General features: G+C 64.5%; 51 protein-coding genes and 3 pseudogenes (2 of these 54 running past the window's edge). 34 read left to right on the forward strand and 20 right to left on the reverse strand.

Annotation, left to right across the window (positions count from 1 at the left end; translation table 11 throughout):
• Positions 1-1,137: the 3' end of an adenylate/guanylate cyclase domain-containing protein gene (locus HAP40_RS04535; protein ID WP_166818911.1), read on the forward strand. 2,229 nt of this gene lie to the left of the window's left edge; only the last 1,137 of its 3,366 coding nucleotides appear in the window; the start codon falls outside the window, past its left edge; its stop codon occupies positions 1,135-1,137.
• 182 nt (positions 1,138-1,319) lie between these two features.
• Here the strand turns inward: HAP40_RS04535 and HAP40_RS04540 are convergent, their stop codons facing one another.
• Together HAP40_RS04540 and HAP40_RS04545 are read right to left on the reverse strand one after the other, a co-directional pair.
• Entirely contained in the window at positions 1,320-1,640 is a 321-nt protein-coding gene (locus tag HAP40_RS04540; protein ID WP_166818910.1) for a hypothetical protein, read from the reverse strand.
• A gap of 57 nt (positions 1,641-1,697) precedes the next feature.
• Positions 1,698-6,524, reverse strand: a complete 4,827-nt coding sequence (locus HAP40_RS04545) for an NAD-glutamate dehydrogenase (RefSeq protein WP_166819624.1) — start codon at positions 6,522-6,524, stop codon at positions 1,698-1,700.
• Between the two features lie 303 nt (positions 6,525-6,827).
• Here HAP40_RS04545 and HAP40_RS04550 point away from each other — a divergent pair, with 303 nt between their 5' ends.
• Positions 6,828-7,730, forward strand: coding sequence for a hypothetical protein (locus HAP40_RS04550; RefSeq protein WP_166818909.1), 903 nt, complete (start codon positions 6,828-6,830; stop codon positions 7,728-7,730).
• Positions 7,731-7,803: 73 nt separating this feature from the next.
• On the opposite strand, the gene HAP40_RS04555 is transcribed toward HAP40_RS04550, so the two are convergent.
• From HAP40_RS04555 to HAP40_RS04570, 4 genes are all read right to left on the reverse strand, one after another.
• Positions 7,804-8,595, reverse strand: coding sequence for a phytanoyl-CoA dioxygenase family protein (locus HAP40_RS04555; RefSeq protein ID WP_166818908.1), 792 nt, complete (start codon positions 8,593-8,595; stop codon positions 7,804-7,806).
• An 83-nt stretch (positions 8,596-8,678) separates the two neighbouring features.
• Positions 8,679-8,918, reverse strand: a complete 240-nt coding sequence (locus tag HAP40_RS04560) for a hypothetical protein (RefSeq protein WP_166818907.1) — start codon at positions 8,916-8,918, stop codon at positions 8,679-8,681.
• A complete protein-coding gene (locus HAP40_RS04565) occupies positions 8,890-9,912 on the reverse strand; it encodes an LLM class flavin-dependent oxidoreductase (protein WP_166818906.1) in 1,023 nt (340 codons plus the stop codon). Before HAP40_RS04565 ends, HAP40_RS04560 begins: the two co-directional genes overlap by 29 nt.
• A 190-nt stretch (positions 9,913-10,102) precedes the next feature.
• Complete coding sequence (locus tag HAP40_RS04570) at positions 10,103-10,567, reverse strand: hypothetical protein (protein WP_246741378.1); 465 nt, start codon at positions 10,565-10,567, stop codon at positions 10,103-10,105.
• 336 nt (positions 10,568-10,903) lie between these two features.
• Here HAP40_RS04570 and HAP40_RS04575 point away from each other — a divergent pair.
• The 6 genes and pseudogenes from HAP40_RS04575 (at position 10,904) to HAP40_RS04600 (ending at position 17,757) form a co-directional block, all read left to right on the forward strand.
• Positions 10,904-11,724: pseudogene (locus HAP40_RS04575) on the forward strand (transposase).
• Positions 11,725-12,761: 1,037 nt separating this feature from the next.
• Positions 12,762-12,983, forward strand: coding sequence for a hypothetical protein (locus HAP40_RS04580; RefSeq protein ID WP_246741173.1), 222 nt, complete (start codon positions 12,762-12,764; stop codon positions 12,981-12,983).
• 376 nt (positions 12,984-13,359) lie between these two features.
• Complete coding sequence (locus HAP40_RS04585) at positions 13,360-15,048, forward strand: arylsulfatase (protein WP_414645390.1); 1,689 nt, start codon at positions 13,360-13,362, stop codon at positions 15,046-15,048.
• A 269-nt stretch (positions 15,049-15,317) separates the two neighbouring features.
• Positions 15,318-16,744: pseudogene (locus HAP40_RS04590) on the forward strand (DUF1254 domain-containing protein).
• A gap of 193 nt (positions 16,745-16,937) precedes the next feature.
• Positions 16,938-17,342, forward strand: a pseudogene (locus HAP40_RS04595) (transposase); the annotation flags it as partial.
• Positions 17,343-17,448: 106 nt separating this feature from the next.
• On the forward strand, positions 17,449-17,757 hold the full coding sequence (locus HAP40_RS04600; protein ID WP_166818904.1) for a hypothetical protein: 309 nt from the start codon (positions 17,449-17,451) through the stop codon (positions 17,755-17,757).
• A 71-nt stretch (positions 17,758-17,828) separates the two neighbouring features.
• Here HAP40_RS04600 and HAP40_RS04605 read toward each other — a convergent pair whose 3' ends face one another.
• The 4 genes from HAP40_RS04605 to HAP40_RS04620 form a co-directional block, all read right to left on the reverse strand.
• Positions 17,829-18,587, reverse strand: a complete 759-nt coding sequence (locus tag HAP40_RS04605) for an outer membrane protein (RefSeq protein WP_166819622.1) — start codon at positions 18,585-18,587, stop codon at positions 17,829-17,831.
• Between the two features lie 158 nt (positions 18,588-18,745).
• Entirely contained in the window at positions 18,746-19,012 is a 267-nt protein-coding gene (locus HAP40_RS04610) for a hypothetical protein (RefSeq protein ID WP_166818903.1), read from the reverse strand.
• Between the two features lie 171 nt (positions 19,013-19,183).
• On the reverse strand, positions 19,184-19,867 hold the full coding sequence (locus HAP40_RS04615) for a class I SAM-dependent methyltransferase (protein ID WP_166818902.1): 684 nt from the start codon (positions 19,865-19,867) through the stop codon (positions 19,184-19,186).
• Between the two features lie 26 nt (positions 19,868-19,893).
• Positions 19,894-20,352 (reverse strand): Rrf2 family transcriptional regulator, encoded by a 459-nt coding sequence (locus tag HAP40_RS04620; RefSeq protein ID WP_166818901.1) that lies wholly within the window; start codon positions 20,350-20,352, stop codon positions 19,894-19,896.
• Between the two features lie 461 nt (positions 20,353-20,813).
• Between HAP40_RS04620 and HAP40_RS04625 the strand changes: the two genes are divergently transcribed.
• Positions 20,814-21,107, forward strand: a complete 294-nt coding sequence (locus HAP40_RS04625) for a DUF718 domain-containing protein (protein WP_166818900.1) — start codon at positions 20,814-20,816, stop codon at positions 21,105-21,107.
• A gap of 17 nt (positions 21,108-21,124) precedes the next feature.
• On the opposite strand, the gene HAP40_RS04630 is transcribed toward HAP40_RS04625, so the two are convergent.
• Positions 21,125-23,146, reverse strand: coding sequence for a YgiQ family radical SAM protein (locus tag HAP40_RS04630; protein WP_166818899.1), 2,022 nt, complete (start codon positions 23,144-23,146; stop codon positions 21,125-21,127).
• A gap of 95 nt (positions 23,147-23,241) precedes the next feature.
• Positions 23,242-24,108, reverse strand: coding sequence for a 3-keto-5-aminohexanoate cleavage protein (locus HAP40_RS04635; protein WP_166818898.1), 867 nt, complete (start codon positions 24,106-24,108; stop codon positions 23,242-23,244).
• Positions 24,109-24,261: 153 nt separating this feature from the next.
• Between HAP40_RS04635 and HAP40_RS04640 the strand changes: the two genes are divergently transcribed.
• The 3 genes from HAP40_RS04640 to HAP40_RS04650 all read left to right on the forward strand — a co-directional run bounded on the left by HAP40_RS04640 (position 24,262) and on the right by HAP40_RS04650 (position 25,763).
• Entirely contained in the window at positions 24,262-24,447 is a 186-nt protein-coding gene (locus tag HAP40_RS04640; RefSeq protein WP_166818897.1) for a hypothetical protein, read from the forward strand.
• 68 nt (positions 24,448-24,515) lie between these two features.
• Complete coding sequence (locus HAP40_RS04645; RefSeq protein ID WP_166818896.1) at positions 24,516-25,460, forward strand: DMT family transporter; 945 nt, start codon at positions 24,516-24,518, stop codon at positions 25,458-25,460.
• A 168-nt stretch (positions 25,461-25,628) separates the two neighbouring features.
• Entirely contained in the window at positions 25,629-25,763 is a 135-nt protein-coding gene (locus HAP40_RS04650; protein WP_256380447.1) for a hypothetical protein, read from the forward strand.
• 9 nt (positions 25,764-25,772) lie between these two features.
• Here the strand turns inward: HAP40_RS04650 and HAP40_RS04655 are convergent, their stop codons facing one another.
• Both HAP40_RS04655 and HAP40_RS04660 read right to left on the reverse strand, forming a co-directional pair.
• Positions 25,773-26,453 (reverse strand): GntR family transcriptional regulator, encoded by a 681-nt coding sequence (locus HAP40_RS04655; protein ID WP_166818895.1) that lies wholly within the window; start codon positions 26,451-26,453, stop codon positions 25,773-25,775.
• An 11-nt stretch (positions 26,454-26,464) separates the two neighbouring features.
• Positions 26,465-27,877, reverse strand: a complete 1,413-nt coding sequence (locus HAP40_RS04660) for an FAD-binding oxidoreductase (protein ID WP_166818894.1) — start codon at positions 27,875-27,877, stop codon at positions 26,465-26,467.
• A 167-nt stretch (positions 27,878-28,044) separates the two neighbouring features.
• Here HAP40_RS04660 and HAP40_RS04665 point away from each other — a divergent pair, with 167 nt between their 5' ends.
• The 8 genes from HAP40_RS04665 to HAP40_RS04700 all read left to right on the forward strand — a co-directional run bounded on the left by HAP40_RS04665 (position 28,045) and on the right by HAP40_RS04700 (position 37,780).
• Entirely contained in the window at positions 28,045-28,929 is an 885-nt protein-coding gene (locus HAP40_RS04665; protein ID WP_166818893.1) for a dihydrodipicolinate synthase family protein, read from the forward strand.
• Positions 28,930-29,156: 227 nt separating this feature from the next.
• Entirely contained in the window at positions 29,157-29,330 is a 174-nt protein-coding gene (locus HAP40_RS04670; protein WP_166810905.1) for a hypothetical protein, read from the forward strand.
• A 63-nt stretch (positions 29,331-29,393) separates the two neighbouring features.
• Complete coding sequence (locus tag HAP40_RS04675; protein WP_166818892.1) at positions 29,394-30,587, forward strand: PepSY-associated TM helix domain-containing protein; 1,194 nt, start codon at positions 29,394-29,396, stop codon at positions 30,585-30,587.
• Positions 30,588-30,660: 73 nt separating this feature from the next.
• Entirely contained in the window at positions 30,661-31,893 is a 1,233-nt protein-coding gene (locus tag HAP40_RS04680) for a rhodanese-like domain-containing protein (protein ID WP_166818891.1), read from the forward strand.
• A gap of 291 nt (positions 31,894-32,184) precedes the next feature.
• Positions 32,185-33,429, forward strand: coding sequence for a phosphoglycerate dehydrogenase (gene serA / locus HAP40_RS04685; protein WP_166818890.1), 1,245 nt, complete (start codon positions 32,185-32,187; stop codon positions 33,427-33,429).
• Between the two features lie 112 nt (positions 33,430-33,541).
• Complete coding sequence (locus HAP40_RS04690; RefSeq protein ID WP_166818889.1) at positions 33,542-34,561, forward strand: patatin-like phospholipase family protein; 1,020 nt, start codon at positions 33,542-33,544, stop codon at positions 34,559-34,561.
• Positions 34,562-34,564: 3 nt separating this feature from the next.
• On the forward strand, positions 34,565-36,019 hold the full coding sequence (locus HAP40_RS04695) for a GntP family permease (protein ID WP_166818888.1): 1,455 nt from the start codon (positions 34,565-34,567) through the stop codon (positions 36,017-36,019).
• 99 nt (positions 36,020-36,118) lie between these two features.
• Positions 36,119-37,780 carry a tannase/feruloyl esterase family alpha/beta hydrolase gene (locus HAP40_RS04700; protein ID WP_166818887.1) on the forward strand — a complete coding sequence of 554 codons (1,662 nt, stop codon included), beginning with the start codon at positions 36,119-36,121 and terminating at the stop codon, positions 37,778-37,780.
• Between the two features lie 59 nt (positions 37,781-37,839).
• Here HAP40_RS04700 and HAP40_RS04705 read toward each other — a convergent pair whose 3' ends face one another.
• Together HAP40_RS04705 and HAP40_RS04710 are read right to left on the reverse strand one after the other, a co-directional pair.
• A complete protein-coding gene (locus HAP40_RS04705; RefSeq protein ID WP_208024817.1) occupies positions 37,840-39,444 on the reverse strand; it encodes a DHA2 family efflux MFS transporter permease subunit in 1,605 nt (534 codons plus the stop codon).
• Positions 39,404-40,648, reverse strand: coding sequence for an HlyD family secretion protein (locus HAP40_RS04710; RefSeq protein ID WP_166818886.1), 1,245 nt, complete (start codon positions 40,646-40,648; stop codon positions 39,404-39,406). Before HAP40_RS04710 ends, HAP40_RS04705 begins: the two co-directional genes overlap by 41 nt.
• 141 nt (positions 40,649-40,789) lie before the next feature.
• On the opposite strand from HAP40_RS04710, the gene HAP40_RS04715 reads away from it, so the two are divergent.
• The 7 genes from HAP40_RS04715 to HAP40_RS04745 all read left to right on the forward strand — a co-directional run bounded on the left by HAP40_RS04715 (position 40,790) and on the right by HAP40_RS04745 (position 48,384).
• Positions 40,790-41,398: a TetR/AcrR family transcriptional regulator gene (locus tag HAP40_RS04715; protein WP_334270922.1), complete on the forward strand. Its 609-nt coding sequence runs from the start codon at positions 40,790-40,792 to the stop codon at positions 41,396-41,398.
• Between the two features lie 43 nt (positions 41,399-41,441).
• Positions 41,442-41,891: a MarR family winged helix-turn-helix transcriptional regulator gene (locus tag HAP40_RS04720; protein ID WP_166818884.1), complete on the forward strand. Its 450-nt coding sequence runs from the start codon at positions 41,442-41,444 to the stop codon at positions 41,889-41,891.
• Positions 41,888-42,658: an enoyl-CoA hydratase gene (locus HAP40_RS04725; RefSeq protein WP_166818883.1), complete on the forward strand. Its 771-nt coding sequence runs from the start codon at positions 41,888-41,890 to the stop codon at positions 42,656-42,658. Before HAP40_RS04720 ends, HAP40_RS04725 begins: the two co-directional genes overlap by 4 nt.
• 119 nt (positions 42,659-42,777) lie before the next feature.
• Positions 42,778-44,859, forward strand: coding sequence for a methyl-accepting chemotaxis protein (locus tag HAP40_RS04730; protein WP_166818882.1), 2,082 nt, complete (start codon positions 42,778-42,780; stop codon positions 44,857-44,859).
• Positions 44,860-44,983: 124 nt separating this feature from the next.
• Positions 44,984-45,925 (forward strand): dihydrodipicolinate synthase family protein, encoded by a 942-nt coding sequence (locus HAP40_RS04735; RefSeq protein WP_166818881.1) that lies wholly within the window; start codon positions 44,984-44,986, stop codon positions 45,923-45,925.
• 387 nt (positions 45,926-46,312) lie between these two features.
• Positions 46,313-47,713: a selenium-binding protein SBP56-related protein gene (locus HAP40_RS04740; RefSeq protein WP_166818880.1), complete on the forward strand. Its 1,401-nt coding sequence runs from the start codon at positions 46,313-46,315 to the stop codon at positions 47,711-47,713.
• An 83-nt stretch (positions 47,714-47,796) separates the two neighbouring features.
• Positions 47,797-48,384 carry a hypothetical protein gene (locus HAP40_RS04745; protein WP_208024816.1) on the forward strand — a complete coding sequence of 196 codons (588 nt, stop codon included), beginning with the start codon at positions 47,797-47,799 and terminating at the stop codon, positions 48,382-48,384.
• Positions 48,385-48,393: 9 nt separating this feature from the next.
• On the opposite strand, the gene HAP40_RS04750 is transcribed toward HAP40_RS04745, so the two are convergent.
• From HAP40_RS04750 to HAP40_RS04760, 3 genes are read right to left on the reverse strand one after another with little or no spacing between them, the layout of a single operon-like run.
• Positions 48,394-49,086 (reverse strand): DUF1045 domain-containing protein, encoded by a 693-nt coding sequence (locus HAP40_RS04750; RefSeq protein WP_166818879.1) that lies wholly within the window; start codon positions 49,084-49,086, stop codon positions 48,394-48,396.
• Positions 49,087-49,104: 18 nt separating this feature from the next.
• Positions 49,105-50,298, reverse strand: a complete 1,194-nt coding sequence (locus HAP40_RS04755) for an alpha-D-ribose 1-methylphosphonate 5-triphosphate diphosphatase (protein ID WP_166818878.1) — start codon at positions 50,296-50,298, stop codon at positions 49,105-49,107.
• Entirely contained in the window at positions 50,295-50,954 is a 660-nt protein-coding gene (locus HAP40_RS04760; protein ID WP_166818877.1) for a chloramphenicol acetyltransferase, read from the reverse strand. Before HAP40_RS04760 ends, HAP40_RS04755 begins: the two co-directional genes overlap by 4 nt.
• A 172-nt stretch (positions 50,955-51,126) precedes the next feature.
• Here HAP40_RS04760 and phnC point away from each other — a divergent pair, with 172 nt between their 5' ends.
• From phnC to phnE (HAP40_RS04780), 4 genes are all read left to right on the forward strand, one after another.
• Complete coding sequence (gene phnC / locus HAP40_RS04765; RefSeq protein WP_166818876.1) at positions 51,127-51,936, forward strand: phosphonate ABC transporter ATP-binding protein; 810 nt, start codon at positions 51,127-51,129, stop codon at positions 51,934-51,936.
• A gap of 63 nt (positions 51,937-51,999) precedes the next feature.
• Positions 52,000-52,935 (forward strand): phosphonate ABC transporter substrate-binding protein, encoded by a 936-nt coding sequence (gene phnD, locus HAP40_RS04770; protein ID WP_166818875.1) that lies wholly within the window; start codon positions 52,000-52,002, stop codon positions 52,933-52,935.
• 75 nt (positions 52,936-53,010) lie between these two features.
• A complete protein-coding gene (gene phnE, locus HAP40_RS04775) occupies positions 53,011-53,895 on the forward strand; it encodes a phosphonate ABC transporter, permease protein PhnE (protein WP_166818874.1) in 885 nt (294 codons plus the stop codon).
• A complete protein-coding gene (gene phnE, locus HAP40_RS04780; RefSeq protein WP_166818873.1) occupies positions 53,892-54,737 on the forward strand; it encodes a phosphonate ABC transporter, permease protein PhnE in 846 nt (281 codons plus the stop codon). The genes phnE (HAP40_RS04775) and phnE (HAP40_RS04780) overlap by 4 nt, the downstream gene beginning before the upstream one ends.
• A gap of 125 nt (positions 54,738-54,862) precedes the next feature.
• On the opposite strand, the gene phnF is transcribed toward phnE (HAP40_RS04780), so the two are convergent.
• Positions 54,863-55,594 carry a phosphonate metabolism transcriptional regulator PhnF gene (phnF, locus tag HAP40_RS04785; RefSeq protein ID WP_166818872.1) on the reverse strand — a complete coding sequence of 244 codons (732 nt, stop codon included), beginning with the start codon at positions 55,592-55,594 and terminating at the stop codon, positions 54,863-54,865.
• Positions 55,595-55,712: 118 nt separating this feature from the next.
• Between phnF and phnG the strand changes: the two genes are divergently transcribed.
• The 3 genes in view from phnG to HAP40_RS04800 are tightly spaced (at most 4 nt apart) and all read left to right on the forward strand, a layout consistent with a single transcriptional unit that may run on beyond the window.
• A complete protein-coding gene (gene phnG, locus HAP40_RS04790; protein WP_166818871.1) occupies positions 55,713-56,177 on the forward strand; it encodes a phosphonate C-P lyase system protein PhnG in 465 nt (154 codons plus the stop codon).
• 4 nt (positions 56,178-56,181) lie between these two features.
• Positions 56,182-56,790: a phosphonate C-P lyase system protein PhnH gene (gene phnH, locus HAP40_RS04795; RefSeq protein ID WP_166818870.1), complete on the forward strand. Its 609-nt coding sequence runs from the start codon at positions 56,182-56,184 to the stop codon at positions 56,788-56,790.
• Positions 56,791-56,793: 3 nt separating this feature from the next.
• Positions 56,794-57,010 carry the beginning of a carbon-phosphorus lyase complex subunit PhnI gene (locus HAP40_RS04800; RefSeq protein WP_166818869.1) on the forward strand. 887 nt of this gene lie beyond the right edge of the window, so 217 of the gene's 1,104 nt are visible here — the first part of the coding sequence; the start codon lies at positions 56,794-56,796; its stop codon lies off the right edge, out of view.

A 57,010-nucleotide genomic window follows, 5' to 3' on the forward strand; every position in this document is an offset into this window, starting at 1 on the left:
CTCCGGGCGATTAACGGCTGGAGCATCGACAGTGTGAAGCATGCGTACACGCGAGCATTTCACTTGTGCAAAGAAAGCGGGCTTGACGAACATGTCTTTTCTGCCGTCTTTGGTCTGTGGACCTGGAATTTCGTTCGTGCGTCGCTGGGCGAAGCTCAAGCCCTTGCCGAACATCTGCTGAACTACGCCGAGAACGTAGTCGACCCGGTTTACGATGTTCTTGCCCACCAGGCTTTCGGTTTTACCTTGTTTGCGCAAGGGAAGTTCACCGCTGCCCACGCGGAGCTGGAACGCTGCATGAGCAGCTGCGAGGACTGCAGGGTCGCTGCATATCTTGAACTCTCCGGACAAGATCCTCGAGTTCATGTGAGGTCATACGACGGCATGGCACTTTGGGCCCTTGGTTATCCAGATCAAGCGTTGCGACGTTGTGCTGAGGCTCGCCGATACGCCGATGCGTCTCAACATCCGTTCAGCGAGGCAATTGCACGAACGATAGGTCTTCGCGTTCATCAGCTTCGCGGCGATTCTGCCGTTGTTGCGAGTGAGGCTGATGCTGCGATCGCATTCTGTGAGCAGCATGAATTTGCGCACTACCTGGCCATGGCTTTGATCTTGCGCGGGTGGGCAAGTGCCGATCAAGGCGAGTTTGAGAAAGGTATCGCCGAGATTCAAGAAGGCCTGGAAAAGAAGCGGCATACCGGGGCCATGTTATTGGAGTCGTATTCTCTGGGTTTAATGGCGGATTCATGCATCAAGAACAAACGTTACGGGCAAGCGTTCGACGCTTTGAGACAGGTGCAATCGAGGCTCGATGAAGAGAACTGCGAGCAGTTCTATGCAGCGGAAATATATCGTCTGCTTGGCGAAACGTATCTTCGATCGGGCCAGGACCTGAATCAGTCGGAGCATTATCTTTGCAAAAGTCTTGGAATCGCGCGCGCTCAGAAGGCCAAATCCTTTGAACTCAGGACTTGTCTGAGCTTGTGTGACTTGTACGAGTTGAGATCGGAGGCCGACAAGTGTTGCTCACGGCTCAACGAGATCTATCGTTCTTTTGGCGAAGGCTTTGGCACGCCCGATCTAGCGAGGGCCAAAGCAAGATTGGACGGTGGCGCACTTCACGCAAAGGGGTAGGAAAAGCGAGCTGCGCATGATTAAGCGCGGCCGTTTCGACCAAACTGATCCGTGAAAAGCTCGACTTGCCAACTTTCCGCCCATCGGTCCCGTAGCGGACGACGCCCGCTGAAGGCCGTCAGTGCCGCAGTTGCCATGTCCGCTTTGCGATCGATTGTGGTCTTTGCTGCGCGTCCCGCGTCCTAAGAGATTCTTGCCACAACGTTGGGTCGGTTTTTCTCGAGCCAGGCGACGGCCTCAGGTCCATCGACGACGCACTCGAAGGTTTCCCAGGTCGGGTCCTCCAGGGATTCCGATTGCAGTCGCTTCGCCGCATACTCGACGAGGTCGTGCAAGCCTTCGTATCCTCGTCGGCGCTCGAGGGACTCTGCAATTGCCGTGCTGGTCCATCCTCGTTGGGCCAAATCGATGATGCTCGAAGCATCAGCCTCGCTGAACCACGGCGTGGCATCGAACTCGATGCAGCGGACATTGTCGGCGGTATGGCAAGTGGCGTGGATCATTGGATTCCTCCGTCCTGCGCTGGCATGGCACGTCTCGCATCGCTGCCTCGCACGCCCTCAGGCTTTGACCAGGTCCCCCAGCAGGTTCGCCGCCACCATCAGCTTGGCGAGCGTCAGGCCGCCGGCGGCAATCTCCTCGACCGCACGACGGATGCGCGCCGCCTCGGGATGAGCTGCAAGCCAGGTCTCCGCAGCTTGCTGACCGGATTGGCCGATCGTCAGCATATCTGCGGCCAGGCGTCTTTCGGCAGCCGCGATCAGGTCGATGGCGCGGTCGATGGCGAGGCGCTCGAAATGATCGCTGGCCGGCACGCTGCGTGCGGCGGCGGTGATGCGGTCGAGACGGAAATTGGCCTCGGCGGCAAAGAACGTCGCGGCGGCATCACCGATGCTGCGGCTGGTGCGCTCGGCGACCGTCACGATATCAGGCGCCGAGACCAGGGCGTCGAGATCGGCCAGTTCGCCGGCGAGGCCGGACGGGACGCCGGCATCGGTCAGGTCCCGCCGGCGCTTGGTGCGCGCAGCCTGCAAGTCCGCTGGCAGGGCGTTGTCGAGAGAAGCCCTGATCTCGCGGATACCCGGGCCGAAACGTGCGATCACCGCCTCGAGGCCGTCCTTGAAATCAATATTGCGCACGTACCAGACCATGCGGGACAGGAGAAGGTCCTGGACCGCCGCGTAGAGCGACAACTGCAGCTGTCCGTCGATGCAGGCGTCGAGTGCATCGATCGCGTCATTGAGCAACTTCAGTCCATAGCACTCATCGACCGCCACATAGGCCATGACGATGGTCGGGATATCGGCGTCGGTCTCGTCGATCAAACGCACGACACAGGCCGGACCGCCGCGGTTGATCACCGCATTGGCGAGACTGGTCGCGATGATCTCCCGCCGCAGGCGATGCAATTCGGCCGCGGTCGGGAATTTGTCCTGAACCTCGCGCGGGAAATATTGAGACAGTTCGCGGGCAAGATAGGGATCGTCAGGCACGCTGGTGGCGAGCAGGTCGTCGTAGAGGGTCAGCTTGGCGTAGGCGAGCAGAACGGCAAGCTCTGGCCGCGTCAGGAACTGGCCGCGCCGTGTGCGCTCGGTGAGCGCTGCGTCGTCGGGCAGGTACTCCACTGCGCGGCTGAGCAGGTCGCGCTGTTCGAGCGACTGCATCAGGCGGGCGAGGAAACCGGTCTCGGCCACGCCCTTGCGCTCGGCCAGCGAGAGCGCCAGCGTCTGTAGATAGTTGTTGCGCAGCACCAGCGTGCCGACCTCGTCGGTCATCGCAGCGAGCAGGCTGTTGCGGTCAGTGGGATTGAGACGTCCCTCGCGCTCGGGGCGCGCCAGTGCGATCTTGATATTGACCTCGACGTCGGACGTGTTCACGCCGGCCGAATTGTCGATCGCGTCGGTATTGAGCCTGACGCCCTTCTGCGCCGCTTCGATGCGGCCGCGCTGGGTGACGCCGAGGTTGGCACCCTCGCCGATCACCCGGGCGCGTACGTCGGTCCCGGTGATGCGGATCGGATCATTGGCGCGATCGCCGGCCTGATCGTCGCTCTCCGCCGTCGCCCGGATGTAGGTGCCTATGCCGCCGAACCACAACAGGTCCGCGCGAGCCTTCAGGATCGCCGTCATCACCTCGAACGGCGTTGCCTGCGGCTTGTCGAGATCGAGCAGGGTGCGCACCTCCTGGGCGAGCGGGATCGCCTTGAGCTGGCGCGAGAACACGCCGCCGCCCTGCGAGATCAGCGATTTGTTGTAGTCCTGCCAGCTCGATCGCGGCAGATCGAACAGGCGTTTGCGCTCAGTGAAACTGATCGCCGGATCGGGCGAGGGATCGATGAAGATGTCGCGGTGATCGAAAGCCGCCACAAGTCTTGTCGCCGGCGAGAGCAGCATGCCGTTGCCGAAGACGTCGCCGGACATGTCGCCGACGCCGACCGCGGTGAACGCTGTGGTCTGAATGTCGGTGCCGAGCTCGCGGAAGTGACGCTTGACCGCCTCCCAGGCGCCGCGCGCCGTGATTCCCATCTTCTTGTGGTCGTAGCCCTGGCTGCCGCCGGAGGCGAAGGCATCGCCGAGCCAGTGGTTCTTTTCGGCCGAAATCGCGTTGGCGACGTCGGAGAAGGTGGCAGTGCCCTTGTCTGCGGCGACGACCAGATACGGATCGTCGCCATCATGCCGCACGGTCGAATCGGGCGGGACGAGGTCGTCGCCGTCGAGGTTGTCGGTGAGCTCGAGCAGCGAGCGAACGAAGATGCGATAGGCTTCGGTGCCTTCCGCGAGCCACGCGTCGCGATTGGACGGCGGTGGCAGGCGCTTCGGCACAAAGCCGCCCTTGGCGCCGACCGGCACAATCACGGCGTTCTTCACCTGCTGCGCTTTCACCAGGCCGAGGATCTCGGTGCGGAAATCCTGCGGGCGATCGGACCAGCGCAAGCCGCCGCGCGCAACCTTGCCGAAGCGCAGGTGGATGCCTTCGACGCGGGGAGAATAGACGAAAATCTCGTAGAGCGGTCGTGGCGCCGGCAGGTCCTCTATCCCGCGTGCGTCGAACTTGAAGGAAATCACCGGACGCGGATGTCCGTCCGCGCCGACCTGCCACAAATTGGTGCGGATGGTTGACTGCACCAGATTGGTGAAACGGCGCAGGATGCGGTCTTCGTCGAGCGATGCGACGGACTTGAGCTGCTCCTCGATCTCGGCAAGGAGGGTGGTCTCGCGGGCCGCACGTTCGGTCTCGGTGGCGGCGAGGCGCGGATCGAGGCGGGCCTGGAACAGCGCAACGAGGTTGGCGGTGATCGCCGCGTTCTTGCGCAGCGTCTCCCACATGTAATCCTGGCTGAACGGTGCGCGGATCTGGTGCAGATAGCGCGACAGCGCCCGGATGGTCGAGACTTCCCGCCAACCCAGAGCGGTGCGCAGGACCAGGGCATTGTATCCGTCGGATTCGGCGCGATCGCCAACCACCGCCATGATCGAGGCTTCCACGCGGTGGCTGAATTCCGGGTTGATCTCGATCGGCTGGCCGTCGCTGGTCTCGATCGTCATGTCGTGCAGCCACACCGGGGCCGGCCTGCTAGCGGGGACGATCTGATAGGTGCGTTCATTGACCACGCGCAGGCCGTGATTTTCGATCACCGGCACGCGATAGGACAGCGACAGCGGCGCGGCATCCGAGAACACCTTGAGTCCGAAATGTCTGGAATCGTCCGTGCCCTCGAGGCGGTGAACCGAAATCGTCACCGGACGGGCCGGTGTGAGCCGTTCGATGGTGGCGATATCGGCAATCGCCTGCTCCGCCGTGGACACCTCGGTGTACCCGCCGGTAAAGGCCCGGGCATAGCGATTGGCGAGCATGCGCGCACGCATGCCATCGGTCGATGCAGTCAGCGCGGCCTTCAGCTTGTCGGCCCAGGTTGCGGCAATGGCGCTGATCCTGGCTTCCAGCGTGGCGCGCTCGACGGCGGGAGTCTTACCTTCATAGCGTCCAATGATGTAGTGGACGCGCGCCAATGCGCCTTCGGGGAAGGACACGTAGGAGGCCGCCAGCGTCCCCCGATAGGCCTGCGCCAGGAAGCTTGCGACGCGCGTGCGCACATCCGTGTCGTATTTGTCGCGCGGAATGAAGGTGAGGATGGAGACGAAGCGATCGAACTTGTCGACCCGGGCCAGCGCGCGGACGCGCGGGCGCTCGTAGAGAATCAGGATCTCCATGACGAAGTTGAAGAGGGTGTCGACGTCGACCTGGAACAGTTCGTCGCGCGGATATTCCTCGAGGATATGGATCAGCGCCTTGCCCGAATGGCCGTTCGGGTCGAAGCCGGCGCGCTGCAGCACCCGTGTCACCTTGTGGCGGACATAGGGAATCTGCCGTGCCGAGCGGGTATAGGCGCCTGAGGTGAACAGGCCGACGACGCGCAATTCGCCCTCGAGCCGGCCGTCGGGCGTATAGAGCTTGATGCCGACATAATCCATCCGGATGCGGCGATGAACGCGGCTGCTCACATTGGCCTTGATGACGATCAGCAGGGTCGGCTCGCGCATGAACTCGCGAATTTCGGGCGTCATCACCACCATTTCGCTGCCGCGACGCAGGACCTTGACATCGGGGTCACTGAGGATGCCGAGGCCCTCGGCGGTCATGATGTCGTCCGAGGCATCGCTGTCGGGCGAGAAGCGATATTCGCGCACGCCGAGAAAGGTGAAATTGTCCGCGCACAGCCATTGCAGGAACTGGTTGGCCTCGGCGATCTCGTCGATCGGCAGTGGCGGCGGATTGGAAGCGAAAGTCTTGATCGCATCCTCGACCCGGTCGCGCATGGCGCGCCAGTCGGTGACGCAGGAGCGGACGTCGTTCAACGTCCTGGCGAGGCCGTCGATCAGCTTCTGGCGATCGGCATCGGCGTCCAGGCGGGTGATGTGGAGATGGATCAGGCTTTCGCGCGTGCCCTTTGCCCCCTCCGGCAGGGCTTCGCCGTAGAAGCGCAGCAGCTTGCCCTCATTGTCGCGTTCCACCGCAATGATCGGGTGAGCGACGAGGGTGACTTCGACGCCCTGCTCGGTGAGCTCCGCCATGGTGGAATCGAACAGGAAGGGCATGTTGTCGTTGAGAATTTCGAGCACGGAAATCTCGCGCCCATCCGGCATCATCGGATTGACGACGCGGATATCGGCACGACCGGCCGTGCGCCGCTGCACATGCTCCCAGGCTTGCTCCGCCAGCAGGGCAAGCGAGGCCGCATCGTAATTGGCGAGATCCTCACTATTGGTGTAGCCGAATAGAAGCTCGGCAAAGATCCGGGGCGCCTTGCCCGGCTGCATGCTTTCCGCCGTGTCGTGGATCAGAGTTGCCCGGGCCTTGTCGTCACGCAATGCCATAGCGTCCTCCATGTCCCAGCCGACGAGCCGCAATGACGGTCGGGCGTTGTTCTTGGAGTGCGCCTCTTCGAGCGCATCTTCTTGACCGCGTTTCAATCGCCTCGGCGAAATCTTCGGCTTTGCGGCTTCGACGATATTAGCATTCCGCAGCCGTCATGGCGCGCGGAGTTGTGAGGCGTGCCTTGGAGGCGGAAAATCGGTGCCGACGACCATCGCGCCGCTGGGTGCCCTGCAAAATGCCGAGGAATTTCAATCGTGTAGTAATTCGCGATTCTACTCTGAATGGCGCGCCATTTGCGGTAGTAGGTACGTCCCATGCGTACCATCGATCGTCTGCTCTCCCGCCTCGCTTTGTTCCTTGCAATCGCAGCCGTTCCGGTGCTGCCCGCGCGCGCGGCCGAAACCTGTCCGTTCATCAGTGCCAAGGAGCTCGCCGGCGCGATGCCGGCGCTCAAATGGTCACTGATCTCGAACCAGGACGGTCGCGGCTGCATCTACCAGGCCGGGCGCGGCGACACGATGATGCTGACCGTATTCCGCAATCCCGACAGAGACCGCGCCAGGGAATTGTACGCCACCTTCGTCAAGACGCTCGGTGAGCGCATGCCCCTGAACGCGGTGTCCGGGATCGGCGACGAGGGCCGGGGCGGAACAAGCGCGGCCGGCGCCGAGCGCCAGGAGGCCTCGGTCGTCGCCCTGTCCGGCGATTACATTCTGCAGATCAGCGTCTATCCGACCGGCCGGCGCGCCGACGATGCGCTGCTCGGACCGATCACCGAAGCCGCGCGCATTGCCATCGGCAACGTGAACAAGAGCAGCGAACGGTTCGGCAATTGCGAGTGGCTCACGGCGGCGGATGCCGACGGCTTTCTCGACACGAGCACACTGACGGTGCAAAGGACCGGCGCGGGCAGCTGCATGATGTTCGATCGCGAGGCCAACACCATGACCGTCGCTGTCATCGCGACCTCGCGCGACACCGCCATCGGCATGATGAAGCGCGCGGGCCCGTGCAAGCATCTGGCGATACCCGAGCTCGGCAGCGAAGCGTTCGGCGAGCATTCCTGCACCAAGGGCAACGGCAGCGCCGTCAACATCTATGTCTGGAAGAACGGCCGGCAGGCCTCGATCCTGTTCGCGCCGGTCAAGCCGCATCCGGAGTCCGGCTCGGTCGATCGCCTCAAGACGGTCGCCGGGCGGGTCTATGGAAAGCTGTGACGGGCGCGCGGGTGAACCCTTCCGCGATGCGGCCGACATCCGGGACCGCTCGGCGGTCCCGGATGTCGTCCGGCTAGACTGTCAGCCCGCAAGCTCGCCGGATTGCGATCTGAACCGGCGACGGCGGCAGCGCCGGATAGAACTCGCTTTTCGGCAGCAGCGGAGGCTGAGCCATGAAGCGCGGCTCCGTCCCTCGATGAGGTTGCGCGGCGTGAACCAGGAAGGGGTGGCACAGATAGACGGTGCCTGCCGCGCCGGTGGCCAGTTCGATCGCGCAATCCTTCGTCGACGCCCAGTCCTCGGCCGCGAGCTGCCGGAGCGTCGCGCCGGCCTCGCCATGGGGCAGCAGCTCCCGCGCGATGATGGCATGCGAGCCGCTCCGAATCCGCGTGGGCGCATCATCGTCACCGACATCCGAGAACAGGAACAGCATCAGCAGCGCACGCCCGCTGCTCTTCACATTGGCACGCCATTCCATGAAGTCGGCATTGGCGGTGCCAAAGCTCATGTCCACATGCCAGCCGTCGTCGCCAGGGGAGTCCGTTGACGGAAAGCGGATCGGAAAGGTTCCGAGGCCCATGGGCGCAAGCCAGCGCCCGTCGCCGACGAGCTGATCATAGGCCTCGCGCAGAAGCGGCGTGTTCGCGGCCTCGATGAAAGGGGGCGAAGCCTTGGACCCCACCCGGATGACGGGTCGGGTCCAACGTTCGGGTTGGTCCGGCGACAGGCCGATATCCGCCCACAGCTCGTCCCGGCATTGCTTTGCAAGGTCGGTGCTGAAGGCATTCTCGATTTTGACGAAACCGTCGTCGATGAAGGTCTGGACCTGACCAGGTGTCAGGCCAGCCCGTTTGGACTTGGGCATTGCACATTCTCCGTTCGGCCGGCGCATCGAGCGCAGCCTTTTGATCTGATGGGCGCGGTTGCGCCGGAACGACGTTTGGCCGTTCAGATCAGCGGGAAGAATGTGGACATGAACATCATGGTGGGAACGTATAGCGCGGCGGAGCGCGGAATCAAGACACGCTCGCCGCCGCGATGATCTACGGACAGGCCTTGGAAGTCGCCTTTGCTCCGAAAGCGCGCATTGCGCTTCTCCCTGCGGCGATTGTCCGGGATCCGCGCCGGGAACAGGCTCAGGCCTGCATCGCCGCGCCAATCACCGCCACCCCAGCGCCGGCGCCACATGCGTCAGGATCGCCTCGATCGCATGCGCGCAGTAATCGACGCCGAGCTGGTTCGGGATGGTCAGCAGCAGCGTATCGGCTTCCGCGATCGCCTCGTCCTGCCGCAGCTGCTCGATCAGCGCGTCCGGCTCCGCCGCATAGGAGCGGCCGAAGATCGCCCGCGTGCGCGGGTCGATGAAGCCGATCTGGTCCTCGCCTCCGCGCTCGCCGCCGAAATAAGCGCGGTCGCGATCATTCATCAGCGCAAAAATGCTGCGGCTGACGGAGACGCGCGGCTCGCGGCCGTGCCCCGCCTCTTTCCAGGCCGCGCGATAGGCGCGAATTTGCGCCGCCTGCTGCACGTGAAAAGCCTCGCCGGTCTCGTCGTTCTTCAGCGTCGAGCTCTGCAGGTTCATGCCGAGCTTCGCTGCCCACACCGCGGTGGCGTTCGAGCCGGCACCCCACCAGATCCGTTCGCGCAGGCCCTGCGCATGTGGCTCCAGCCGCAACAGCCCGGGCGGATTGGGAAACATCGGCTGCGGGTTGGGCTCGGCAAAACCTTGGCCGCGGAGCAGGTCGAGGAAGACCTCGGCGTGATGCCGGCCCATGTCGCCATCGCTCTGGCCCTCGGCCGGCCGGTAGCCGAAATAGCGCCAACCGTCGATCACCTGTTCGGGCGAGCCGCGGCTGATGCCGAGCTGCAGCCTTCCGCCAGCGATGAGGTCGGCGCTTCCTGCATCCTCCACCATGTAGAGCGGGTTCTCGTAGCGCATGTCGATCACGGCCGTGCCGATCTCGATTCGGCTGGTCTTCGCGCCGACGGCCGCGAGCAGCGGAAAGGGCGAGGCGAGCTGCCGCGCGAAATGATGCACGCGGAAATAGGCGCCGTCGGCGCCGAGCTGTTCAGCCGCAACCGCGAGCTCGATCGATTGCAGCAGGGTATCCGCCGCCGAGCGGGTCTGCGATTGCGGCGAGGGCGTCCAGTGCCCGAAGGAGAGGAATCCGATCTTTTTCATCAGGGCAACATATGGATGATCGGAAGCGTTTGCGAGACACTGGCCGGAGGAAAGATGGGCAACACGGGGCGTGCCCCATGAGGCCGCTTGGGGAATCCAGATCAGGCACGGAGCTGGACGCTGGCACTTCTGCCCTGCAGCGGACCACCAACTCGGATCGTTGTTCGATCGGTCACGCCGAGGGGCGTCCTCAGATTTCGCAATCGGTCAAATTCAATGCCTTGCGCAAGCCGCCAAACGCCTTGAGTCGGCAGGGCTCGACATTGCTTGCAGCCTTGGAGCGCTGGACCTCAGCGGTTCGCTTGACAACGCTCGGCTTCGGCTTCGGCTTGGGCTTGGGACGTGCAGCGGTCGCGATCTTTTTCGGACTGTGCCGCGGACGCACCACCGGCGCCGGCTCGGACGAGCCGATATGGGCGTCTTCTGGCGGAGCAGCGCGGTCCTCGACCGACGCAGCCTGTGTCGGCACCGCGCTGCTCACGGCGGCAACATCGAGGCGATCAGCCTTCGGCAGGGCCTCGTATGAATCAGAAGTGCCCGCGTCCTGGTCGGCAGGCGGCTGCACGGTCGCGGCCGCGCGACGCGGTGGCGCCGTCAGCTCCATCGCCGACAGCACTCCTGCACTCAACAGGATGAGGAGGCCCAACAACGCCATTCTCAGCATAATGCGCCTCTGACAGAGGTTCGTGCCGCTGAAAATTCTCCGCGCCAATGAGGCAACTTGTCGACGGCTGCGGGGCCGCGACGAATCATTTGCCGACAGGGTTAACGTCGATGATGCACCCGCACATGCCGAAGATGCCCGTTCACGGCGGTTCCGCGAGCAGACCTTGTTGGCCCGAGCCGAGCGCCACGAGAAGGATCGTCACGTTTGCTGTTTGAGGGAAGCCCGACGCCGCCTGACCGATTGGGCGACGGCCGCTTTTGACCCTGGCTGTGTGAAAACGCTGGGGTGCTGTTATGATTCTTCCGTGATTCTGTGGGGGAATCGATGAGGCGCTTCGTTGAAGAGGCGGATCGTGGGCAGCGGACGCTGTTGCCCGAATGCCTCGATGACTTCATTGACGAGAGCAATCCTGTTCGGGTGATCGACGTATTTGTCGATGCGCTCGGTTTGGCCGAGATGGGCTTTGAGGGTGTGGAGCCGGCAGCGACCGGCCGGCCGTCCATCCCTCGGTGCTCCTTAAGCTTTACATTTATGGCTATCTGAACCGGGTACAGTCGAGCCGGCGGCTGGAACGAGAGGCCGGGCGCAAGGTCGAGGCCGATCGCGGCTACTTCAACAGCCCGGAGATCCTCGCGTGCCACGAAGCAGGCATCACGGTAACTCTGCCCAAACCGCAGACGTCCGGCGCCAAGTCGGAGGGGCGCTTCGGTAAGCAGGACTTTGCCTATTTGTCGGAGGAGGACGCCTACCGCTGTCCAGCTGGGGAGCGGCTGCGATATCGCTACACAAGCGAAGAAGACGGCAAGATGCTGCGGCGCTACTGGACCACGGCCTGTCAAAATTGTTCGCTCAAATCGCAGTGCACGACGGGGCCAGAGCGGCGAATTACACGATGGGATCACGAGCATCTGCTCGAGGCTGTGCAGCAGCGGCTTGATGCAAACCCAGAAGCCATGCGCCAGCGTCGGGAGACGGTCGAACATCCGTTCGGCACGATGAAGGCCCGCATGGGGGCGACGCACTTCCTCACCAAAACGCTTCCCAAAGTAGCCGCCGAGATGGCGCTCTCGGTTCTGGCCTACAATCTGACCCGGGTCATGAACATTGTCGGCATCAAGCCACTGATCACTGCGATCGAGGCCTGAGACAGGCCCGGTTCCTAGCTCCCCGACCGACGCCCTTTGCGGCCGTTTTTACACGGCCAAGACCCAAAGCGAACTCAAGCAGAGCATTTCACTCAGAACGCGGAACTTGAGCCATTCTCGATTAGTGGGTAGCGGTCGTTCGGTACCCGCTGCTCCCATACGCTCCAAAGTCCCCAACGACCGTGCGGAGCGCGCGCCGAAAGGCTCACGGCGAAGCGCGCGGCTCGCTAGATAAACGAAAGACAGCGTGCCACGTGTCTCGACCAGATTCCCCTCACGCACGCGACCTACTCAGCGAGGCCGCGCGGGACTGTGAGGAATGATGACCTTGGCAGTACACTAGACTCAGCTACTTAGCTGTGCCCGTCGTAACTCCTGTCGCAGTCGTGTCTGCCGTCCCCGGTGTGCCTCCTCGCCGCACGTCGCGCGCGTCACGGCGACCCTCCCGGCGCACTTGGCGCGCGTCACGACGATTTTCGCGGCGCTCGTGGCGCCCCTCACGTCGATCTTGGCGCCTTTCCATGCCTGCGGTCTGAGCCTCGGCGTCGGGTGCAATCAGCATGCTCGGAAGCGCGGCTATTGTGGTCGCCATGCCCAAGGAAAAAAGAAGCTTTCGTCGAGAAATCATGACTGCCTCCTTTGCTGGACTGCCCCAAGCACAAGAGTCTACTCGCCTTTGCCGCCTTGGTCTTGATCTAAGTCATGGACAGCAGCACTCTCAGGTTGACATTGCCCGGCATGCACGCGCATAGCTACGTCTCCCGTTAGAGTGACGTGACCTTAGGAGCATCCCGGTTATCCGGCCGGCTGCGTCGCGCGGGCCGGTGTCGTGCTTAGGCCTCGGCCTGTAGCGCGCGCTGCGGTCCGTCACAATCGGTGGCAACTTAAACGGCGGTGTCAATCGAGTTGGGGTGAGGCGGTAATGCCTTGCGTCACGAGCGGAGCACTTCTCGGCACGGCAGCTTTGTGACCCGCTACATTTTGAGCAATCGATGAGGCACACCTAGTACGTAACCTTCGAGCTGCAACGCCGAGGGATGCTGCCAAAGCCAAGACATCCTCGGCTGACCAAGACATTCGAGACCGAGAAGGAAGCCAAGCTTTTTGCGAAAGAAAAACTCGATGAAGGGCTGGTCGTGACCGCCGGCACCCTCAATCCGCACACGCCGAAGCAAATTATTCCGTCGAGCGCCGTGTCGATCTGGCTTGGCAGCACGCTGGACCAAACTGCGGACCGGTCTAACAGTCGGAGCGATTGAGGAGCGGCCAATGTCGGCTAGGCCAGAAGCGGACATTTCCTGGCTAGTCGGTTGACGGCCGCTTTGACCATGAGCGGACATGCGACATCGCGAGCGCGATGGCGGCGGCCGCTTACAGAAGAACGGTAGTCAGCAGTAGAGACCGTTTCGGCCGCTTCAGAGCCGGCTGGATTTGATTGATCTAGATCAAGCGCCAAACGACTAATCGCCGTTCGATTGCGCGGTGGCGCACTGCCACCCTTTCGACCTAAGCCCCGCAAGCTCTCCTTAGCGGGGCCATGGGACGTTTTGCCGTGGCTCTCCGCGTCGATAGCCTGAAAGCCCGTTGGGTCCGCTCATTGGACAAGCAGTCCGAAAATCAATCGGAGAAAACGTCATGAGTATGCGTAACTTTTTCTGGTCAAGCGCAGTCGCACTATCCACCACTTTGGCACTCGCGAATTTTCCAGCATCAGCTCAACAACAACGACCGCCCAACATACTCGTAATCATGGGCGATGACGTCGGCTGGTTCAACATCGGCGCCTATCATCGCGGCATGATGTCGGGAAAGACGCCTAATCTCGACAAGTTGGCGTCTGAAGGCATGATGTTCACCGACTATTATGCGGAAGCGAGTTGCACGGCAGGCCGCGCCAACTTCATTACCGGTCAGCTGCCGATCCGCACCGGGTTGACGACCGTCGGCCAGGCCGGCGCTGATGTCGGCATTCCAGCCGAGGCGGTGACGCTCGCCACCGCGCTGAAAGCGCAGGGTTATGCAACCGGGCAGTTCGGCAAGAACCATCTCGGTGACCTGAACAAGTATCTCCCGACCCTGCATGGCTTCGACGAGTTCTTCGGATACCTCTACCATCTCGACGCGATGTCGGATCCCTACTGGTACTCGTTCCCGGTCAACCAGGACTACTACAACAAATTCGGCCCGCGCAGCCTGATCCACAGCTATGCGACCGACACCGACGACAAGACCGAGATGCCCCGTTGGGGCAAGGTCGGCAAGCAGAGGATTACCGATGAGGGGCCGCTGCCGCCATTCCCCGACATGTCGAACGTGGCGAACATGCACGACTTGCCGTTCTTGAAGGCAAAGTACGACATGACCACTTTTGACGAAGTGCTGGTGAAGGCGTCCGGCGATTTCATGGACAAAGCCAAGCGCGAGGGCAAGCCGTTCTTCGTCTGGCACAACACCACGCGCATGCACGTATGGACTTTCCTCTCGAAGAAATACAGCGCAATGCAGAACAGCGACACCAACTACGGTCTCGAAGAGGCCGGCATGGCGCAACTCGATGACAGCGTCGGCGCCCTGATGAAGAAGCTCGACGACATGGGCGAGGCCAACAATACCATTGTTATCTTCACCACCGACAACGGCGCCGAAGTGTTCACCTGGCCGGATGGCGGCATGACGCCGTTCAAAAACACCAAGGGTACGGTCGGCGAAGGCGGCTTCCGCGTACCGTGCATCATCCGTTGGCCCGGCGTGGTCAGGCCGGCGACCGTCCAGAACGAAATCTTCTCAGGGCTGGACTGGTTGCCAACGCTTGTGGCGGCGGCGGGCAACGTCAATATCTCCGAGCAGTTGCTGAAGGGCGTGAAGCTGGGTGAGCGCACCTACAAGAACCACCTTGACGGTTACAACCAGCTCGATCTGCTCGCCGGCAAAGGCCCATCCAGACGCCAGGAAGTATTCTACTTCGGTGGTGCCGCGCTCGGTGCCGTCCGCATCGACAACTTCAAGTTCCAATTCTATCAACAGCCATGGGGCTGGCCGGGCGAGAAGACCACCACGGATATGCCGACGATGGTCAACATTCGCCAGGATCCGTTCGAGCGTACGCCGTCCATCCGCGGCGAGTCCTCCAACGCGAGCGCGTTCGGCTATGGCAACGACTTCTTCGCCCGTGAGTTCTGGCGCTTCGTCCTGGTTCAGCAGTACGTGGGGAAGCTGGCAATGACAGCGATTGACTATCCGCCGATGCAGGATCCGGCTTCCTTCAACCTCGAATCGGTGAAGAGGAAGGTCGAGGAGATGATCAAGAATCGTCCGGGTCAGTAACAAACAACAAGGGAGCGCATGAAACGCGTGCGCTCCCCCTCCGCTTTAGCATCCCTCTTGTTTTGAAGCGGAGCGCAAAATGGCCGCTCTTGGGCCCTAAGCGGCGTTGAGGGATGTCTGCTATTCCGCCGCTGTCGGGAGACAAGCGGACATCTGGGGTCCGGGCCGAAAATGACGCGATTGACCCTCAGCGGACATCGTTTGATTTGGGTCAATGCGGCCGGCCCATAGGCTGCGCCTGTGGCGGTGCAATTGCCCGGAGTTGAGCCATGAAGCGAACTACCATTGCTTTGGCGCTTGCATTCGCTTTGCTGGGTGCATCGACCTTGCCACGAAGCGTCCAAGCCGCGGTTACTGAGGAAGAGGCACACGCAATCGCAGTTGATGCTTATCTCTATCTCTACCCACTGATCTCTATGGATGTGACCAGAAAGCAGTCCACAAACATTGAGCCGGGCAAGGAAATCGGTAAAGGCCCGATCAATATGTTCACAAACGCACCTGAATATCCTCCGGGAAATCTCAGGCTCGTGGTGCGCGTGAACTTCGACACGCTTTACTCGCTTGCGTGGCTCGACATGACCAAGGAAGCAATGGTCGTCTCTGCGCCAGATACCAATGGCCGATACTATCTTCTGCAGATGCTCGATATGTGGACAGACGTCTTGCTTCGCCGGGTTGGCGCACGACCGGCACGGAAGCAGCGAACTTCCTTGTCACGCCGCCTGACTGGAGTGGGACCGTTCCATCTGGCATGTCGCGGATCAGCGCACCGACGCCCTTCGTATGGATCATCGGCCGGACAAAGACCGACGGCCCGCCCGACTACGGGGCGGTACACAGAATACAAGCGGGCTACAAAGTCACCCCGCTCTCGCAATGGGGCAAGCCTCCGCAGCCGGTGACGGTGACGATCGACCCGAGCGTTGACATGAAAACGCCGCCGAAAATGCAAGTCGATACGATGCCAGCCGACAAGTTCTTCGCTTATGCCGCCGAGCTATTGAAGGTCAATCCGCCGCACATCACCGACGAGCCAATGATGGCGGAATTGAAGAAGGTTGGGTTCGGGCCGGGAAAGAGCTTCTCGTTGGAGCAGGCTTCTCCCGCTATTCGTAGCGCTTTCTCGAAAGCGCCTGAGGCAGCGCAGAAATTGATGGCATGGAAGGTGCCGACCATTGCCCCTGTCGTGAATGGCTGGTCCATGAACGTTGACACGATGGGAGTATATGGCAACTATTATCTGAAGCGGGCAATTGTCGCCCAATTGGGTCTGGGCTCGAACCTCCCGAAGGACGCGATATATCCGATGAATTTGGGCGACGAGAGCGGCAGACCGCTGGACGGCGCAAACAAATACACGCTGCACTTTGACAAAGACAACGCGCCTCCGGTGAATGCCTTCTGGTCGGTCACGCTCTACGACAGCGAAGGTTTCCAGGTGCCAAATTCCCTCAATCGGTTTGCTCTAAGTAGCTGGATGCCGTTGAAGCGGAATGCGGACGGATCACTCGACCTTTACTTTCAGAACGAAAGCCCCGGTGCAAACAACGAAGCCAACTGGCTTCCGGCGCCCAAAACATCATTCAACCTGCTCATGCGCATGTACGCGCCAAAGTCCGAGGCGCTCATCGGAAAGTGGAAGCCCCCGGCGGTTATTCGATCACAGTCGCTGCCCAGTTTGGTCGCACAATAGGTCATGTGCACGTTTCTAGTCACGATCCATAGCCATCCCCACGAAAATTGCAGTCTTAGGACCGCTCGTGGCCCCCTTAGCGGACAAATCGCGGCATTTGCGCCACGGCCGCTTTTGACCCTGGCTGTGTGAAAACGCCGGGGTGCTGATATGATTCTCCCGTGATTCTGTGGGGGAATCGATGAGGCGCTAGGACGCCTACCGCTGTCCAGCTGGGGAGCGGCTGCGATATCGCTACACAAGCGAAGAAGACGGCAAGATGCTGCGGCGCTACTGGACCACGGCCTGTCAAAATTGTTCGCTCAAATCGCAGTGCACGACGGGGCCAGAGCGGCGAATTACACGATGGGATCACGAGCAGCTGCTCGAGGCCGTGCAGCAGCGGCTTGATGCAAACCCAGAAGCCATGCGCCAGCGTCGGGAGACGGTCGAACATCCATTCGGCACGATGAAGGCCCGCATGGGGGCGACGCACTGCCTCACCAAAACGCTTCCCAAAGTGGCCGCCGAGATGGCGCTCTCGGTTCTGGCCTACAATCTGACCCGGGTCATGAACATTGTCGGCATCAAGCCACTGATCACTGCGATCGAGGCCTGAGACAGGCCCGGTTCCTAGCTCCCCGACCGACGCCCTTTGCGGCCGTTTTTACACGGCCAAGACCCAAAGCGGTTGTTTTGATTTAAATCAACACGAGCCGACTGGCATGTCCTTTCTTGCTTGCCTGATGAGGCAGTCAGAGCACAAGAGATTCAACCTCACGCCTGCGGTTCGTCGCGCGATGATCGCGACCAATGACCAGAAAGTGTTTCGCACTTATGGGCCGAACGGCAGCGCCTGGAAGTGCGAGCGCAATGGCGTCTCGCCGCGCATGCTCTGGAAACTGCTCGCGCACGAACTGATAGAGGACGAGCCGCAGACGGCCGTCACGACAGATACACCCGCAACCATCCGCATGCGCCTGAGTAGGGTTGGGTTGGACATGTTAAAAGCGAGCCTGGACGGGAAAGCATGAGGCGATTGCTCATGCGCGCAAAAAAAAAGCCCCGGCGAGCCGGGGCTTTGGTTTGCAAAACATGGGGGCGATCAGTACCTCGCTGCGACGGGCGCCCCGTATCCGCCGAAGCGGTAATTCAACCGAAGCGTGATCATGTCCACATCCTGGCTGACACCGCCGCCGGTGAGGGCGAATCCTCCGGGCGTGACCACGCCTGCGAACCCGAAATTGTCACGCCCCATCCAGAGATGGTCGTACTCGATACCGAACGACCAGTTGGGGGTGAAGCCGTATTCCCAGCCAACACCGAGGGCGCCGCCCCAGCGCGTGTGGCCTGCCGAGGCAAGGCCCACTCCAGTGAGGTTGTCGAATACATCGAAGCGATTGCGCGTCACGGCGGCACCGCCCTTCACGTAGAACAGGGAGGCGTTCCAGGCCCATCCGAGTTGCGCCGTGAACAGCCCGATGCCATCGATCTTGCCCGTGGTCGAGACGAACGGATCGAACAGGCTGACGCGGGTGTTCTTGATGTCGGCCCAATCCCCCTGCGCTTCCAAGCCGAGCACAAACTGATTCATTTGCCAGCGGTACCCGATCTGTCCGCCCACGAGGCCTCCGGAGCGATCGGCGCAACCAGCCGCCAACGCCCCTGCGGGCGTTACAAAATCAACGCAGCCATGGCTCTGGCCCCAGCCTCCGTTGGCACCAATGTAGAAGCCGGTCCAGTTGTAAACTGTCGCAACCGGCATCGGCGGCGGCACGGCTTTGGCGGGCATGTCGGCCGCCGAAGCCGGAGCCATCATGCTCAGCGTCGCAAAGCCGATTGCAGCAATTGAAAGCTTTCTCATCCTTGGATCCCCTCGCTTAAACATTCTTCTTAGAAGCAAGTCCTCATGCAGGCGGGTGCATAAGTGCCGCGAACATCCTGAAGGTTACGAGCAAGAGGGCCGTCGGCCCGTGCCAAAATGGCAACACTCAAAAGCCATCGCTCTGCACGGTACCGTGCTTATTCCCCGTTCGACATTCCCTGAGCCGCGGCGCCGGACGGCTCCTCGGCGAGCCAAGGCGCAATGCCGGATGCTGGAATAAGCCGCCGGGGAAGATGAGGGTTTATCGTGCCTGCGAAGACAGCGAGGCCTTCGTCCAGCTTTGCGCGAGCGAAGGTCTTGGCTTCTGCTTCCGTCGCAAAGGTCCTCGTTTCTCGAGGGCTGCGCTGCTTCGGCAGCGTACCGGATTTGCGGATCTCGAAGGTGACGTACCAAGTCGGCGTCATACAGGCACCAATCGATTGCCCCCGCTCAGTCTTCAATGTGGCACGGTGTCAGGTCGCGGTTGATCTAAATCAATATTCGCACGTGGCGGCTTCAGCCGATCGTCGCTTTGCAGACGCGAAAGGCCATCATGGAAGCGAAGACGCGGGCCGTGTTGACGACGCCGCGACGTCTCACGCGTAGGCCACCCAGCCGCGGAAGGTGAAGCCGGTGTAGAACAGGGTCGGCTCGGAGAAGCCGGCCTCGCGCAGGATCGCTTCGTCCTGCGCAGGCGTGAGGATTTCCAGATGGTTGGTGACGGCGTTGCGCGCGGCTGTCGCCTGCTCGGGCTCGACGCCGGAAGCTGTCAGGAACGCGGAATACCGCGACAGCCATAGCGGGCGTTCCTCATCGCCGTTGGGCGCGCTCAAATGGGCGGCCACGAAGGCCGCGCCCGGCTTCAGCCGGCGGCGGATTTCCGCGGCGATGCGGCGGCGCTCCGCGACATCGACGAAATGCAGGGTCAGCAGGCAGCTGGCGCCGTCGAACGGTCCGTCCGGCGTATCGTCGACGTAGCCCTGATGAAGATGCGCGCGCGGAGCGAGCGAGCCCAGGGTCTGCCTTGCGAGACCCAGCATCGCCGCGGACGGGTCCACGCCGTCGAAGCTCCAGCCGGGCTGCGCCTGCGCAAACGTCTTCAGCTCCAGGCCGCCGCCGGCGCCGAGAACGAGAATCCGTGCATCGTCACGCGCACGCTCGGCCAGCAGGATCGCCGCCATCGACAGCATGGCATTGTAGCCGGGCACGAAGCGCGGCGGCCCTTCGGTGTATCTCGCCACGGCCTGCGGATCGGAGAACATGTCTTGAATGTTGGTCATGGCGTCGTCCTTGCTGGAAATGCCGGTCACGCACCATGGGCGCGCAGGCCCTGATGCTTCCGGGACCCGAGGCGCTTGCGAAAATCCTCGCTCAGCATCGCCAGCGTCACCTTGCCGAGGCGCGACAGCAGCAGCGCCTCCGCATCATGAAAGGCCTGGTCGAGCGCGGCGTTGACGGCCTGCTCGACGAGGCAGCCGGGTGCCTCGGTCCGGTTGCCCATCGCCAGCAATGCCGGGCTGCCGAGCGCGGTGTAGACGTCGCGCAGCGTCACCTTCGAGAGGTCACACGCCAGCCGCCAGCCGCCGCCATGCCCCTTCTCGGAGCGGACATATCCGAGCTCCCGCAGGCCGGCCATGATGCGCCGGATCACCACCGGGTTGGTGTCCATCGCCTTCGCCAGGGTCTCGGACGTGAACGGGCCGGGCTGTTGCGCCATGTGCAGCAGCACGTGGAGCACGCCGGACAAACGGGAATCGCGTCTCATGTAACTTCATATGTTGCATATCTCGGCCTGAGTCAACGGCTGACCGTGCCCGCGTCAGAAAACACGGCGGGGCCTCAGCGCAGGGCGAGACGTGGTGAGATTGTCGGGATGGGCGGCGGTGCCAGAAAAGCGCCAAGTGGACGCAACGCATCTGCGCCCGATGATGCCATCATGCGCCTGTGTTGCCCGACGGTGCAACGGCTTTCTGCCCGACGGGTCAACGTCGGCGCGATCCGCCTAAGTCATTGATCCCACGAGTGCCGGCTACTGTGCATGGGGTTGTTTTCGCACTTTTTACTTAGGTTATTTAGGTCGGTCCAAAGCACCGAGCTCGCCATGCCGATTTGTCGCGGTGACGGCGCCGCACGCGAGGACAACAATCGGCCAGGCACTGCCCGACTTTTCGTCATTGGCCTCGCGCGGCGCTCGTTTTCATCCATCCATTTTATCGGAGGCGCATCATGCAGGTTTACAACGTGGTCAAGTTCAGGGTGAAGGCGGGAGAGGAAGCCGCCTTCCTCGACGCGCACCGGAACGGCAAGGCCAAATGGCCGGGGCTGGAGCACGGCGTCATCATCAGGACCGGCGAGCAGACCTTCTGCCTGATCGGCACCTGGTCCAGCCAGGATGCGCTGGTCGCGGCACGGTCGGCGATGATCAAGACTCTCGACAGTTTCAGGTCGGTGCTCGAGGATCAGGGCAACGGGCGCGGCGTGACGGATGCCGTGTCGGGGGAGGTCGTGCTCGCGCTTTAGGGAACGCCGCGGCGCGTTCACTTCATGATACGCACGCCCTTGGTCGTGAACCGCTGCGTCCTGCCGCCGGGCCGCACCGGGCGCTTTGTGCCGGCGGCCTTGCCGGTGCCGGGCGGCTGGTGTGCGGGAACGAGCTGGTGCGGCTGCGAGCCGATCAGGTCGCGGCGGCCCATCTCGATCAAGGCCTCGCGCAGCACCGGCCAATTGTCGGGGTCGTGATAGCGCAAAAACGCCTTGTGCAGGCGGCGCTGGCGCAGGCCCTTGATCGCCTCGACCTTGTCGCTGCCGCCGTGCCGTACGCCGCGCAGGGGATTGACGCCGGTATGGTACATCGCGGTCGCGGTCGCCATCGGCGAGGGCAGGAAGGTCTGCACCTGATCGGCGCGGTAACGGTTCTTCTTGAGCCAGAGCGCGAGGTTCATCATGTCCTCGTCGGTTGTGCCCGGATGCGCCGCGATGAAATAGGGGATCAGATAATATTTCTTGCCGGCCCGCTCGGCCGCTTCATCGAACATCCGCTTGAACTTGTTGTAGGCGCCGATGCCCGGCTTCATCATCTTGTCGAGGGGGCCGCGCTCGGTATGTTCGGGAGCGATCTTCAGATATCCGCCGACGTGATGGGTGACGAGCTCCTTGATGTATTCGGGGCTCTCCACCGCGAGGTCGTAGCGCACGCCGGAGGCGACCATCACCTTCTTGATGCCCTTGGTCTCGCGCACCTTGCGATAGAGCCGGATCAAATCGTCATGCGAGGTGTTGAGGTTCGGGCAGATCTCGGGGAACACGCAGGACGGCCGACGGCACGCCGCCTCGACCTTGGGATCCTTGCACGCCATCCGGTACATGTTGGCGGTGGGGCCGCCGATGTCGGAGATCACGCCGGTGAAGCCCGGCGTCTTGTCGCGGATCTTCTCGATCTCGCGCAGAATAGAACCCTCGGAGCGGTTCTGGATGATGCGGCCCTCGTGCTCGGTGATCGAGCAGAAGGTGCAGCCGCCGAAACAGCCGCGCATGATCGTCACCGAGAACTTGATCATGTCCCAGGCGGGGATTTTGGCCTCGCCATAGGACGGATGCGGCGCGCGTGCGTAGGGCAGGTCGTAGACCGCGTCCATCTCGTCGCTGGTCAGCGGGATTGGCGGCGGGTTGAGCCAGAGATCGCGATCGCCATGACGCTGCACCAGCGGCCGCGCGTTGCCGGGATTGCTCTCCCGGTGCAGCACGCGTGACGCGCGGGCATAGGCCTCGCGGTCCTGCTCGACCTGCTCCAGCGCCGGCAGGCGGATCACGGTCGCGCCTTTCTGGCGTGTGGCGCCCTCGTCGGCGGAATCGAGATCGTCGGCGTGCAGCTCGGTGTAGTCCTCAGGGACTCGGCGGAACAGCGCGACGCCCCTGATGTCGTCGAGTTCGCGCGGCGCTTCACCCGCCGCGAGCCGCTGCGCCACCTCGACGACGGCGCGCTCGGCATTGCCGTAGAGCAGCAGGTCCGCCTTGGCGTCGGCCAGCACCGAGCGGCGCACCTTGTCGGACCAGTAGTCGTAATGAGCGATCCGGCGCAGCGAGGCCTCGATGCCGCCGAGCACGATCGGCACGTCCTTGAACGCCTCGCGGCAGCGCTGGGCGTAGACGATGGTGCAGCGGTCCGGCCGCTTACCGCCTTCGCCGCCAGCCGTGTAGGCGTCGTCATGGCGCAGACGGCGGTCCGCGGTGTAGCGGTTCACCATGGAATCCATGTTGCCGCCGGTGACGCCGAAGAACACGCGCGGCTTGCCCAATGCCTTGAACGGCTCGGCCGAATGCCAGTCTGGCTGCGCGATGATGCCGACGCGAAAGCCTTGCGCCTCCAGCAGCCGGCCGATGATGGCCATGCCGAAGCTGGGATGATCGACATAGGCGTCCCCGGTCACCAGCACGATGTCGCAGGCGTCCCAGCCGAGCGCGTCCATCTCGGCGCGGCTCATGGGGAGGAACGGCGCCGGCTTGCGCGGGCGGGCCTGGGCCATCAGGGGCTTTTCGGCGGCGATGATCTGGGTGTCCATGGCGCCAAGGGATAGGACTCCGGCCGCCCGAATTCAACCGACGGACGCGTGAAAGATTGAGGTTCCGCGCGCGCGATTCCAGGCTCGCGCTTCCGTTAACCCTGCGCAAGCGCCTGCCGGACCTCGGCCGTCGTGGCCGGCTCGCCGCCATGCTCGCGCACCCTGCGCACGGCGTCCTCGACCAGCCCGAGATTGGTTGCCGTCGAGCCCAGCAGGGCATCCTCGAGCCCGACGCGGATATGTCCGCCGCGGGCGACAGCATCGGGTATCAAAGTCGTGATATCGACGCCGAGGCCGGAAACCATCCAGGGCGCGCCATGCGTTTCCTCCTCCGCCAGCGTCGCGAGCGCCGCGAGGCCATAGGGCTTTGGCGGAAAGCAGAACGCGAATTGCTGCGAGAACATGAAGCGGTAGATCGGCGTCTTCGCACCGCTCGCGCGCGCGAGCGCCGCGCCGGCGCGGATGAACCCCGGCTCGTAGATCGCGAAGGCGGGATGGATGCGGTGGCGCGCGGCGACGGCAAGCCCGTGCCGGATATGAGTCTCCGGGTTGAGATAGGTCTCGGCCGGCTTGGCCTCTGCCGTGGTGGAGGTCAGGGTGAAGTTGACGCTGCCGGGATCGACCACCGCGAATTCGAGCAGGCCGCGTTCGGCCAGCGCCTCGATATGGGCGAAGCGCGCCTTGGGGTCGGCAACATTGCCGCGTGCATCGAGGCCCGGGATCGAGGGATAAACGGGAACGTCGATCTTGGCACGAATACCTTCGATGATGCGGGCATAGACCTGCCAGTCGAAGGTCTGCGGTCCGCCGCCGTCATAGGCATGGGTGTGAACGATCGCAGCGCCGGCACGGGCGCAGGCAATTCCCTCGGCGATGATCGCGTCGACCGTGTCGGGGATGCCTGGCTGAAGTGCGCGGCTCCAGGGTCCGTTCAGTGCCGCCTCGATCCAGACCTTGTGCATGGCGCGTCTCCTCCGCTCGAACGAACCGGTGCTTGCTTTGCAGCACCGTACCACGCCAGCCGTGCGCGGTCAGCGGCGCCGGTGTGTGTGATGCCGTCCACATACCGGCGGGCTCCATCGCGTCATGCTCTCATTGTTTCGAGGGAGAGGTCGATGTTCATGGTCGACACAGTGCTGATCCTGACGATGTTGCTCTTCCTGTTCCTGCCGATCAGCGATCGCAGGACGGTGCGGATGCGGTACTGCATGCTGTGCGCGTTGCTGGCGGGATTGTCGGTCTCGGTCACCCGCGCCCATGTCGGGCCGGTGCAGGTTGCAGGTTTCGTTTCGACCCGTTGAGCGCTGCAATCGTCGCATGCGGCGATCCGGGTTCTCACCGCAGCGGCCATGGAGTATTCGGTCACTCCATGGGCAAGGGAACATCGGACAGCGGCGGCGGCGCGGTCGCGGGCACTGCACTATCCGCAGGCGCCTGGCTCGGCGCGATTGCGCTGATCGGCTTCATTCTGGTGGCGACCGCGCAGGCCTCCAATCAGATTCTCGCGCGCGGGCTTGCGGGCTCGGTCCCGTCCTTCGCGCTCGCCTTCTTCCGTTGGAGCATTGTCGCCATCGGGCTCGCGCCGATCGCGCTCAAGGAGATCCGCGAAGGCCGCGTGTCGCTCGGCAAAAGCATCTGGCCGATCCTTGCCGCCGGCTTCATGGGCATGTTTCTGTGCGGCGGTCCGGTCTATGCCGCGGGCGTGTCGACGACGGCGATCCACATCGCGCTGATCATGGCGCTCTCGCCGATCACGGTGCTGATGATCTCTGCGGCGCTCAAAATCGAGCATGTCGGCCCGCTGCAATGGTTCGGTACGGCACTCGCGCTATCGGGCGCGCTCCTTATCATTTCCGGTGGCCATCCGGCGGCGTTGTTCGACCTGGAGACGGCGTCGGGCGACGGCCTGGTCGTGATCGCGATGCTGGGCTGGTCCGGCTATACGCTGCTGCAATCGCGCGCCGCACCGAAGGCGTCGCTGCTTGCACGCATCAGCCTGTTCTCGGCCGCCGGCGCCTTGTTCTCGCTGCCGCTCGCGGCCTGGGAAATGTGGACCATGCCCGCCCAAATCTTCAGCACCAAGGCGCTATCGGCCTATGTCTTCGCCGGGATCGTTCCTGGCCTGCTTGCGTATGCCGGCTTTGCCTGGCTCGGTGCCAAGTTCGGTTCGGTGCGGACCTCGCTCGTCCTCTACCTCGGACCGGTTGCAAGCGCCCTGTTGTCTTTCGCGATCCTCGGCGAGCCGCCGAAGCCGATCCATCTCGTCGGTGGGCTGCTGATCCTCGGCGGCGTCTGGGCCAGCTTGCGCCGATAGTTCCATCTAAATGCATCGTGTTTCAGATGTAGGAACCATCCGCGGCTGCGAACATTCTGATCAAGGGCCCCGTGCGGGCCCGGTTGCGCGCGCCTCCTTCGTTTCGGCGTTCGCGACGTCGCCTCTGGCGATGGGGGACCTGTGAGTACAGTCATTGAGAACTTGCTGATGCGGAAGCAGAAGCTCGTGGAACAGCTCGAGAGGGCGCCGTCGGTCGCAGACCGCGACAAGATCGAGCACCAGCTCGAACAGATCAACACCGCGCTGGATTTCCTCGACAGGCCGGGATCGAAGGACGCGTAGCAGGCGCCTTCAATCCGCGTCCAGCGTTTCCACCTTCAAGGCCTTGGCATAGACCACGCCCGAATTGGTGATGTGCGTCGTCATCGCCGCTTCGAAGGACGCGTGCTCGCCGCGCGCGAACAGATCGAGCAGCTTGCGATGCTCGTCGAAGGACGTGCGGGTGCGCACGTCGATCGGCGAGGTCAGATTGGTGCGCAGCGCGGCGACGCGGCTCGATGCGAGCTGGTAGGATTCGGCGAGATAGCGGTTGCCGCAATGGGCGAACAGTGCCTCGTGGAAGGCGGCATCGGCGCGGCCATAGGCGATGTTGTCCTTTGCCGCGACCGCCGGCTCCATCGCCGCGATCGCCGCGCTCATCGTCGCAACGGTGCCGTCGCGATCATGGCGAAAGGCGAACTGGGCAGCCTGGGGTTCGAGCGCGATCCGGAAGGTGCAGAGCGCCGTGATGTCCTCCGCACTCGGCGTAAAGACAAAACTGCCGACCTGCGGCCGGACCACCACCAGCCCCTGTGCCTGCAACAGGCCCATCGCCTCGCGCACCGGCGTGCGGCTGACGCCGAAGGAACTGGCCACCATCTCCTCGGAGATGGCGGCGCCGAGCGCGAACTCGCCGTCGATGATGGCCTGGCGCAGCCGCTGCATCACCCGCTGCGACAGCGATTTCGGCGTATCGAGCTTCAGCGACCTCATGGACCCTCCGGTCAGATCACCTTGCCGGGATTGAGCAGATGATCGGGATCGAGGGCGGCCTTCAGCGTCCGCATCAGCGCGATCTCGGGCTCGCTGCGGGCGTGTCCCAGCCATTTCTTCTTCAGCGTGCCGATGCCGTGCTCGGCGGAGACGCTGCCGCCGAGCTCGCGCACCAGACCATAGATGATCGCGTCCATCTCCTCCTTGGGCTGCTGCTCGACGGGAAGGCCGCTGACCCAGGAGACCAGATGCAGATTGCCGTCGCCGATATGGCCGTAATAGACGCTCTCGCAGCCTTTGATGCCGTCCGCGAGCGCTGACTTGCAGCGCGTGGCGAACTCGTCCATCCGCTTGACCGCAAGGCCGATGTCGTAGGAGATGTGCGGGCCCAGCACCTGGCCGAATTCGGCGCAGATGTCGCGCACGCGCCAGAACGCCTGCGTCTGCGCCAGCGACTGCGCCACCGCGGCGTCCGCCAGCAGCCCGCGCTCCATCAGCTCTTCGAGCCAGGTCTGGAAGCGCGGTGCGTCGATGCTTTCGTCGGTGCCCTGCGCCTCGACCAGCACGTAAAGGCCGTGGCTTGCAGCGACCGGCGGCCTCACGCCGGCGCGATTCGTGATGACGTCCCAATAGTCCGGCCACATCACCTCGAACGCCGACAGCAGCGGGCCGAGGCCGCTGCGCGCGGCGCCGAGCAGCGCGATCACCGCGGCGTAATCCTTCAGCGCGCATAGCGCGGCCATGGTCGAGCGCGGTTTCGGGAACAGCCGCAGCACCACGCGGGTGATGATGCCGAGCGTGCCTTCGGAGCCGATGAAGAGATGCTTCAGGTCGTAGCCGGCATTGTTCTTCATCAGCTTGTTGAGGCTGGTGATGATGGTGCCGTCAGGCAGCACGACCTCGAGACCGAGCACCAGCTCGCGGGTCATGCCGTAGCGGATCACGCGGTTGCCGCCGGCGTTGGTCGAGAGATTGCCGCCGATCGCGCAGGAGCCGCGCGAGCCGAGATCGAGCGGGAAGAAGAAGCCGGCCTCGTCCGCGGCCTTCTGGATCGTCTCCAGCGGCGTGCCGGCCTTCACCGTCATCGTCGCCGAGGCGGGATCGATCTCCTCGATCCCGGTCATGCGCTCCAGCGAGATCGCGACCCAGCCCGCTTCGGGCGAGGCGCCGCGGCACAGCCCGGTCAAGCCGCCCTGTGGCACGTACGGCAGCCGCGCCTGCCGGCAGGCCGCGATGGCATCGGCGACGCCTTGCGCATCGAGCGGACGGATCACCGCCAGCGGCGTCTGCGGCAGGCTCGCGCTCCAGTCGTTGCAATTGCGTGCGGGCACGTCGCTGCCGGTCAGCACCGCAGCCGCGCCGAGCCTGTCGCGCAGTACGCCGAGCACTTGGTCGGCACGCCCAATGGGGGTCGCCATGTCCATGCGAGACCTCCTCTAAAATCGGCTGCGCCTCATGCGCGCCATGCGGGTGGAAAGGATTTGCATCAGTCTTGTATGTAAGGTACAACACAAAAAGTAAAGCAAAAACAAGGCTTGAAGGGTCCTTTGGGATCTGGCCAGTTCGAGGTTGCAGCAAAGGGGCGGCGGGAATGACCGAGGCAATTCGCGGGTTCTGGGTGGCATCGGCGACGCCGCTGGCAACGGACGGCAGCGTCGACGCCGCCAAGCTCGCAGCGCATGCCGGGCAACTCTTCGGCAAGGGCGTCGATGGTGTCGTGTTGTTCGGCACCACCGGCGAGGGCACCTCGTTCAATGTCGCCGAGCGCGTTGCGACCATCGAAGCCGTTCTCAAGGCCGGCGTTCCCGCAGAACGCATCGGCATCGGCGGCGGTTTCCCTGCCATCAGCGACAGCATCGCACTCTCGCGCGCCGTGCTCGGCCTCGGCCTGCGCCACGTACTGCTGCTGCCGCCCTACTTCGACCGCAGCGTCACGCTCGACGGCATCGAGGACGCCTTTGCCGCGATCATCGATGGCGTTGCCGACGACCGCCTGCGCGCCTCGCTCTATCACATCCCACAGGTCTCGGGCGTTGCGATCCCGACCAGCGTGGCCGCTAACCTGCGCAAGCGCTACGGCAAGGTCGTCGCGGGCCTCAAGGACTCCAGCGGCGACTTCAAGCAGTTTCAGGCGTTCCGCGCGGCTGCGCCTGAGCTTGCCATCACCGTGGGCAACGAGGCCGATATCGCCCGTGCGGTCGCCGCCGGCGGCGCCGGCACCATCTGCGGCATGGCCAATGTCGTGCCCGAGCTGGTCAAGGGCATGCTCGACGGCAGGGATGTCGAGGTGCGCATGCAGGCCGCGGTCGACGTCGTGCTGAAGACGCCATCGTTCCTCGCGACGCTGAAGGCGATCCTGGCGGTACAGACCGGCGATGCCGGCTGGCTGCGCGTGCGTCCGCCGCTCCGTGCGTTGTCCGACGGCGCCGCGTTCAAGCGGAAGCTCGACGAGTTGATGGCGCCCGCGATCACGTGAGGTCGCGCGCGGGTTTGCGACCTGCAGCGGCCAATTCACGTGGCGTGCGCCGTATTCGCGCCATCGCAATTGCAGATTGCGGCGCGTCCTTGTCCTTAGAATGATTCAATACTAGAGCGATTCAAGTCCGGTTACGGTTCTCTTCATCCGACGCGACTGTTAGACGCGCCGGCTTCAATGCTGCGTCTGACCTGGAAGTGAATCGTGCGTGTTCATCTGGATGGCCATTGCGTCGTTGGCCGTCGACCTACGAGACCAGGTACGAGCAATTCCCGGTGATCTATCAATTCAACGTCAAAAATCTGTTCGACAAGGTCTATTATCCTTTGGCCGTCAACAATCTGAACGTCGCCGTCGGCGATGCGCGGCGCGTGTCGCTGTCGGCAACGGTGAAGTTTTAGCGATGAGCATGGCGCGCTGAGATGCCGGTTTGATGAGACCACCGACCGGAAAGACCGGCGTCGATGCGTGAGGGCGGACGTGCGATCAAGGCTGCCCTGCTCCAGGTCCACTCCATCGCGGGCCTCGTGCTTGCGCTGCTGTTCGCCCTGATCGCGCTGACCGGCGCGATCATGAGCTTCGAGGACGAGATCTTCGACCATCTCAACGCCGGCATCATGCACGTCGCGCCGCAGGCCGCGCCGGCGCTGATGCCCGACGAGCTGGTCGCGCGGCTCAAGGCGGCGCAGGACGTCGGTAAAGTCTCCGCCGTCATGCTGTCGAGCGATCCGTCGGCGGCCGTGCGGGTCCGCTTCGGCCGCGACGAACAGGGCGCAAGGCCGACGTCGCTCTATGTCGATCCCTATGACGCGCGCGTGCTGGGCTCGCCGCGCGGCGAGGAGTTCTTCGCGACCGTGCGCAGACTGCATCGCTGGCTGCTGATCCCCGGCGACGCCAAGGGGTGGGGGCGTCAGATCACCGGCGTCGCTGCGCTCGGCCTGATCGTGATGCTGGTCTCCGGCCTCGTGCTGCGCTGGCCGCGCCGCGCCGGCAGCGTGAAGACGTGGCTGAAGCCAAATCTCTCGCTCGGCGGCCGCGCGCTGCATCGCTCGCTGCATGCCATCATCGGCACATGGGTCTTGCCGATCTATCTGGTGATGACGCTCACCGGGCTCTGGTACTCGTTCGACTGGTACAAGGATGGTGTCGTCTGGCTGCTGTCGCGGCCCGAGGTCGCGGCCACGAAGATGCAGCCCAAGATGCCAACAAAGTCGCCGCGCGCGGCCGGACGCTCCGAACCGGTTCAGCCGATCGGTTTCGACCAGGCGTGGACGACGTTCCAGCGCGAGGAGGGCGGCCACTTCGCGAAAGCCTTGCTGACGCTGCCGGCGGGTCCCGGCACGGTGATCCGGATCCGGTCGTGGGGGAAGGAGACGACGCTCGACACTACGCGCGACGAATTCCGCGTCGATGCACTCTCGGGGCAAGTGGTTTCCGCGGAGCGCTACGCCGACAAGACTCTTGGCGAGAGGATCATCGCAAATGTGCTCGACATCCACCGCGGCGCCCTCCTGGGCTGGCCCGGCAAGCTCGCCTTCATGATCGCGGCGGCCCTGATGCCGTTGTTCTCGGTCACCGGCATCCTGCTCTATCTGTCGCGCCGCAGGCTGCGGCGCCCGGCGCGGCCGCCGCTCGGGCGGCTCGTTCCGGGCGAGTGAGCGGCCGCGAGGCTAGCCAAGCGCGCGACAATCGTTCAAAAGCCCATGGCCTGCTCCTCTCAAGGTCCGCGCCATGAAGCTTTCTTCCGTCACTCCCGCCGAGATCCGCCGCGCGCTGCTGTTGCGCGAGGAGGTCGCGCTGCTCGATCTCAGATACGAGGCGGCGTTCGCGACCGGACATCCGCTGTTCGCTGCCAACCTGGCTGCCGACCGGATCGCGGCCGAAGCCGAGGTCAGGCTGCCGCGCAAGGACGTGCCGATCGTGCTCTACGATGATGGCGAAGGCCTCGTCGCGGTCGGTGCGGAGCGGCTTGCCGCGCTGGGCTACACCAATGTCCGTGCCCTTGAAGGCGGGCTGAAGGCCTGGCGCGCGGCGGGCTATCAAATGTTCGAGGACGTCAACTCCTACTCAAAGGCCTTCGGCGAACTGGTCGAGTCACGCCGGCACACGCCCTCGTTCAGTGCCGACGAAGTGGCAAAGCTGATCGCGGACAAGGCTGACATCGCCATCCTCGACGTCCGCCGGTTCGACGAATATGCGACCATGAACATTCCGGGTTCGGTCAGCGTGCCCGGTGCGGAACTGGTGCTGCGGACCGGGCAGGCTGCGCCCGATCCTGAAACCACCATCATCATCAATTGCGCCGGGCGCACGCGCTCGATCATCGGCACCCAGTCGCTGATCAATGCCGGCGTGCCGAACAAGGTGCGCGCGCTGCGCAACGGCACCATCGGCTGGACGCTGGCGCGGCACACGCTCGACCACGGCGCTGATCGGCGCGGCGCGATCGGCCCGTTCGAGGGCGGCCCGGCCAATGCCCGCGACGTCGCCTATCGCGCCGGTGTCCGTCGTATCGGCGCGAGCGAGATGACCGCGCTGCTCGCGCAGAACGATCGCACGCTCTATCGCTTCGACGTGCGTGACGCCGAAGAATATGCCGCCGGCCATCTGCCGGGCTTTCGTCATTATCCCGGCGGCCAGCTCGTCCAGGAAACCGACATGGCGGCGCCGGTGCGCGGGGCGCGGATTCTGCTGACCGACGACAAGGGCGTGCGTGCCGACATGACCGCATCATGGCTCGCCCAGATGGGCTGGGAGGTCTATGTGCTGGAAGGCGGCTATGACGGCGCGCTCGAGATCGGCCCGCCGCGCACGCTGCCCAAGCCTGACCCGGCGCACCGCTACCGCCGCCCCTATGAAGGCACCGACGTCGCCGAAGCTGCGATGCAGGCATATCTCGATTGGGAGTATGGCCTGGTGGAGCAGCTCCGGCTCGACGGCACGCACGGGTTTTATGTGATCTGAGGTCACCCCTCCCTCCGTCGTCCTGGACAAGCGAGCGGAGCCAGCGCTGATCCAGGACCCATGAACACCACTTTCCGTTGTCGAGGGAGATCGTGGCTCCAGATTCGTCCGACAGCAGGCGATGGGGGTAATGGGTCCTGGCTTTCGCCAGGACGACATCGAAGCTGGGCCAAAGACGCCGCCCCGCTTACCTAGCGCCCCGCCATCTTCTCCCCGTATCCAGGCCCTATTGTGCCGCGCACCGTCCGCGGTCTATGAGCTGCGGCAAAGTTTGCTTTTTACGGAGATATCATGCCAGCCCCAGGCCAAAGCCCCGAGCGGAATGCGAAGGCGCTGCTGCTCGAAGGCGTCAATGATAGCGCTGTCGACCTGTTCAAGAGCGCGGGCTTCACCAATCTCGAGCGGCTGACCAAGGCGCTGGACGGCGAGGATCTGCGGCGGGCGCTCAAGGGCGTGTCGCTGCTCGGCATCCGCTCGCGCACCCAGATCACCGATGATGTGCTTGCGGCGGCCGATGGGCTGCTCGCGGTTGGTTGCTTCAGCGTCGGCACCAATCAGGTCGATCTTCTGGCGGCGCGCAAGCGTGGCATCCCCGTGTTCAACGCGCCGTTCTCCAACACGCGCAGCGTTGCCGAACTCGTGATCGGCGAGATCGTGATGCTGCTGCGGCGGATCTTTCCGCGCTCGGTGTCGGCGCATGATGGCGGCTGGGACAAGTCCGCGACCGGCAGCCGCGAAGTCCGCGGTCGCACGCTCGGCATCGTCGGCTACGGCAATATCGGCTCGCAGCTTTCGACGCTCGCCGAAGCCATGGGCATGCGCGTGATCTATTTCGACCGCACCGACAAGCTTCGCCACGGCAACACCGAGCCGGTCGAGCGGCTTGAGGAGCTGCTGGCGCAGAGCGACGTCGTCAGCCTGCACGTGCCGGAGACGCTGGAAACCGCCGGCATGATCGGCGAGAAGGAGCTGAGCGCGATGAAGCCGGGCTCGTTCCTGATCAACAACAGCCGCGGCACCGTGGTCGATCTCGATGCGCTCGCGCGCGCTTTACGCGACGGCCATCTCGCCGGTGCCGCCGTCGACGTGTTTCCGGTCGAGCCGTCCTCGAATGCGGATCGCTTCAATAGCCCGGTGCAGGGCCTCGAGAACGTCATTCTCACGCCGCATATCGGCGGCTCGACCGAGGAGGCGCAGGAGCGCATCGGCGGCGAGGTGGCGCGCAAGCTGGTCGATTATTTCATCACGGGATCGACCATGGGCGCGGTGAACTTCCCGGAGGTGCAGCTGCATCTGCGTCCCTCCGGCGCGCGCTTCAGCCATGTCCATCGCAACGTGCCGGGCATGCTGCGGCGCCTGAACGAGGTCTTCCTCCAGCGCGATATCAACATCGCCGCGCAATATCTGGAGACCGCCGGCGACCTCGGTTACGTCGTGCTCGACGCCGACCTCGCGGGCCAGGACTCAGCGGCGCTGCTCGAGCAGATCCGCAGCCTCGAAGGCACCGTCGGCGCACGGCTGGTATTCGAGCATTAGACGGCGGGACGTCACGTTCCGGTTGCATTGGTCGTCCAGGGCTCTCTACACTGCTGTCATCCTCGGCGTGATATGATTACGTCGAATTTGAGCTTCAGTTGCGGGAGTGCCGATGGAACGGGACGCCGTGCTGATCGATCTCGCACTTCAGGGCGGCGGCTCGCACGGCGCCTTCAGCTGGGGCGTGATTGATCGTCTGCTCGAAGAGAAGTGGCTCACGATCGACGCGATCTCCGGAACCTCGGCCGGCGCGATGAATGCGGCCGTGCTGGCGGATGGCTGGACCGCCGGCGGCGCCGAAGGCGCGCGCGACGCGCTCGAGCAATATTGGCGCCGCGTCTCCCGGGCGGCAGCGTTCAGCCCGATGCAGCGTTCGCCCCTCGACCGGCTGATGGGGCGCTGGACGCTCGACACCTCGCCCGCCTACGTCTTCACCGACCTGATGTCGCGCCTGCTCTCGCCTTACGATCTCAACCCGACCGGCTACAACCCACTGCGCGGGGTGCTGGCGGAGAGCATCGATTTCGAGCGACTTGCGAGCTCGTCGATCAAGCTTTTCATCACCGCGACGCGGGTTCGAACCGGGCGCGGCCGCATCTTCCGCAACGCGGAGATCACGGCCGACGTCCTGCTGGCGTCGGCTTGCCTGCCGACCATGTTCCGCGCGATCGAGATCGACGGCGAGCCCTATTGGGACGGCGGCTTTGCCGGCAACCCCACCATCACGCCGCTGGTCCGCGAGAGCGACGCCTACGACACCATTCTGGTGCAGATCAACCCGACGGAGCGGCCGGAGGCGCCGCGGACGGCGGCGGAGATCCTCAACCGCCTCAACGAGATTTCCTTCAACTCACCGCTGATGAAGGAGCTGCGCATGATCGCGCTGCTGCGTCAGGCCGCCGATCCCGGCAGCGGCGAGGGCGCGCGCTGGGCGAAGATGCGGACGCACCGGATCAAGAGCGACATGCTGGCGAAGTTCGGCGCGTCCTCAAAGCTCAACGCGGAGTGGGAGTTCGTCTCGATGCTCCGCGCTGAGGGCCGGCTGGCCGCGCAGGCGTTCCTCGACGAGCACGGCGCCGATGTCGGCCGGCGCTCGACCGCGGATCTCGATGTCCTGTTGGCGGAGTGCTGAGGCATGGGGCTTCTCGGCCTTCTGGTGGGGCTCGGCCTGCTGGTGGCATTTGCCTTTCGCGGCTGGAGCGTCCTGCTGCTGGCGCCGTTCGCCGCGCTGGTCGCTGCACTGTTCGGCGGCGAGCCGCTGCTGGCCAATCTCACTCAGGTTTTCATGGTCAGCGCGGCGGGATTCCTGGCGCAGTTCTTCCTGATCTTCCTGCTCGGCGCCGTCTTCGGCAAGCTGATGGACGACAGCGGCGCCGTCACGGCCGCTGCCGCCTTCATGGCGGACCGTCTCGGCGAGCGTCGCGTGATGCTTGCGGTGGTGCTGGCCGGCGCGATGGTCACCTATGGTGGCGTCAGCCTGTTCGTCGCGTTCTTCGTGATCGTACCGATGGCCCGGTCGTTGTTTCGGGCCGCCGCGATTCCGCGCCGGTTGATCCCGGCCGCAATCGTGCTGGGCACGTCGACCTTCACCATGTCGGCCTTGCCGGGCACGCCGTCGATCCAGAATGCGATTCCGATGCCATTCTTCGGTACGACGCCGTTTGCCGCGCCGGGCCTTGGCATCGTCGCCTCGCTCGTGATGCTCGCGACCGGAATGTGGTGGCTGCGTCGCGCCGAAGCGTCCGCCCGCCGCGCCGGGGAAGGCTATGGCCAGGATACGGAGGACGCGACCGCGCGCGCTGCCGCTGACGAGTTCGTGCGGGAACGCGCGACGACGGCGCGCGAGTTCGACCCGGCAGAGCTGCAGCGCGGCCATCGCAGCAGCGCGCCATCGCCCGTCGTGAGCGCCATCGTGCCGCTGATCGTCGTCGTTGTCGTCAATCTCGCGATGTCGCTGGTGGTGCTGCCGAGGCTCGATGTCGCCTATCTCGCCGAGGCGCGCTTCGGCGGCACGTCGCTCGCCGCGGTCGCAGGCGTGTGGTCGGTTGCGGTTGCGCTGGCTGCCGCGATTGTCGCGACGATCGTGCTGAACTGGTCGCGGCTGCCGGCGCTGCGGCAGACCATGGATGCGGGCGCCAATGCATCGGTGCTGCCGGCGCTGAGCGTCGCCAGCCTGGTCGGGTTCGGCGCGGTCGTCGCCTCGCTGCCGGCCTTCACCGTGGTGCGCGATTGGGTGCTCGCGATCGAAGGCGGTCCGCTGGTCTCGCTCGCGGTCGCAACCAACATCCTGGCGGCGCTGACCGGCTCCGCCTCGGGGGGCCTGACCATCGCACTCGACGCGCTTGGCCAGACCTATGTCGATCTTGCCGGGCGAACCGGCATCGACCTCGGCTTGATGCATCGCGTGGCGGTGATTGGCTCCGGCACGCTGGATATCCTGCCGCACAACGGCGCCGTCGTCAGCCTGCTCGCGATCTGCGGCCTGACCCATCGCGACAGCTATTTCGACATCGTGATGGTGGGGATCGTGTCGTCGCTGCTGGCGCTGGTCGTGGTGATCGCGCTGGGCAGCGCGCTCGGATCGTTCTGATCGGAATGGCGGCCGGAGCAATTGACGGGAAGGCCCAGGTTGCATTGAATGCGGGACACCTGTCGGACGCAACAAGATAGAGAAAGCCGGGTGGAAACGATGACGCGAAATAGAGCGATGCTGCATGCGCTGCTCGTGGGGATGGCGGCCGTGCTGGGCGCCAATGCCGCCTATGCGGCGACGCTTGCGGCGGATGCGGACAACGTCTGCAAGGGTCTCATTGGCGGCGCTGACGCCGTGAAGATCGATTCCGCGGCATTGCAGGCGCCGTCGCAGATTGCGGTCGCCGAGCGCGGGCCGACGCCGTCAGGGCGCGTCACGCCGGCCAATCCTGCCTTCTGCAAGGTGCTCGGACACATCGAGCCCACCGATACAAAGGCGCCCCCGATCAAATTCCAGGTCAACCTTCCCGTCGAGTGGAACGGCCGCTCGCTGCAATATGGCGGCGGCGGTTTCAACGGCGTGCTGATCACCGGCCTTGCGCTGCCGCCGGCCTATCCGTTCGACAAGCCGTCGCCGCTGGCGCGCGGCTTCGTCACCTATGGCACCGATTCCGGGCACGAGACCAAGCAGGGCGAGCCGCCGCAATTGTTCGCGCTCAACGACGAGGCGTTCGAGAACTTCGCCCATCGCGCCTACAAGAAGGTGCGCGATGCCGCCGTTGCGCTGATGGAGCGCGCCTACGGCAAGAAGCCGGAAAAGATGTACTTCATGGGCTCGTCCGAGGGGGGCCGCGAGGGCCTCACCATGGCGCAGCGCTATCCAGACGATTTCGACGGCATCTTCGCCCGCGTGCCCGTGATCAACTGGGTCGGCTTGCAGCATGCCGGCACGCGCTCGGGCCTCGCGACCATGGGCGAGGGCTGGATCAATCCGGCGCAGGTCAAGCTCGTGGGCGACGCGGTGCGCGCGGCCTGCGACAAGGCCGATGGCTCCGATGACGCGCTGGTGCAGGATCCCGTTTCCTGCAAGGCCGCGTTCAAGATTGAGACGCTGCGCTGCGAGGCCGGCAAGACGGGTGACCAGTGCCTCACCGAGGCCCAGATCAAGGCCGTCAACACGCTGCACGGGACCTACAAATTCCCGTTCGCGCTCGCCAACGGCCTCGACGATTATCCGGGCTGGGGCATCTCGGGCGAGGACACGCCTTCCATCGGGCCGACCGGCGGCTGGGTTGCATGGTGGCTCGGCACCGCGCCACCCGCGCAGCCGCCTGCGCCCAACAACGGCATCGCCTGGATTTACGGCGCCGGCGGCATTCAATATGTGTTCGCGCGCGATCCCAAGCTCGATGTCACCACCTACAAGGTCGAGGAGCACAAGGCGCGGCTTCTCGAGGTCTCCAGGCTGATGGATTCGACCGATCCCGATCTCAGCCGCTTCCGCGCCCGCGGCGGCCGGCTGATCATGCTCGAGCACATGGCCGATTACGCGCAAAGCCCCTATGCCGGCATCCGCTACTTCGAGAGCGTCGAGCGCAAGCTCGGCAAGGCCGAGACCGCCGAGTTCGCGCGGCTATATACCGCGCCCGGCGTCGACCATGTCGGGTCCGGCGCGCCGGCCAATGTCGACATGCTCAGCGTGCTGGTCGATTGGGTCGAGAAGGGCAAGGCGCCCGGCGATCTCGAAGTCGCCGAGCAGAAGGTCGAGGCCCCATCCTTCGCGACGCTGCGCGCGCTGCCGCTGTGCCGCTGGCCTTCCTGGCCGCACTACAAGAGCGGTCCGGTGACGGAGGCCTCGAGCTTTACTTGCGCGCCGTAAGCCACTGATAATCCCTACAGCGTCATGGCCGGGCTCGTCCCGGGCATGACACCCTTTTTCTAATGCGCGCCACCCCCGCCCGCCGCCTTCACCCTTCGCGTCAGCAGCACCGCGATCGCGGCGAGCACCAGCACCACGCCGATCACGGCAAAGGTGTCGGAATATCCCATCACCAGCGCCTGGCGCTTGACTGTCTTGCCGAGTGCGATGATGGCCTGCTCGCGTGCGGCGTTGGGATCGGGCACGCCGTGGGCCATGAAGTAATCGGTCATCTGCGCAATGCGGGCGCGGACCTCCTCGCGGCCGAGCGTGACGGAGTGGCCGATGATGTTGGAGTGGAATTGCTCGCGCTTGGTCACGATGGTCGCGAGCACCGCAGTGCCGATGGCGCCGCCGAGATTGCGCATCATGTTGGAGATGCCGGAGGCGGCCGGCGCATCCTGCGGCGCGACGCTGCCGAGGCTGAGCGCTGACAGCGGCGCCAGCGTCAGTGCCTGGCCGACCGCGCGCACAACGTTCGGGATGAAGAACTGGTCGCCGGAATAGTCGAGCGACATCTCGACATTCATGAACGAGCTGGCGGCGAACAGCAGCAGGCCGATCGTCGCGATGTAGCGGGCATCGAACCGCTGCATCAGCTTCGGCACCAGCGGGATCAGCAGAAGCTGCGGCAGGCCGGTCCAGGCCAGCACATTGCCGATCTGCTCGGCATTGTAGCCCTGCACCTGGCCGAGATAGGCGGGCAGCAGATACACCGAGCCGAACAGTGCGAAGCCGAGGAAAACCGCAGCGATCGTGCCGATGCCGAAGTTCCACTGCGTCAGCAGTCGCAGGCGCAGCAGCGGCTTCTCGACCGTGAGCTCGATATAGATGAACAGCGACAGGCTGACCGCTGCGATGATCGCGAGCCGCACGATGAAGGGCGAGCCGAACCAGTCATCCTTGTTGCCTTCCTCGAGCACGGCCTGAAGCGAGGCGAGACCGATTGCCATGGTCGCAATGCCGAACCAGTCGCCTTCGCGCAGCAGGGCGAGATTCATCGGCTGGCGCTCCAGGGTGAAGAAGAGGATGGTCACCATCACGACGGTGGGCAGCACGTTGACATAGAAGATGGTCTGCCAGCCGTAGTTCTCGGTGAGATAGCCGCCGATGGTCGGGCCGATCGCGGGTGCGAAGGTCACGGCAAGCGAGAACATCGCAAGGCCGATCGGCTGCTGGCCCTTGGGCAGCTTGGTGAAGACCAGCGTGAAGGCCATCGGGATCAGCACGCCGCCGAAGAAGCCCTGAAAGCCGCGCATCGCGATCATCGAGGGTAGATCGTGGGTGAAGGCACAGGCGACCGAGAAGGCCGCGAACAGCGACGCGAAGCTCAGCATGATGTTGCGGAACGAGAACACCCGCGACAAATAGTCGGTCAGCGGGATCACGATGATCTCGCCGATCAGGTAGGAGGTCGAGATCCAGGATCCGTTGTCGGCGCCGGTTCCGATGCCGCCCTCGATGTTGAGCAGCGAGGCGTTGGTGATCTGGATGTTCAGGATGGCCATGAAGGCGCCGATCATCGCCGCAAACACGGCGATCCAGATCGTGGCGCTGGCGCGGACCGGATCGGCTGCGGCGCGCTCAGGCGTCGCGGCCGTCGAAAGTGAGAGGCTGTTTGACATGGCACGACCCTCCGGAAACCAGCTTTGCCTTTGACGTTGCTTGGGGCGTCGTTGCCGCATGCGCGGTCGGCGCTGAACGGGTTGCGATCGTCGGGATCACCGACATGCCGGGCCGCAGCGCGATCGCAGGCGTGGTCTCGGCGTCCAGCGCGATCTTCACGGGGATGCGCTGCACGATCTTGGTGAAATTGCCGGTGGCATTGTCCGGGGGCAGCAGCGCGAACTCCTGGCCGCTGGCCGGCGCGATGGAATCGACGTGGCCGTGCACGACCTGCCCCGGGAAGGTGTCGACCTCGAGCTCGACATTTTGTCCGGCGCGCACATGGGTGAGCTGCGTCTCCTTGAAGTTGGCGACGACATAGGCGCCATCGGTCGGCACGATCGACATCAGCTGGGTGCCCGCCTGCACGTACTGGCCGACGCGCAACGTGCGATTGCCGACCACGCCGTCGATCGGCGAGACGATCGTGGTGTAGCCGAGATTGAGCTCGGCCTGACGCTGGAGCGCGGTAGCGCGCGCGGCGGCGGCCTTGGCTTGCAATATCTCGGCCTTCAGCAGATCGACCTGCTTCAGGGCGGAGGCGAGATTGGCGGTATCGCGTTGGATCGCGGCGTCGGCGCCGGCGTCGCGCGCCTGCGCCTGCTGCGCATTCTGCACGCTGCCATAGCCGGTCGCTGCGAGATCGGTATAGCGCTTGTTCTCCTGCTTGGCGAAAGCCTTGGCGGCATTGTCGACGTCGATGGTCGCTCGCGCCGCGGCGATCACGGCTTCCTGAACCTCGAGCTGTGCTTCCTTGCTCGTCACCGTCGCGTTCGCGGCGGCGACATCAGCTCTGGTCTGGTCCAGCGCGACGCGGAAGTCGCGATCGTCGATCCTGGCGAGGATCTGACCGGCCTTCACATGCTCGTTATCGCCGATCAGGACCCGGTCGAGGTAGCCGCTGACCTTCGGCGCGATGGTGGTGTTGTCGGCCTTCACATAGGCGTCATCGGTGGAGACGAGGAAGCGGCCGACGGTCCAGTAGTCGTAGCCGTACCAGCTCGCACCGGCCAGTGCCGCGATTGCGACGCCAACCAGCAGCAGCTTGCGGAAGCTGAGCTTTTTGGCGCGGGGGAGAGACGGCGGGGCGGGCAGAAAGCCCTCCAATGCATGGGGTGGAACCGCGATGGCTTCGGTCTTGGACGGGTCGGTGTGCACGGTCATGGCCGGCTCCCTGAATTAGGAAACTTGACGATTTCCAAAATGAGATTAGCTTTGGAATTGTCAATGGAATGACAGGCATCATTTAAAGACATGGCTCAGGCAAAACCATCAGGTGAAACCCGTCCGCGCGGCCGACCGCCAGTGCGCAGCGACGAGGAGACGAAGCGGGTCGTCTTCGACGCCGCGCGCCACGCCTTCGCAGTCGAGGGCTATGCCGCGACCAGCACGGAAGCGCTGGCGCGCAGCGCCGGCATCTCGACCAAGACGCTCTATCGTCTGTTTCCCGGCAAGGCGGCGCTGTTCGAGGCCATGTGCGTCGACAGGCTCGAACGGTTGCTCTCTGCCGTCGATCTTCAGGCAAGCGGCGATGCCGACATCGAAACGGGCCTCCGTGCCGCGCTGCTCGCCTGTGCCGAGCTCGCGCTCGATCCGGAGGTCGTGGCATTGCAACGCATGGTGCTCCAGGAATCGGCCGCGTTCCCTGATCTCGCTGCAAACTTCTACAAGAACGGCATCGCGCGCACCGCCAGCACGCTCGCGCGCTGGCTCCGGGTGCAGGTGAATAAGGAACTCATCGCGGTCGAGGACGCGGACGAGGCCGCCGGCATGCTGATCGGCATGGTCGCGTCGGCACCGCAGCGGGCCGCGATCTATGGGGGAATGCCGTTGCCGTCGCGGAAGCAGATCGAGCGCCGCGTGCAGACCTGCGCGGCGCTGTTCCTCGACGGCTGCCGCACAGCACGGGAGTAATGGCCTTGTTGACAATGTTCGTCGCCTCAACTAGATGCTTCGCATGCGAAATAATGACGCTGCAGCGAGACATCATCGGCTGATCTACCTGCTGAGCGTCGCACACCGCCGCTTGCAGCGCTGGATGGCGGCGCGGCCCGAGAGCGAGGTGACGCCGGCGCAGGCCGGGCTGTTGTTCATCCTCGGCCGGCAGGACGGCGTGCTGATGGGCGAGGCGGGCGCGGCGCTCGATCTTGGCCCGGCAGGCATTTCCGGTCTCGTCGACCGCACCGCCGCCGCAAGGCTGATCGAGCGGCGGGCCGACCGCGAGGACGGGCGCGCCTGGCGGATCTGGTTGACGCCGAAGGGACGTACCGCGCTGGCGCAGGCGAAAGCAGGTGCGGCGGAAGTCAACGCGGCGCTGACGGAAGGTTTCACCAGTGCGGAGATCGACGTCGTCGCGCGCTGGCTGACGAGCATTCAGGACAAGTTTCCAAGAGGAGCAGACGAATGACCGAGCACGTCCGGATCGAAAGCAACAACGGAATTCTCACGCTGACACTGGCGCGCCCCGACAAGAAGAACGCGCTGACGGATGCGATGTACGGCAAGCTCGCCGACAGCATCGAATCCGCCGAGTTCGATCCGTCGGCCCGCGTGATCCTGATCCGCGGCGAGGGCGACATGTTCACCGCCGGCAACGACGTCGGTGAGTTCGCCGCCGTCGCCGCCGGCAAGTCGGAAGGCAGCCGCAACGTCGTGCGCTTCATCCAGTCGCTGGCGCGCTGCACCCGGCCGCTGGTTGCCGCCGTGCAGGGCCGCGCCGTCGGCGTCGGCACCACGATGCTGCTGCATTGCGATCTCGTCGTGCTCGCCGACAACGCGCAATTGTCGACGCCCTTCGTCAGCCTCGCGCTGGTGCCGGAAGCCGCCTCCAGCCTCTTGATGCCGGCGCGCATCGGTTATGCCCGCGCCTATGAGATGTTCGCGCTCGGCGAGACCGTTCCAGCCGAATCCGCACTGGAATGGGGCCTCGCCAATCGCGTGGTGCCGCTCGACAAGCTCGACGCCGAGGCGCTCGCGCTCGCCCAGCGGCTTGCCCGCCAGCCGACGGGCGCGCTCACGGCCACCAAGAAGCTGATGCGCAACGGCGAGGCGCTGGTCCAGCAGATGCAGGCCGAAGGCGAGCAATTTGCCCAGCGCCTGCGCACCGCGGAAGCGCGCGAGGCCTTCACCGCCTTCGCCGAGCGCCGGCCGCCTGATTTCACCAAGGTCGCTTGAGGACGCACGCCACCACGGCGCGGCGGCACCAACCGCGGGCATTTGATTAAAGTCTTAACCAAACATTGGCATGTCGCGATGCAAGGTGGCCTTCCTGTGACGAGTAGGCCGCCCCACCCATGTCAATTTTTAAGAAATCGGTAAGCACGCTGCTTCTGGCGTTGATGGCCCTGCTGGCGGTCGGCGCGCTGACTAGCACGGCGATCCAGATGTTCGGGGCGTTCGGCCGCTACAGCGATAGTCTGGAAACCGAGCGGCTTGCGAATGCCGACAAGGCGATCTTCCAGGGCGTGCTGTCCTTGCGCAACAATCGCGGCGATGCCCAGAGCGCGCTGCTCGGCGAGGACGATCCGCGTGCCAAGCTCGGCGTCGCCGAGAAGGCGGAGCAGGCCGGCTTCGACGCCATCGTCGCCGCGCTCGCAACCATCGAATTCGCCCGGCGCGACGAACTCGCAAGCACGCTGAAGCAGCGCTGGAGCGAGGCCGCGCCGAAGTTCCAGCTGTTCTACGACGAGGCCAAGCTGCCGCGCGCCGAGCGCAAGGTGGAGCGCACCGCCCCCTGGTACGATGCCGTTACCAAGGTGATTGAGACCGCCAATCTCGCATCCACCGCGGTGTCGAACCGCGCCTGGATGAACGATCCCTACATCGCTCGCATGATCCAGGCCCGTCGCCTCGCCTGGCAGGTGCGTGACCGCTACGGAATCCAGTGCTCGACTCTGCGCTCGAACGTCAACAGCTCAAAGCCGCTCGACGAAACCCAGAAGCAGACCGTGGCCGGATGGAACGGCATTGTCACCGCCGGCTGGACCGGGATGGAAGAGCTGCTGGCTGCGCCTGACGTGACGGCGGACCTCGTCAACACCGCCAGGGAAGCGCGCGCCAAGACCGACGGCGTCCTCAAGCAGATCGGCGATGTCACCAGGAACCTCGACGGCAGCGGCCGTCCGGCGATGCCCGCGTCCGAATGGAACGCCCTGTGTCAATCGCCCTTCGCGTCCATCGTCGCGGTCGCACACAAGGCGCTCGACCTGTCGATCGCGCGCGCGGAGGCGGTCCAGGCGAAAGCCCTCACCAATCTCATCGTGCAGTCGTTCGCGTTCCTGCTCGCGCTGGCCGTGACCCTCGCCGGCGTGTTCGTGGTGCGTCGTCGCCTCATGCGCCCGGTGCGCGCCATTCTCGACGCCATCGCCCGCATCAGTGCGCGCGACTATGCGACGCCGGTGCCGCAATCCCGGCATCCCGACGAGTTCGGTACCATGGCTGCAGCGCTCGAAAGCCTGCGCGAAAGCGCGGCGACCGCGGAACGGCTGGGCCAGGAGCGTGAATCGCAGCAGGCGCTGCAGCTCGCCCGCTCCGGCACCGTCGATGCGGCGTGCCGCAGCTTCGACGATACCGTGCAGGCCGTCATTCACAGCGTGGCGGCATCGACGCGGGAGCTCGATGCCACCGCGACCGACGTGCGCTCGCTGGTCTCGGAGTCCAGCAGCCAGACCGCGGCGGTCTCCTCCGCGGCCGAGCAGGCCACCAACAATCTCGAGACCATCGCGGCCGCGACCGAGGAGCTTTCCGCATCGGTCGGCGAGATCTCCGCGCAGGTGCAGTCGAGCGCGCGCGAGGCCCGCGAGGCCGTTGCGCAGGCCGAGCAGACCAATGCGACGGTCGAAATTCTCGACCAGACCGCGAGCCGTATCGGCGAGGTCGTGAAGATGATCAACGCCATCGCCGCCCAGACCAACCTTCTGGCCTTGAACGCCACGATCGAAGCGGCGCGCGCGGGCGAGGCCGGCCGCGGCTTCGCCGTGGTCGCCGGCGAGGTCAAGAGCCTCGCGGCACAGACCGCGACCGCGACGGAAGAGATCTCACGCCAGGTCGAGGAAATCCAGGGCGCCACCGGCCAGGCCGTCGCCGCCATCCGCTTGATCGGCGGCGCCATCAGCGGCATCGACGAGAAGATGACGGCGATTGCCGCCGCCGTCGAAGAGCAGCGCGCGGCCACCACCGAGATTTCGCGCAACTTCCAGCAGGCAGCCCAGGGCACCCGCGAGGTCACCGACACCATCGGCAGCGTCGCCCGGCTCAACCAGGAGACCGGCAACGCCGGCACGGTGCTGTCGGACTCCGTCAAGAAGATGTCCGCCGACGCCGATCGTCTCCGCGTCGCCGTAGAGGGCTTCCTGGGCGCCGTGAAGACCGCGTAGCCCCGATTGCACGTCCATCCCGACGTCATGCGATCGGCATTGCCGCCGGTCGGCGTGGCGAGTACATCTGTCCCGCAGCGCGCGATCGCTTGCGACAGACGTAACATCAGGGATGGAGAGTTCGATGCCGGTCACGCCACAACACAAGGCCCAGCGCCCCTATCGCGGTGTATTCCCGGTCGTGCCCACCATCTTCGACGAGCGCGGCGAGCTCGACCTCGAAGGCCAGCGCCGCTGTGTCGATTTCATGATCGATGCCGGCTCGAACGGCCTCTGCATCCTCGCCAATTTCTCCGAGCAGTTCGTGCTCACCGACGCCGAGCGTGAGACCGTGATGCATGCGGTGCTGGAGCATGTGGCCGGCCGGGTTCCCGTGATCGTCACCACCACGCATTTCAGCTCCGCCGTCTGCGCCGCACGCAGCCAGCAGGCCGAGGCGGCGGGCGCCGCCATGGTGATGGTGATGCCGCCCTATCACGGCGCGACCTTCCGTGTGCCCGAGAAGGGCATCGTCGAGTTCTTCAAGGTGCTCTCCGGTGCGATCAACATCCCCATCATGATCCAGGATGCACCGGTCGCCGGCACGCCGCTCTCGGTGGAGCTGCTCGCACGGCTGGCGCGCGATTTCTCCAACGTCCGCTATTTCAAGATCGAGGTGGCAGGCGCGGCTTCGAAGCTGCGCAGCCTGATCGAGGCGGGCGGCAAGGATATCGAAGGGCCCTGGGACGGCGAGGAGGCGATCACGCTGCTGGCCGATCTCGATGCCGGCGCCACCGGCGCGATGACCGGCGGCGGCTATCCCGACGGCATCCGCCAGATCATCGATCCCTATTTCGCCGGTAAGCGTGAGGAGGCGAAGGCCGCCTATGAGCGCTGGCTGCCGCTGATCAATTACGAGAACCGCCAATGCGGCCTGAGCGCCTGCAAGGTGATGATGCAGGCCGGCGGCGTGATCAAATCGGACGCGGTTCGGCATCCGCTCCAGCCGCTGCATCCGGCAACGCGGGCGGGACTGTTGGAGCTCGCCAAGGAGCGCGACGCGCTGGCGCTGCGCTGGGGGAAGTAAGCCCCACTGTCGTCCCGGACAAGCGCGCCCTAAGCGCGCGCCGATCCGGGACCCATAACCACCGGGAGAAGTGTGGCGAAGACTTGGAGTTGGCAGCTCACTCCATAACCTCTCCCTGAGGTTATGGGTCCCGGCCCCCCGTGCGCAATTGCGCACTAGGCCGGGACGACACTGAGGGTGAGGTGCGCGCTCGTCTCATCTTATCGGCCTGTATCGCCCGAAGGCGTCGAATTGGCGCGATTCCGCCAGTTTCCCCCGGTGCGGCGATCAAGTATCGTAGGCTCGCCAACCAGGCCGCGGAGCATCTGAGGACATCGCGTAACACCTCTTCATTATGCCGTTATCCCGAGTCAGGTTGGCGAACCGACAGAACAGGGAGGCAGTGCCATGACGATGAGGCCGGATCCCACCTTTCACGCATCGCCCAGGCTCGCGATGGAAGCGCCTGCGGAGAACTTTGCCTACACGTTGCTGCTCAGTCCGGATTTCTCAAAGCCGGATGCCCTCGCGGTCATCGACGTCAAGCCGGGATCGCCGACCTACAGCCAGATCGTCCACACCGTGACGATGCCCAACAAGGGCGACGAGTTTCATCATTTCGGCTGGAATGCCTGCTCCTCCGCCCTGTCGCCGCTCGCCGGACACGCCTTCATCGAACGACGCTATCTCATCATCCCCGGGCTGCGCTCGTCGCGCATCTACATCATCGACACCAAGCCCGATCCGACCCAGGCCAAGATTCACAAAATCATCGAGCCGGAGGAAGTCTTCAGGAAGACCGGCTACTCGCGGCCGCACACGATCCATTGCGGGCCGGACGGCATTTATGTGAGCACGCTGGGCGGCGGCGGTAAGGACGGCACCAACGGACCTCCAGGCGTCTTCATCATGGATTGCGAGACGTTCGAGGTCCTGGGACGCTGGGAGATCGACCGTGGTCCGCAGACGCGGCACTATGATTTCTGGTGGAACCTGCCGCGCGATTACATGGTGTCGAGCGAATGGGCGCTGCCGCCGCAGTTCGAGAACGGGATCGTCCCGGAAGATCTGCTGTCGAACAAATATGGCCATTGTCTCCACTTCTGGGATCTCCGCGCCCGGCGCAATGTGCAAACCATCGACCTCGGCGCCAATCATCAGATGGCGCTGGAGGTGCGACCCGCACACGATCCGGTTCGCGAATACGGCTTCGTCGGCGTCGTGGTCGACACCACCAACCTCGAAGCATCGATCTGGACCTGGTGGCGCGAGGGCGGAAAATTCCATGCCGAGAAGACGGCAACGATCCCGCCCGAGCCCGCGCCAAAGGAGAAGCTCCCGCCGCTGCTGCAGGGATTTGGCGCGGTGCCGCCGCTGGTGACCGACATCGACCTGTCGATGGATGACCGGTTTCTCTATGTCTCGTGCTGGGGCACGGGGGAAATGCGCCAGTACGACGTCAGTGATCCGCGCAAGCCGAAGCTCGCGGGCTCGGTCCACATCGGCGGCATCGCGCGCCGCACTCCGCATCCAAATGGCAAGGCCTTTGCGGCAGGGCCGCAGATGGTCGAGATCAGCCGCGACGGCCGGCGCGTGTACTGGACCAATTCGCTCTATTCCACCTGGGACGATCAGTTCTATCCCGACGGGGTTCCGGGCGCGAAGGTCATGGCCAATGCCGGTCGCGACGGCGGTCTCAAGCTCGACAAGGATTATTTCGTGAGCTTCCCCGACGGATATCGTGCGCACCAGATCAGGCTCGAGGGCGGCGATTGTTCGACGGACTCTTTTTGCTACCCGTCGGTCTAGATTGGGGGCAGGCGAGCGCGGCGATTGGCTGGCTCTGGCTCGCTCTCGTTGCGAGCGGTCTCTACCACGGGATCAATCCGGGGATGGGATGGCCGCTCGCCGTTTCGGCCGGGCTCATGGACAAGAGCCCACGCGCGCTCTTCCGCGCGTTGTGGGCCCTGTCGGCCGGCCATCTCCTGGCAACGCTTCTCGTGCTGCTGCCATTCGCATTTCTGCTCGTGCTGGTCGAATGGCAGCGCCCAATCCAGATCAGCGCAAGCCTTCTCGTCGTCGGCTTCGGCGTCTATCGGTTGATCGCGCGGCGTCATCCCCGCGCACTGGCACGAATTCCACCGACGCAATTGGCGCTCTGGTCGTTTGCCGTCGCCATTGCCCACGGCGCCGCCTTGATGCTCGTGCCGATCTATCTCGGGCTCTGCAAGGCCTTCGAGCTCGATGCCGGCCATGAGGCGGCGGGCGCGCTGATGAAGGCGAGTCTCGCCATGGCGGTGCTGGTGTCCGTGGTGCACGTGATCGCCATGGTGGGGGCCGGCGGATGTCTGGCGTGGCTGGTCTACCGCCATCTGGGATTGAAGTTCGTCGCGCGAAGCTGGTTCAATCTGGATGCAGTTTGGGCGACCAGCCTCATTGTGGTCGGCGCGGTCGCGCTCGCCTTCAATCTTGCGAGCTGACGGCGAGGCCTACCGCGCCAACGCCCACTCACCGATGATGCGGAAGCGAGCCTTCGCGTCGTCCTGCCTGAACAGTGCGAGGCGGTCGATCGCCAGCGTGTCGACACGAAGCGACGCAAACCGGGTCCGCAGCATCTGAAGGATGGGTCCGCGGCGCTCTGAATCCAGTCGGCCGGTGAGGGTCATGTGGAAGCGGAATTCTTCCATCACATAGGGATAGCCCCAGCGGTCGAGATGGCCGCGCTGCCGTTCGGTGAGCTTCTCGGGTCTGCGCCGTGCACGGTCTTCCGCCGTCAGTGCAGCACGGAACGAGTCGAAATCGCGGACGCAATCGGCGGCGAGCCCCTGGAGCGCATCGACCGGCTCGGCCGGAATGACGGCGATGAAGCCGCTGATGGAATCGACGACCGGACGGATGACCGGGATCGGTCGCGCCGTCCCGGCGAAAACCGCGCAGGCCGCCGTGAGCTCGGCTTCCGTTCTGCCGGACGCGAGCGCCATTGGCGCCTTCAGCGTGGCGTGAAAGCCGTATTTGCGGGGATCGGCGCTGATATCGCGCCAGTCCGGCGCGACTTCCAGTGCCTGGCGCGGAAACGGCAGCTCGTCGCCGCGATAGGCATCGTAGCCGAGCAACTCGGCGCCGAAGCGGGAGAGCACGCTGTCGCTGTCTGCTGCAAAATAGATCGCGTAGCGGGGAATCATGGCCCGAGCATAACCGGTTTATGCCGCGACGACAGCCTCGCGCGGCGCTGCCGCCGCGCTGAGCAGCCGTGTCGCATCGGTGAGATGCACGAGCTTGCCGCCTGATATCACCGCGATGAGCCGCGGCCGCAGCGATACGCTGTCGTCGACCAGCAGGATGTCGGCACGGCGTCCCTCGGCGAGCACGCCGCGATCTGCGAGGCCGGTGGCACGCGCTGGACCGGCCGACACCAGGTTCCAGGCTTCCGTCAGCGGCAGCACATCGTCGGCGGCGAGGCGGAATGCGGCGAGCAGCTGTGCAGGATAGTAATAGTCCGACGCCAGCACCGAGCAGAGGCCCTTGGCGATCATGTCCGCCGCCCTGGTCCAGCCGGTGTGGCTGCCGCCGCGCACGACGTTGGGCGCGCCGTAGACGATGGCGTCGCCATGACTTGCCGCCGCGCGCGCCGTCTCCTCGTTGATCGGAAACTCCGCGATCAATGCGCCGAGCTCGCGAAACTCCTGGCGCATCGCCGGCGTCGCATCGTCGTGCGAAAGCATCCGCACCTCGGCCGTGCGCGCCGCCGCGGCCAGCCGCGACACGGAAGCGGTTACCTCGTCAGCGCGCGAGACCACGCGGTCGACCAGCCGATCGAAATCCTCGCTCGAAAGGCCGGTGCGCTCGACCATGCGGTTGCGCTTGCGGGGCTTGGCCATGTCGGCAACGGTACCGTCCATGTGGTCGTTGAAGGCGAACAGGTCGACACGGCCGTCGGAGAGCCACTGGCTGATGTCGCTCTCGGCGTCGAGATTGTAGGTCTCGTGGCGCAGGTGGAAGCGGGTGTCGGCGGCGAATTGCGGGCGCTGCCGCTCGATCGCCTCCATCAGGCCGCGCGCATTGTCGGCGCTGCGCAGGCCCGGCTCCCAAGAGCAGGTCGTGGCATGGAAGACGGTGGTGATGCCGTTGCTGATGGCCTGACGGTCACTGTCGGCGAGCGCGACGTCGATCGGAAAGTCGACGCCGGCGCGCGGCATCATTTGCCGCTCGAAGGCATCGCCATGCAGATCGACGATACCGGGCAGCACGAGCAGGTTGCGCGCATCGATCGCGAGCCGCGTGCGGCCGCGAGAGGCATCGACCTGCGCGATGTCCGTTCCGGACACGAGCAGCGAGGTTTCGACGAGCTCGGTGCCGATCAGGGTCCGGCCGCCTTCGAGGAATATGTCTGTCACGCGACCGCGTTTCGTTTGCTGGTTGTGGAGCTCGCCCGTGCTTCGTATGTCGCCAGGAAATCTTCAATCCCGAGCTTGCGGAAATCGGGCAGCGCCTCGCGCAATTTGTCGTGATCCCAATCCCACCAGGCAAGCTTCGCGAGCCGTCCGGAGATCTCCTCGGAGAACCGCCGCCGCACGATGCGGGCCGGATTGCCGGCGACGATGGTGTAGGCCGGCACGTCCTTGGTGACGATGGCGCCGGCCGCGATCACCGCGCCGGTGCCGATGCTGCGGCCCGGCAGCACGATCGCGCCATGACCGATCCAGACGTCGTGCCCGATATGGACGTGATGCTGGCGCCGCCAGTCGAAGAATTCAGCGTCGTCGCTCTCGCCTTCGAAATAGGCGCTGGAGCGGTAGGTGAAATGCGCCTGGGTCGCGCGATGCATCGGATGATTGCCCGGATTGATGCGCGTCATCGCCGCGATCGAGCAGAATTTTCCGATGGTGGTGTAGGTGATCTGCGCATCATTCACGACATAGGAGTAGTCGCCCATCGTGACTTCGTTCAGGATGGTGCGCGCGCCGACCTCGGTGTAGGCGCCGAGCTTGATATCGTGCAGCTTCGCTGTGGGATCGATGGTCGGTTGCACCGAGAGCGTCTTGCCGGCCATGTTGCATCCGTAATCAAGGGCGGGCGTTTCTCTTCGAGCGGCTTGATGACGATGTCATGACAAGATGATGACAGTGGAGGAGGTGTGCAGGATCGCCGCACCGCAATCGCCGTGTCACACAAGTGTCAAGCGCCGGCGTTAGCTGGTGGGCCCAGCTATTCTGGAGCTCTGCATGCTGGTGGTGGAAGGTCTGACGTGCCGCTTTGGCGCAAAAGCCGCGGTGGACGACGCTTCGTTTCAAATCTCTCCCGGCGGCTTCGTCGGTGTCATCGGCCGTTCCGGAGCCGGCAAATCGACGCTGCTCCGGACCATCAACCGCCTGGTGACGCCGACCCAGGGCAAGATCCTGTTCGACGGCCTCGACGTCACCGCGCTGCGCGGCAAGGAGCTGCGCCAGTGGCGGGCGCGCTCGGCGATGATCTTCCAGCAGTTCAACCTGGTCGGCCGGCTCGATGTTCTCACCAACGTCCTGATGGGGCGGCTCGCCACGATGCCGGCCTGGCGCTCGCTGTCGCAGATCTGGCCCGAGCAGGACAAGGCGCTGGCAATGTCGGCGCTGGAGCAGTTCGACATCGCCTCGCTCGCCGCTCAGCGCGCCGACCAGCTCTCGGGCGGTCAGCAGCAGCGCGTCGCGATCGCGCGCGCCCTGGTGCAGCAGCCCGACATCATCCTCGCCGACGAGCCGATCGCCTCGCTCGATCCGCGCAACACCAAGATCGTGATGGATGCGCTGCTGCGGATCAACAAGCATTTCGGCATCACCGTGCTCTGCAATCTGCATTCGCTGGATCTGGCGCGCACTTATTGCGACCGCCTGATCGGCATGGCCGCGGGCCGCGTGGTGTTCGACGGAGCGCCGTCCGCGCTGACCGACCGCGTGGCGCGCGATCTCTACGATCTCGAAGCCGCCGACGTCGTGGGCGGTGGGCCTGTCCCGGCGCCCGAGGGCGTTCCGGCACTTGGAACGGCGGCGGCCGCCTGAGCCGCGCCTGTTGAGTTGCAAGTTTTTGCGTCACCGACCCCAACTGATGAGGAAGAGGGTATCATGATCACTCGCAGACTAGTCCTCGCCGGCGCCGCTGCGCTCGCTTTCACCGCCTCCGCCTCGGCAAACGACTGGAAGGCCAAATATCCCGAGCTGACCTTCGCGGTCGTCCCCGCCGAGAACGCATCCGGCGTCACCGAGCGCTGGGCGCCGTTTGTGAGCTATCTCTCCAAGGAACTGGGCGTGAAGGTCACGCTGCGCATCGCCAACGACTACGCCGCCGTCATCGAAGGCCAGCGCGCCGGCAACATCCAGATCGCGAGCTATGGCTCGGCCTCGTTCGCCCGCGCCCGCCTGACCGGCGTCAAGACCGACGCCTTCGCCAACGACATCAACGCCGACGGCTCGACCGGCTATTACTCGGTGTTCTTCGTCAAGGCGAGCAGCGCCTACAAGAAGGTCGACGACCTCAAGGGCAAGAACCTCGGCCTCGTCGACCCGAACTCGACCTCCGGCAACAACGTGCCGCGCTTCGAGCTCGACAAGATGGGCATCCACGACGCCGACACCTATTTCAGCAAGGTCGTCTTCACCGGCAGCCATGAGAACGCGATGCTCGCGCTCTCGCAGGGCACGGTCGACGTCGCCGCCAACCAGTGGACCAGCGACGACGATTCCACGCTGGCGCAGATGCTGACCAAGGGCATGCTGAAGAATGCCGACGGATCGGCGATGAAGAAGGACGATTTCCGCATCATCCACAAGTCGGCGCCGATCATCAACGGCCCCTATGCCTACAACTCCGACCTGCCGGAAGACGCCAAGGCCGCCATCGCGAAGGCGTTCTTCGACGCGCCGGCCAAGGACAAGGCGGCGTTCGACCGTCTCTCCGACGGCCAGAAGAAGGGCTTCCATGCCGCGACCACCAAGGACTGGGACGGCACGATCGAGCTGATCAAGTTCGTCGACGCGCTCCGCAAGAAGAAGGCGTCCTGATCTCAGGGCGAGGCAACTGGAGCCGGGTCGATGGACCCGGCTCCTTCTCTTTTCTACGGGCCAATTCCTGACAAGATGACCGTCGCGGTTTCGATTCTTCCCGAGCAGCAGCTTGCCGCGCTCAACGCCGCCTATCGCCAGGCGGTCGCACGCAGGCGATGGCGCCTCCTGCTGGGAGCCGTAATCTTTGCCGCCGCGCTGGCTCTCGCCGCGGTCGGCGCCGAGGTGAACCTGCGCACGCTGTTCACCTATTTCGGCAATTTCGTCAGCTATTTCGATCGCATCCTCACGCTCGACAGCGGCCAACGGGTCTGGACCGATGTCGGCGAATGGCTGTGGGGCTGGCGCAAATGGCTGAAGATGCTGGGCGAGACGCTGCTGATCTCCTATGTCGGCACGCTGATCGGCGCAACCCTTGCCTTTATCCTCAACTTCTTCGCGGCCGACAACACCTCACCCGCGCCCTGGTTGCGCTTCGTCGTGCGGCGCCTGCTCGAATTCGCCCGCACCGTTCCCGGCATCGTCTTCGCGCTGGTCTTCGTCATCGCCTTCGGGCTCGGTCCGATGGCGGGCGTGCTGGCGATCGCGATCCATTCCACCGGTGCGCTCGGCAAGCTGTTCTCGGAGATCGTCGAGAATGCCGACATGAAGCCGGTCGAGGGCATCCGCTCTACCGGCGCGAGCTGGCTATCCTGCATGCGATTCGCCGTGGTGCCGCAGGTGACCGCGGGTTATGCCAGCTACGCGCTGCTGCGCTTTGAGATCAATGTCCGGGAGGCCTCCGTGATGGGCTTCGTCGGTGCCGGCGGCATCGGCCAGGAGCTCGTCGTCGCCATCCGCAAGTTCTATTACTCCGACGTCAGCGCGATCCTGCTCACCATCATCGTCACGGTCTTCATCATCGATATCACCACCGGCTGGCTGCGCGGCCGCCTGTTCGGCATGGAGGCGCGGACGTGACGCCGCAAGACGTCGACACGCGCGAGATCCGCGCGCGCTACCCCGATGTGTTCGACCGGCCGGCCTCGGCGCGGCTGGCAATGCCGGCGATGATCGTCGCGGCGTTCGCGATCCTGATCTATGGCCTGGTCGATCTCGACTTCTCGCCGTCGCGCTTCTTCGCCGGCCTGAGCCAGCTCGGCTGGATCAGCCTGATGATGATCCCGCCCGATCCCGGCTCCTCGCTGCCGGTCTATCTGAAGGCTCTGGGCGAGACGTTGTCGATCGCGCTGCTCGGCACGACGGTGGCGGCGCTGTTTGCGCTGCCGGTCAGCTTGCTCGCCGCGCGCAACATCGTGCCGTCGAACATCCTGCGCTTCCCGGTGCGCCGGTTCCTCGATTCGATCCGCGGCGTCGATACGCTGATCTGGGCGCTGGTGTGGATCAACGTGGTCGGGCTCGGCCCCTTCGCCGGCGTGCTCGCCATCGCGGTGTCGGATTTCGGCGCCTTCGGAAAACTGTTCTCGGAGGCGATCGAGAGCGCCGACCAGAAGCAGGTCGAAGGCATCCGCGCCTCGGGCGGCAGCGCGTTGCACGAGATCCGCTTCGGCCTGTTGCCGCAGGTCCTGCCTGTCATCGCCGGCCAGGTGCTTTACTTCATCGAATCCAACACCCGCTCGGCCACCATCATCGGCATCGTCGGTGCCGGCGGCATCGGCCTCCAGCTCGCCGAGCAGATCCGCGTGCTGGAATGGCAGAAAGTGTCGTTCCTGATCCTGATGATCCTGGTCGCGGTCGCCGCGATCGATTTCATCTCGGGCAAGCTGCGCTTTGCCATCATTGGGCGAAGGGCTGTGGCCTAATCACAGCTGCTGTAGGGTGGGCAAAGCGAAGCGTGCCCACCACGTTTGCTTAGAAGCCGGGAAGATATGGTGGGCACGGCGCAAGTGCGCCTTTGCCCACCCTACGTTCCTCCGTTGCGGTTGGCTCACCCGTTCTCCACCAGAAACTCCACGCGCTCAGCCGCGAACCGCGAATGCTTGGTCACGAGCGGCTTGCCGTCGAGATCGTGGTCGGTCGCGTCGACCACCAGGACCGGGCGCCCCAGCGCGAGATCGAGCCGTGCGGCGTCGGTCGCGTCGACGATGCCGGCCGTGATCCGTGTCGCGCCGCGGCGATAGTCGCGGACGCCAAAATGCTCGAGCAACTTCGTCATCGAGCGTGTCGTGGCGAACACCTCACCTGCGTCTGGAAACAGCTCCGCCGATAGCCAGGTGGTCGAAACGCAGATCGGCGTGCGGTCGGCGAGCCGGATCGCCTCGATCCGCACCAAGGGCGCGCCGGCCTTCAGTCCGAGTTCTCGCGCCAGCTCGCGGGTCGCGGCGTCATTGGTCGCCTCAATCAGCCGACCATGCGGCTCGCGGCCGTCGGCGCCGACGATCTCGGAGAAGCGCGTGCGCGAGCGCAGCGGATAGGCCAGCTTCTGCGCCTCGACATAGGTTCCGCTGCCGCGCTCGGCGCGCACGAGGCCACGCTCGGCAAGGGCGGCCAGCGCGCGCCGCACGGTGTGGCGGTTCACGCGATACGTCTCGGCGATCTCCATCTCGCCCGGCAGCTTGTCGCCCGCGGCAAAGCGGCCGTCGGCAATGCCGCGCTCGATACCGTCGGCAACGAGGCGCCACAAGGCGACGCCCGAAGAGGCTGTGTCCTGCATGCTCATCGTCGGTCAGCCTAGCCCGAAAATCACATCTTTGTCACGAAACAGTCATGGCGCGTCCGTATGAAGTTGTCTAGTATCATAGACAACTTGGATTCGGCAAGTTCGGCAGAAAAGTTTGGTGGATCAGGTGACGCAGCACGACAACCAGCAAGCCCAGCGCAAGGCCGCGATGGCCGTGCTGGCGCACGCGGAGACGGGCGAGATCGCCGCTCGCCTCCGCACAATTCCCTTGCCCGGACACCAGGATTTGCGCGAGCCGGAAAACGGTCTCGTCATGCTGCGCGGCCGGGTCGGCGGCGACGGCGCGCCGTTCAACCTCGGAGAGGCCACGGTGTCGCGCGCCGCGGTGCGGCTTGTCAGCGGCGAGGTCGGCTTCGGCTACACGCTCGGCCGCGACACCGGAAAGGCGCGGCTGATCGCGCTGTGCGACGCGCTGGTGCAATCCGGTGATTTCAGCGCAGCCATCGAGCGGGACGTTATCGCGCCGTTGCGCGAGCAGCTTATGAACAGGCGCCAGCAGGCGGCGGCCGAGACCGCCGCGACGAAGGTTGATTTCTACACCATGGTGCGCGGTGAGGGATGAGATCATGACCACGATTGCGGAACTGCCGCCGGGTTTCGCCGACAAGGTCTTGTCGGCGCAATCGACCTTTCGCTCGGTGATGGACGCGATGGCACGACCGGGCTCGGTCCAGCGCATCGTACCGATGGCGGGAGCACCTGATGCGATGATGCGCGGAACGGCAGCGATCGCGCTGACGCTGTTCGATCACGATACGCCGCTCTGGCTCGATGCGCGCATGGCGGAAAGCTCCGACGTGGTGAAATGGCTCAAGTTCCACACCGGCGCGCCGGTGGTGCAGGATACGTCGATTGCGAGCTTTGCGCTGATCGGCGACGGCGCGGTGCTGCCCGCGCTCGAACGTTTCGCGCTCGGCACGAACGAATATCCCGACCGCTCGACCACATTGATCGTCCAGGTCGATCATCTGGGCTCGGGCCGCAGCTTCGAACTGCGCGGCCCCGGCATCGATGGCGTGGCGATGCTGCAGGCGTCGATCAAGCCTTTCGACCTGTTCGAGCGCTTGCGGTTCAATGAGCCGCTGTTTCCGCGCGGCATCGACGTAGTCCTGGTCGCCGATGATGCCGTGGTCGCGATCCCCCGCACCACGCGCGTCGTGAACAAGGGAAGCTGAACCATGTATGTCGCAGTCAAAGGCGGCGAGCGTGCCATCGAGAACGCCCATCGCCTGCTCGCTCATGCGCGGCGCGGCGACCAAAGCGTTCCGGAAATCACGCTCGACCAGATCTCGGAGCAGCTTGGCCTCGCCGTCGACCGCGTCATGAGCGAAGGCTCGCTCTATGATCGCGAGCTCGCGGCGCTCGCGATCAAGCAGGCGCGCGGCGACCTGATCG

The sequence above is a fragment of the Bradyrhizobium sp. 1(2017) genome (assembly GCF_011602485.2).
In the GTDB taxonomy this organism is placed as follows: domain Bacteria; phylum Pseudomonadota; class Alphaproteobacteria; order Rhizobiales; family Xanthobacteraceae; genus Bradyrhizobium.

Bases quoted from the DNA above. Each gene is read 5' to 3' on its own strand.
- HAP40_RS04695 (WP_166818888.1), top strand. From the start codon at position 34,565: ATGGGGCTTCTCGGCCTTCTGGTGGGGCTCGGCCTGCTGGTGGCATTT.
- HAP40_RS04660 (WP_166818894.1), bottom strand. From the start codon at position 27,877: ATGGACATGGCGACCCCCATTGGGCGTGCCGACCAAGTGCTCGGCGTA.
- phnF (WP_166818872.1), bottom strand. From the start codon at position 55,594: ATGAGCATGCAGGACACAGCCTCTTCGGGCGTCGCCTTGTGGCGCCTC.
- HAP40_RS04650 (WP_256380447.1), top strand. From the start codon at position 25,629: ATGCGGAAGCAGAAGCTCGTGGAACAGCTCGAGAGGGCGCCGTCGGTC.
- HAP40_RS04725 (WP_166818883.1), top strand. From the start codon at position 41,888: ATGACCGAGCACGTCCGGATCGAAAGCAACAACGGAATTCTCACGCTG.
- phnH (WP_166818870.1), top strand. From the start codon at position 56,182: ATGACCACGATTGCGGAACTGCCGCCGGGTTTCGCCGACAAGGTCTTG.
- HAP40_RS04550 (WP_166818909.1), top strand. From the start codon at position 6,828: ATGCGTACCATCGATCGTCTGCTCTCCCGCCTCGCTTTGTTCCTTGCA.
- HAP40_RS04555 (WP_166818908.1), bottom strand. From the start codon at position 8,595: ATGCCCAAGTCCAAACGGGCTGGCCTGACACCTGGTCAGGTCCAGACC.
- HAP40_RS04625 (WP_166818900.1), top strand. From the start codon at position 20,814: ATGCAGGTTTACAACGTGGTCAAGTTCAGGGTGAAGGCGGGAGAGGAA.
- HAP40_RS04565 (WP_166818906.1), bottom strand. From the start codon at position 9,912: ATGAAAAAGATCGGATTCCTCTCCTTCGGGCACTGGACGCCCTCGCCG.
- HAP40_RS04745 (WP_208024816.1), top strand. From the start codon at position 47,797: ATGGGATGGCCGCTCGCCGTTTCGGCCGGGCTCATGGACAAGAGCCCA.
- HAP40_RS04560 (WP_166818907.1), bottom strand. From the start codon at position 8,918: ATGTGGCGCCGGCGCTGGGGTGGCGGTGATTGGCGCGGCGATGCAGGC.
- HAP40_RS04735 (WP_166818881.1), top strand. From the start codon at position 44,984: ATGCCGGTCACGCCACAACACAAGGCCCAGCGCCCCTATCGCGGTGTA.
- HAP40_RS04610 (WP_166818903.1), bottom strand. From the start codon at position 19,012: ATGACGCCGACTTGGTACGTCACCTTCGAGATCCGCAAATCCGGTACG.
- phnC (WP_166818876.1), top strand. From the start codon at position 51,127: ATGCTGGTGGTGGAAGGTCTGACGTGCCGCTTTGGCGCAAAAGCCGCG.
- HAP40_RS04620 (WP_166818901.1), bottom strand. From the start codon at position 20,352: ATGAGACGCGATTCCCGTTTGTCCGGCGTGCTCCACGTGCTGCTGCAC.
- HAP40_RS04720 (WP_166818884.1), top strand. From the start codon at position 41,442: ATGCGAAATAATGACGCTGCAGCGAGACATCATCGGCTGATCTACCTG.
- HAP40_RS04740 (WP_166818880.1), top strand. From the start codon at position 46,313: ATGACGATGAGGCCGGATCCCACCTTTCACGCATCGCCCAGGCTCGCG.
- HAP40_RS04635 (WP_166818898.1), bottom strand. From the start codon at position 24,108: ATGCACAAGGTCTGGATCGAGGCGGCACTGAACGGACCCTGGAGCCGC.
- HAP40_RS04655 (WP_166818895.1), bottom strand. From the start codon at position 26,453: ATGAGGTCGCTGAAGCTCGATACGCCGAAATCGCTGTCGCAGCGGGTG.
- HAP40_RS04705 (WP_208024817.1), bottom strand. From the start codon at position 39,444: ATGTCAAACAGCCTCTCACTTTCGACGGCCGCGACGCCTGAGCGCGCC.
- HAP40_RS04580 (WP_246741173.1), top strand. From the start codon at position 12,762: ATGCTGCCAAAGCCAAGACATCCTCGGCTGACCAAGACATTCGAGACC.
- phnE (WP_166818874.1), top strand. From the start codon at position 53,011: ATGACCGTCGCGGTTTCGATTCTTCCCGAGCAGCAGCTTGCCGCGCTC.
- HAP40_RS04730 (WP_166818882.1), top strand. From the start codon at position 42,778: ATGTCAATTTTTAAGAAATCGGTAAGCACGCTGCTTCTGGCGTTGATG.
- HAP40_RS04690 (WP_166818889.1), top strand. From the start codon at position 33,542: ATGGAACGGGACGCCGTGCTGATCGATCTCGCACTTCAGGGCGGCGGC.
- HAP40_RS04645 (WP_166818896.1), top strand. From the start codon at position 24,516: ATGGGCAAGGGAACATCGGACAGCGGCGGCGGCGCGGTCGCGGGCACT.
- HAP40_RS04680 (WP_166818891.1), top strand. From the start codon at position 30,661: ATGAAGCTTTCTTCCGTCACTCCCGCCGAGATCCGCCGCGCGCTGCTG.
- HAP40_RS04545 (WP_166819624.1), bottom strand. From the start codon at position 6,524: ATGGAGGACGCTATGGCATTGCGTGACGACAAGGCCCGGGCAACTCTG.
- serA (WP_166818890.1), top strand. From the start codon at position 32,185: ATGCCAGCCCCAGGCCAAAGCCCCGAGCGGAATGCGAAGGCGCTGCTG.
- HAP40_RS04640 (WP_166818897.1), top strand. From the start codon at position 24,262: ATGTTCATGGTCGACACAGTGCTGATCCTGACGATGTTGCTCTTCCTG.
- HAP40_RS04540 (WP_166818910.1), bottom strand. From the start codon at position 1,640: ATGATCCACGCCACTTGCCATACCGCCGACAATGTCCGCTGCATCGAG.
- HAP40_RS04570 (WP_246741378.1), bottom strand. From the start codon at position 10,567: ATGGCGTTGTTGGGCCTCCTCATCCTGTTGAGTGCAGGAGTGCTGTCG.
- HAP40_RS04665 (WP_166818893.1), top strand. From the start codon at position 28,045: ATGACCGAGGCAATTCGCGGGTTCTGGGTGGCATCGGCGACGCCGCTG.
- HAP40_RS04630 (WP_166818899.1), bottom strand. From the start codon at position 23,146: ATGGACACCCAGATCATCGCCGCCGAAAAGCCCCTGATGGCCCAGGCC.
- HAP40_RS04710 (WP_166818886.1), bottom strand. From the start codon at position 40,648: ATGACCGTGCACACCGACCCGTCCAAGACCGAAGCCATCGCGGTTCCA.
- HAP40_RS04585 (WP_414645390.1), top strand. From the start codon at position 13,360: ATGAGTATGCGTAACTTTTTCTGGTCAAGCGCAGTCGCACTATCCACC.
- HAP40_RS04605 (WP_166819622.1), bottom strand. From the start codon at position 18,587: ATGAGAAAGCTTTCAATTGCTGCAATCGGCTTTGCGACGCTGAGCATG.
- HAP40_RS04600 (WP_166818904.1), top strand. From the start codon at position 17,449: ATGTCCTTTCTTGCTTGCCTGATGAGGCAGTCAGAGCACAAGAGATTC.
- phnD (WP_166818875.1), top strand. From the start codon at position 52,000: ATGATCACTCGCAGACTAGTCCTCGCCGGCGCCGCTGCGCTCGCTTTC.
- HAP40_RS04615 (WP_166818902.1), bottom strand. From the start codon at position 19,867: ATGACCAACATTCAAGACATGTTCTCCGATCCGCAGGCCGTGGCGAGA.
- HAP40_RS04675 (WP_166818892.1), top strand. From the start codon at position 29,394: ATGCGTGAGGGCGGACGTGCGATCAAGGCTGCCCTGCTCCAGGTCCAC.
- HAP40_RS04750 (WP_166818879.1), bottom strand. From the start codon at position 49,086: ATGATTCCCCGCTACGCGATCTATTTTGCAGCAGACAGCGACAGCGTG.
- HAP40_RS04700 (WP_166818887.1), top strand. From the start codon at position 36,119: ATGACGCGAAATAGAGCGATGCTGCATGCGCTGCTCGTGGGGATGGCG.
- HAP40_RS04760 (WP_166818877.1), bottom strand. From the start codon at position 50,954: ATGGCCGGCAAGACGCTCTCGGTGCAACCGACCATCGATCCCACAGCG.